The organism is Actinomadura sp. NBRC 104412 (assembly GCF_030269515.1).
Lineage (GTDB): Bacteria > Actinomycetota > Actinomycetes > Streptosporangiales > Streptosporangiaceae > Spirillospora.
Map to the genome: position 1 here is coordinate 1 of NZ_BSTM01000007.1, position 57671 is coordinate 57671.

Sequence of the window (57671 nt, forward strand, 5' to 3'; positions counted from 1 at the left end):
ACGCGGTTTCTGAGACGATCAGTACCGGCCCGGTCGGGTCACTGGACCTGGCGGTCTACCGCACCCCCGGCAGCGGGATCCGGTTGGAGTTGTCGGCGGGGTCCGCTACGGGCGATCCGGTGTTGCACGCCGGGCAGTTCAGTAGCTTCCTCGACACTGTCCTGGGCGGGTCTACGGCTCAGACTTTGTATGAGCTGAGCGCCGGATTGGCCCCCGGCGGCGGTGATGGTCTGGGCTCCAGGCGGGCACGTGGTGAGGCGCTTGATGTTGCGCCGGTGACGGTGGATGCGCTGGTGCGTGAGCGGGTCGCGGCCGATCCGGACGCGGTCGCGGTCGTCGCCGACGGCGGCACCGAGCTGACCTATGGCGAACTTGATGCACGGGTCAACGCTCTCGCCGCCCTTCTGATCGAGCAGGGGGTGCGGGTGGGGGATTGTGTCGCGGTCGCCATGAGGCGTTCGGTTGATCTGGTGGTGGCGCTGGCCGGGGTGATCCGTGCGGGGGCGGCCTATGTGCCGATCGATCCGGGATACCCTTCCGAACGCGTCGAACACATCCTCGGCGACGCGGCACCTGCGCTGGTCATCACCGATGGACATACCGCCGATGCACATCGGCACGTACTGGGTGAATACTCCGCGCCACTACTTCGCATCGATGACCGCGACACCCAGCAGCACTTGGCCACCGGCCAGAAAACCGCCCCTGCTTTGATGCGGTCGTTGCATGAGCTTGACGCGGCTGTGGTGATCTTCACCTCGGGTACGACAGGCGATCCGAAGGGCGTGGTCCTCACGCATCGGGCACTGGTCAACCGTCTGGCGTGGGGCCGGCGGGTGCTGGGCTACAAGCCGGGGGATGTGGCGCTGTGCAAGAGCGGTCTTGGTTTCGTTGATGCGGTGACCGAGTTGTTCGGGCCGTTGATCGCCGGTGCCCGGATCGTGGTCGTTCCCGCCGAGACCGCCCAAGATCCGGCCGGTCTGCTCGATGTGATCGCCCGGTACCGGGTTACGCATCTGCTGACCGTGCCGAGCCTGGCCGAGGTCCTGGCCCGCCACGACGACGCACCCGCGGCGCTGGCCACGGTCCGGTCGTGGGTCTCCTCGGGTGAGGCGCTCACCGCGGGCACCGCCCGCGCCATGCGGGCTGCCGCGCCGCACGCGGTGCTGCACAACTTCTACGGTTCGACCGAGGTCACCGGCGACGGCACCGCCGCCACCATCACCCACACCGAGAGCACTGTGATCGGTGTACCGGTCGCCAACACGACAGCGCACGTACTCGACGCCTGGCTGCGCCCGGTACCGGCAGGTGTGGCGGGTGAGTTGTATCTGGGTGGGGTGCAGCTCGCGGACGGATACATCGCACGCCCCGGCCTGACCGCTGACCGGTTCGTGGCCGACCCGTTCAGCGACCAGGGTGCGCGGTTGTATCGCACCGGCGATGTGGTGCGGTGGAACTCCCACGGCCAGTTGGAGTTCCTCGGCCGCAGCGACGATCAGGTGAAGATCCGTGGGTATCGGGTCGAACCCGGTGAGGTCCGCGCTGTTCTCGAGCGGCATCCGGGCGTGTCGGGTGCCGCCGTCATCGCCGTGGACCACCCCGCCGGCGGACACTACCTCGCCGCCTATGTGACCACCACCAGCACCAGCACCACGGACGCCGAAGACACACCACTGTTCGACACCCTGCGCGAGCATCTCGCGGAGTCGCTGCCCGACTACATGGTGCCCGCGACCTTCACGCGCCTGGACCGGTTCCCGGTCACGCCCAACGGAAAGCTGGACCGCCGCGCGCTGCCGCAACCAGACCTGACCGCGGGTGCGGTCGAGGGGCGGGCGCCCCGAAGCGACACCGAGATCGCCCTGGCCGGCATCTTCCGCGACGTCCTGCACCTGGACGGCAACACCACTCTGGGCGTGGGCAGCGAATTCTTCCGCCTCGGTGGGCACTCCCTGCTGGCAGCACGACTTGTCGCACGCGCCAACGCGCTACTGGGCACCGCGCTCACCCTCCGCGATGTCTTCGACCACCCCCGCATCGGCGAACTGGCCCGCATCGCCGACACCACCACCACCGCCCAACCCTCCGGCACCTCCCGCGCACGCATCGGCGACCTCCCACGCCCAGCCGCCCTCCCGGTCTCCTACGGACAACAAGCACTTTGGTTCACGGAGCAGATCGCCGGGCGTTCGATCTATCGAACTGAAATCGTGCTGCAAGCACGCGAGCGGCTCGATCTGGATGCTCTGGAGACGGCGGTCCGTCGGACGGTCGCTCGTCACGAGATCTTGCGCACGATTCTCGTACCGGACGAGGAGACCTCATCGCTGCGCCAGGTCATCTGTCCGGAGCCCGGCGCCGACACCAAGGTCCTGGAGGTCGAAGACGCCGCTTCCGAGCCGCTCACCGAAAAGATCGCTCAAGTCGCCGCACTGCCCCTCGACTTCACCTCCGAGTTCGGACTGAAGTTCCATTTGCTGCGCCATTCTGATGGCGATGTGCTCGTCGCCTACGGGCACCACATCGTTACCGACGCGGATTCTTTCGGAACCCTTGTTCATGAACTGAACGAGTTCTACCTCGAAGCGGCTACCGGCAAGCCCGCCGATGTCGCGCCCTTGCCGACCCAGTACGCCGATTTCGCGGTATGGCAGCGGCATGTGCTGGGAGATCGGGAAGATCCGGAGTCTCGCTACCAATCGGACCTGCGGTACTGGAAGGACCTGCTGTCGGATCTCCCGACCGAAACCGTCCTGCCCCTCGACCGGCCACGCGACGCATCCGAAGAACGGACCATCCGACCGGCGACCACGTCCCTCACCGGCGATGAGACCGCCATGGTCGACGAACTGCTGTTCGAACTCAAGGCAACGCCGCTGCAGGCGTTGATTGCGGCGTTCTCCTTGGTGCTGTGGGACGAAGGGGCGGGCGACACGATACCTGTCGGCACCCCGGCCAGTCTGCGGGACCAGCCCGAGCTGCAGGACCTGATCGGGTACTTCGTGAACACCGTCGCTGTACGCGCCGATATCGACGCCGATGCCGGCTTCGCTCAGACCCTGCTCCGGTGCCGCGATCGCATGCTCGAAGCGGCTGACCACAAGCTCGTTCCGTTCGAGCACGTCGTCGAGGCGGTGAACCCGCCGCGGCGGGTCGGGATCAGTCCGCTCTTCCAGGTGATGGCCGCCTACGTGGATCGCGGTGGAGGTTCGGGTCCGGCGTCACCGCTCACCAACTACGTCTCGACCACCGCGGATGGCCCGCTGGCATCCCAGCCCGCGCTGTTCGATCTCGTGTCGAGCATCGAAAGGCTAGACAGCGGGGCATTCGGACTGAATCTGAACGCGGCCCGTGAGTTGTTCTCGGCGGACACCACGTCGCGATTGTTGCGGAAGACGGCGCGTTTCCTCGTGCTCGGATCCCGGCACCCGGATCTGACGGTCAAGCAGCTCGCCCAGATCGTTCGTGCCGGTGACGAGGGCCGGACCGGAGCTGACGACGATCTCGGTGACGTCCGCCGTTTCCGTCTGCCGCTCGAGGACTTCGACATCGGCGTGGCTCCGCTCTGGCGGGCGGCGATCGACCACGTCGGCCACGCCCTGTCGGGAGCGAGCCTCGGCCTGCGATTGGCGGTTCGCGACGGCGGCACCGGTGAACTGGTCGCCGAGACCGGCAATCCCGAGGTGCTGGACGCGGTCAGGGAGAAGCTCCCCGAGCTGGTCACCGCATATCAGGCGAAGATTCCGATGGCCGTTGTCCCGTCCCCTCGGGCCGCGGCCGGATACGAGGACGACGAACTGGCGGCCGTCCTCGACGATCCGTTCTGGGAGGACTGGGCGGATCGGCTCGCTGACGCGACCGCCACCGTGCTGCCGCGGCGAGGCGACGCGGTGGCTTCGGCGGCGTCAGGTGTCACGGCTGGACGAGCGGTTCCCGCCGCGGACGGGACTTCCCTGCGGTCCGTCGTGCTGACGGCCGTGGCCAACGCCCTGTCCGGGATCGCTGAAGGTGATCTGTTGGTGGAGCTCCACGAGTCCGACGGTCCACTGAGGACCCGTAAGTTCCCCGTGCTGCTCGATGACGGTGAGGTCATCGGACTGAGCCCCGAGCGAGCGGCCGAATACGCCGCGCTGGCCGGACATCCCCGGTTCAGCCGCTTCTTCGACGATCTTCCGATTCCGCGGGTTCGGGTGGGCGTGTTCCGCAGCCGAGCGGAGCTGATCACCGAGCCTGCCGCGGGGGTCGGCGCACCCGAGGACGGACTCGGCATCCAGGTCCTCGTCGCGGGTGGTGCGCCCGACGATCACGTCGTCCGCGTCCGGGTCGAGTCGGCGCACACCGTCGACGTCGACGTGTCGGCGCTGGCCTCCGCCATCACCGAAGAGATCGGCAGGACCGGGGTCCCCGCCCTCGACGACGAGCGTCGAGAGGTGTTCACCCTGCGTCGCGCTGACCGGGTCGCGTTGACGCCCGCCGAAGAAGAATCCATCCGAGCCCGGTACGGGCACGACGCCCAGATCCTTCCGCTCGCCCCGTTGCAACGGGGATTGTTCTACCACCTGCTGCGGTCGCGGGAATCCGACGACCACAACACCTACGTCTCGCAGATCACCCGGCAGATCGCGGGAGATCTCGATCCCGGGCGGATGACGGCGTCCATCGCCAGTGCGATGGAGCGGTACCCCAACCTCAAGGCGGCGTTCGTCCCTCCCGGGGACGTCCAGGTGATTCCGTCCGGCGTCGAAGTGCCCGTGCGGGTCATCCGGTTGGACGAGTGGGGTGCCCGCGGGGTCGATGTGGAGCGGTTCCTGGCGGCCGAGCGAGGTGAGCCGTTCGACTTCGAGGTCCCGCCGCTGATCCGGTTCACCCTGCTCGAACACGGCCACCAGGCGTGGATGCTGGTCATGAGTTTCGAGCACATCCTGTTGGACGGCTGGTCCATCAACGCGCTGTTCGATGAGATTTTCAGCATCTACGCCGATGACGGCTATGTCGATCGGGTGCGACCGTCGTCTTTCCGCTCCTACCTGGACTGGGTCGACGACCAGGATCCCGAGACCGCCTATCGCGCCTGGGACCACTACCTCGCGGAGCTCGCCGGTCCGACGCTGCTGTGCCCCGACTTCGTCGACCTCGGTGACGCGCGGAGCGGGACCGGTGAGCTTCACCTCGACCTCGGCCCGGCAGAGGCCGCGATGGTGTTCCGCGCCGCACGGGATGCCAAGGTCACGGTGGGCACCTTGCTGCAGACCGCCTGGGGGATCACGCTCGGCCGGCTCACCGGAAGCAACGACGTCGTCTTCGGCAACACCGTTTCCGGTCGGCCGCCGTCGTTGCCCGACGCCGACCGGATCATCGGGCTGCTGTTCAACACGGTCCCGATGCGGGTGCACTCGTCCCCGTTCGAAACGACTCGGCAGTTGCTCGCCCGCGTCCAATCCGAGCAGACGCACGTCATCGACTACCCGCATGCCGCTCTGACACAGATCCAGGCCAACGCGGGCGTACCCGTCCTGTTCGACACGCTGTTCGTGGTGCAGAACGTGCCGCTCGGCAAGGCCGCGGGGCAGGACACAGGCGGGCTGCAGGTCGTCGGCGCAAAGGTCGACGACGCAACCCACTACCCGGTGACGTTCGCCATCGACCCGGAAGAACGCGACGGGTCGGCGACCGTGCACGTGCGCCTGTCCTACCGCCGGGACGCTTTCGACGCTCCGGCCGCGGAGCTGTTGCTCCACCGCTACGTGCAGGTGCTCACCTCTCTCACTCGCCGGCTCGACGAGCCTGTTGGCACGTTGTCCGCGCTGTTGCCGGACGAGACCGCCCCCCACACGGGTGTCGCCGCCGATCTCGTCCGCGACATCGAACCGGTCACGGTCGCCGAGTTGCTGCACCGGCAGGTGCGGCTGTCCGGATCGGAAACGGCGCTCGTCGCCGGAGATCGTCGGTACACCTTCGCGGAGTTCTTCGCCGAAGTGAATCGCTACGGCCGGCTTCTGCTCGACGAGGGAGTGCGCCGAGAGCATCGGGTCGCGCTGCTGCTGCCGCGCGACGAGCGCACGGTCATCGCGATGTTCGCGGTGTTCGCCGTCGGGGCCGCCTACGTCCCGCTGGACGCCGAACTGCCGGACGAACGGATCGGCTACATGATCGAGGTCGCCGAACCGACCGTCACCCTGGTGACCGACCGCGACGTGGATCGGCTCACCGGCGCCGCCGGCAAGGTGATCAACCTGGATGCCGTGACGACCGTGGATCGCCTCGCGCGGATCGACACGGCTCCGATCACCGAAGCGGAACGAGGCGGGCGGATCTCGCTCGACAACCTCGCGTACATCATCTTCACCTCGGGGACCACCGGACGGCCCAAGGGGGTCGCCGTCGGCTACCGCGGACTGACGAACATGTACTTCAACCATGTCGAGAAGATCTTCGATCGGGTGGTGGAGCACCAGCGCGGGCGCCGGTTGAAGATCGCGCACACGACGTCCTTCTCCTTCGACGCCTCGTGGGAGCAGCTGTTCTGGCTGCTGAACGGCCACGAGGTGCACGTCATCGACGAGGAGATGCGCCGCGACCACCAGCGGCTGCTGGCGCACTACGACGAGGTGCGGATGGACGGGTTCGACGTGACCCCGTCCTACGGGCAACTCCTGGTCGAGGAAGGGCTGCTCGAACGGGACCGGCCGGCCGGCCGGTCCGTGTCCTCCGACGCGCCCGGTGTCGTCTTCGTCTCCCTCGGCGGCGAGGCCGTCCCCGACCGGCTGTGGCAACAGCTGCGCGACGCGCCGGGAGTCGAGTCGTACAACCTCTACGGACCCACCGAGTACACGATCAACGCCCTCGGCGCCGATCTGGCCGACAGCGCCACCTCGAGCGTCGGAACGCCGATCTTCAACACCCGGGCCTACATCCTCGACGAGAACCTGGACCCCGCGCTTCCCGGCGTCGCCGGTGAACTCTACCTCGCCGGTGACGGAACCGCGCGCGGGTACTGGGGCCAACCCGCGCTGACCGCCGAACGTTTTGTCGCCTGCCCGTGGGAACCAGGACAACGGATGTACCGCACCGGCGATCTCGCCCGGTGGAACGACGCCGGGATGATCGATTACCTCGGTCGCGCCGACGAGCAGATCAAGATCCGCGGTTATCGCATCGAACCGGAGGAGATCCGGGACGTGGTGCAGGAATTCCCCGGGATCACCCGCGCCGAAGTGGTCGCCTTCGAGCATCCCACGGGGCTGCAACTGGCCGCGTACTACAGTACGACCGCGGACGCCGACATCAGTGAGTCGTTGCGCGACCATCTGACCAGGTACCTGCCCGACTATATGGTCCCGGCGGCCCTTGTCGCGGTGGACTCCTTCCCCCTCACCCCGACCGGGAAGCTGGATCGCCGAGCCCTGCCCCCCGCCGACGTGGCCGCGTCCGGACTCGGCACGGGCCGGGCGCCCGAGTCGGACACGGAGCTGGCAGTGGCCGGGATCTTCCGCGAGGTGCTCGACCTCGACGAGGGTCTGGTCCTGGGCGTGGCGAGCGATTTCTTCCGTCTGGGCGGGCATTCGCTGGCGGCCATGCGGCTCGCCTCGCAGATGAATCGCGAGTTTGACGTGACCATCACGATGCGGGACATCATCACCGCTTCGACGATCGGGGAACTGAGTGCGGTGGTCGACCAGAAGATGCGGCCGGACGCCGATCCCGAGGTCGACATCACCGCGATAGCGACCCAATTCACCGAGTCCCTGAACGGCCGCACTCTGTTCTGCGCGCACCCGAAGTTCGGCGCCTCGTTCATGTACTCGGAACTGTCGAGGTACCTCCCGCCCGGCGTCGGGCTGGTCGGAATCGATGATCCGGCGATCGTCGGCCTCGACATCGAGTTCGACGACCTCGACGACCTCGCCGCAACCTATGCCGACATCATCCAGGGACTACAGCCGGCCGGACCGTACGAACTGCTGGGCTGGTCATACGGCGCACACATCATGTTCGCCGTGGCGCGCCGGCTTGTCTCCCGAGGGGAACGCGTCGGCCCCCTGGTGATCGTGGACGCCATGCCCGCGGGTTCGGAGAACTCGACGGAGCTTCTCGAACGACCGGGATCCGCCGAGTCGATGCGTGACGAGATGCGGAAAGCCTTCGGCGAGGAGGCGTTCACCGAGTTGCTCGCCGACGCGAGGCAGCTCAAAGCCGTCGAGACGGCCGGTCGTCGCTGTGATGTCCTGACGTCCGCGCCGACGCGGGGCCGTCTCGACGTCGAGGCGCTCGTGATCGCGTCATCCGCGACTCACACGCCCCGAGTAGCGGAGCTGGGCCGCGAGGACGCGCTGGGATGGGACAGGCACTTGACCAACTTCACGTTCTTCGTCGCTGAGGACGAGGACCACCAGTCCATCCTCGAGCCCGATTCCGGTCTGCCGAAGTGGGGCCCGCTGCTGACGGACTTGCTGGCCCGCTGAGCGGATGTCGCTGTCCGGTGTGGTACGGCGCGCCGTACCGCACCGGACTCGGGCGTTTCCGGGATCGGGGTCCTCAGGTGATGGCGGCAGCGTCCTGCAGGCTGTCGAACAGGGCGGCGCGGCGCATGTAGGCCCGTGCGGTGTCGAACTTCTCGGCGGTGCGGCGCAACTGGTCGAGGTTGCGCCGACGCACCTCGGGGTCGCGTTCTTCCAGCAGCCGTTTGCTGGCGATCGTCTGGGCCTGCACGTAGTTCACCGCGGCATGGCGGCGCTGGCGGCTGTAAAGGTCGAGCAGGTCGTCGCCGGCGTCACCGGCGATCACCTTCGCGAGCTTCTCCGTCAGGTTGACGGCGTCGTGGATGCCGCCGTTCATCCCCATGCCGCCGATCGGGTTGTTCACGTGCGCGCTGTCGCCGGCGAGCAGGATGCGCCCCTTGCGGAAGGTTGCGGCCACGCGCTGGTTGACCGGATAGACGTTGCAGTACTCGACGTCGTACGGGCCGGTCTTCGGGAGGAACTTCTGCAGGCGCTGCTGGACGCGCGCCGGCGACAACGCGGTGGCGTCGTCCTCGTCGTGGCGGATCGGCAGAATCAGCCTCCAGAGCCCCTCGGGCGTTTCTCCCCTCACTTTGAACACGTTCGCCCACTCATGGGGGTCGGAGAAATAGTTGCGGAACGCCAGATTCGGCATGACGGTCTTCAGGTCGAAGCTGGTCGCGATCTTGATGAACCGCTCCGGATAGGTGAATCCTTCGAACCCGATGCCGGCGAGCTTGCGCACCGTCGATCGGCCACCGTCACAGCCGACAACGTAGGCCGCCGTCATGCGTTCGGTGCCGGCAGGCGAGGTGTACTCCGCCTCGATGCCGTTTGTGGTTTCGGTCAGACCGGTCAGCGCGTGGGAGAACCGCACGTCGAAGTCGGATTCGTTCGCGTATTCCTCGGCGATGGCAGCGGTCAGCTTGTACTGCTCGTACTGCAACACGTACGGGAACCGGAGCTCGTCCTTGAGCAGACCGAGATCGAACTCCGCCACGACCTCTCCGGTCGGCCGGTCGTGGAAGCGATAGGTGCTCGACAGCAGGCCGTGCGCCCGGATCTTTTCGGTGACGCCCAGGTCGTCGAGCATTTCCAGGGTGCTCGGGTGGATGGTCGCCGCGCGCTGGTCCCGCACCGGCGCCGGCTCGGACTCGAGAACGGTCACCGGGACACCGAGCCGGTTCAGCGCCAGCGCGCAGACCATTCCGACCGGGCCCGCGCCCACGACGAGGACACGTGTGGTCTTGCTCGACATGCGCCTAGCTCAGCTCGCGCTGCAGACGCTTGCTGACCTTGCCGACCGCGGTGTAGGGGAACTCGTCGACGACCTCCACCACATCGGGGAGCTTGAACGTGGCGAGGCCCTTGTCGCGCAGGAACTGGCGCAGCTTGCCCAAGGTGAGCTCGGCCGCGCTCTCCGGCGTCCGGGGAATCAGGTATGCCTTCACGCGTTCGCCGAGAACCTCGTCGTCGACGCCGACGACGGAGACGTTGTGGACGCCGGCATGAGTGAGCAGCGCATTTTCCAGCTCCTCTGGCGCGATCTTCTCACCGCCCCGGTTGATCTGGTCCTTCGACCGTCCCACGACCCTGATGAATCCACGCTCGTCCCGCTCCACGATGTCACCGGTGCGGTAGAAACCATCGCTGGTGAACGCCAGCGCGTTCTGCTCGGGGTTGCGGTAGTACCCGCGAATCACCGACGGTCCTCGCGTCAGCAGGTGACCAGGTACACCGGGTGGCACGTCGTTGCCCTCGTCATCGATGACCCGGATCTCGTCGGCCGCCGACGCCGGCCGGCCCTGGTACCGCACGCTGGTGGCCGGATCGACGTCGGCGGGATTGCTGACGACAAGGCCCTCACCCATCCCGAAGCTCTGCGACAGCCGCACGCCGAACTCCGGCTCGACCCGCCTCGCCACCGACTCGCTCAGCTTGGCGCCGCCACACATGAGCACTTCCAGGCTGGAGAGGTCGTAGGACTTGCGGAGCGAGGAGTTCAGCCAGGCCAGCAGGAGCGGAGGTACCAGCGAGACGCGGGTCACCCCGTGCTTCTCGATCAGCGGGAACGCCGCATCGGGGCTGCCGTTCGGGGCGATCACGATGGTGGCGCCCACGCTGAACGCACCAAGAAAGCCGGGCGAACGCGTCGACATACTGTGGCAGACCGGTATGACCAGCAGATGCACAGTGCGCTCGGTGATGCCCCGTTCCCTGACGCTTCTCCGCAGCGCGTAGTCGTACGTCTGGTGAGTGTGCGGCATCAGCTTCGGAACGCCCGTCGTACCGCCTGACATCTGCAACAGAGCGACGTCCTGCGGGCTGCACCGTCGCGCGTGCTCAAGCGATCCTTTTGACTGCAACGCCTGGTACTCAGCGCCGCCGCCATGAGGTTCGAGTACTACGGTGTGCTCCAGATGGGGCCATCGCCGCTTCAGGTCGGCGGCCATCGTGGCGAGATCGGTGCCGCTGTCCGAGGCGACCGTGATGTAGGCACGCGCCTCGGCGATCTCGATGAAATGCTCGATCTCGGCACGACGGTGCGCGATGGGAGCGACGACGGGAACCACCCCGAGCTCCCACAAGGCGAAGACGATGGCAATGTACTCATAGATGTTGGGCAGGTGCACCACCACCCGGTCGCCACGACTCAGCCCCAGATCCTGCAAACCGGCGGCGAGGCGCAGAACCTCGTCCGTGAGCTGTGCATAGCTCAACTCGGCTTTGCGGTCGATGACGGCGAGTTTGTCGGGACAGCGCTCTGCGGTGGCGAACAGCAGCTCCGGCAGCGTCTGATCGCGCCAGTGCCCCTCGGCGACGTATTTGGCCGCCGTCTCCGGCGGAAACGGAACGACCCCGTCAAGCGCCAGCGGTTCGATGCTCATCGGTTTCCCTTCGAGAAGCCGCCTCCCAGCCCGTGAAGGACCGGCTACCTAACTGTTGACCTGCTCCGGCTGTTCGGGTAGCCGAAGTGGCCGGCGTCGACGTACCGGTACGGCATCGGCGACCTCTCGGCACAGGTGGGCCGGAATCATCCCGTCATCCGAGTGGCCTCGTGATCGCGTTGTACGCCGCGAGCCGGTTTTTGGGCTGGGCGGACATCTCGAGCTGACAGCGCACCGTCGAGCCAGTCCCGTGCCTCAGCCGCATCGCTCAATGTCGCGGGAGATAAGTTCAAGATCGCGTCGGCACTGGGTTTTGGGGAGATCGAGTGCCGGCTTCTGGCAAGCCGGCAGCCGTCTGTCGTTGCTTCGTGTCAGTCCAGGCCCAGTACGGCGTCGAGCCCGACCGTCACTCCGGTGAGATTCGGGACGGCGCGTAGCGCAGTGAGTACTCCGGGCATGAGGGACTCACGTGTTATGGAGTCGTATCGCAGTCTCAGAATTTCGCCGCCGACGCCGAACAGCACCTCTTGCGATGACATGAACCCACGGACTCGGACCGAGTGCACGGAGACTCCCTCGATCCGTCCGCCGCGGGTGCCATGTGGGTCGAGGGAGGTGGCATCGGGTGATGGGGCGCAACGTGCTGCGGCGCGGGCGCGACCGATCAATTCGGCCGTGTGCAGTGCCGTTCCCGACGGCGCGTCCACCTTGTCGGGATGGTGCATCTCGATGATCTCGACAGACTCGAAGAACGGGGCGGCCTTAGTGACGAACTTGCTCATCAGCACCGCACTGACCGAGAAGTTGGGAACGATGAACACACTGACGTCACGATGATCGACCAGCGCGGCGCGGATCTGGTCCACAGCCCGCTCGTCGAAGCCGGACGTCCCCACTACTACATGAATCCCCTGCTTGATGCACCACTGGACTTGCTCGTGGGCAACGTCCGGTGGCGAGAACACAAGCACGACATCAGCGTTGTTGTTGACGATGTCCTGCACGTCGTCATCAACGTCGATCTCGGCAACCACGGTCAAGTCGGAGCTGGCCTCAATCGCACGGACCGACGCCGCGCCCATCCGCCCGCGGGCCCCTAACACGGCGATTCGATTCATAAGGATAGGCTATCCTAAGTTGACCACCCCACTCAAGGGCCCTGAGTCTCACGGGCTGGGATCCGCGAGCGGAAGATCTGGATGCCGGAAGCCGCTCCAGCGGCGCGAGCGCTGTCATGATCAAGTCAGATAGGCGCGCCGCGATTCTGGCGTGCCGGGCTTGCCCATCCGGTTGCGGGGATCCAGGGATCTCCCTGGAAGGCGCTGGTGAGCGCTTCGAGTGCGGAGATGCCTCGGTGCGAGCGGAGCGTGCAGAACTGCTGCGCACCGGTCATCGAGCCGGAGATCTTGATCTGGAGCTCGCTCCTCCAAATGGTCCACTCGGCCTCGTTGTTGAAAACGGGACGCGCAGGTCACGCACGAACCGCAGGTAGTCGTCCTGACGGTCACTCATCCTCTGGGCCACGGCGCAGTGCACTTTCCCCGATCCGCGCGAGTTCAGGACGATCCCGGTCTCGGCTTGGGGTACCAGTCGTGATGCGCAGCCATGATCTTGGCTCGGCCTTGCCCGCCCGGCGGGCGTTCTCGGCGACCTGGTCCAAGCCGAACAGGGAGTCGATGGCCTGCCGGGCCACGCCTCGTTCAGGTCCCTGCCGGTCTCGCTGACCGCGACGAGCTCGCGCATCAGGTGTAACCCGCACAGGCGGCAGCACCCCGGCGGCCTTCACCGCATCCCTACCGCGCCTGGCGTGCACGGCGACCACCATGTACTTCCCCGCTGAGGCCCAGGCCAGGCGCCCTGAGGTGCGGAACCGGTCGTCGAAGTGCACGACCTCCGCTGTGACCAGGTGCCCGGTGATGGCTTCCAGGGCCGGAGCTTTCCACTGGAAGCCACACCAGCGCACGTGAACCAGGTATCAGGTGCGGCGGCTGTGAGCGAGTCGGTGCGACCTCGGTGCCCGACTCAAGGATGTTGCCGCCGAAAGTCAAGCGGCCGACGATCGCACCGCAGATCGGTGAACGCGCGATCGCAACTGAGCTGTTCTCGCAGGCTCACCTCACGCGACCAGAAACCTGATCGGCCGCCCTTGGGACCGGCACGGCGAGGTCGTTGCCCAAGGCGATGATGCGGTTGGCGGCGTCGACGTGTACGACCTTGAGCTGGTAGCCGGCCAGTTCGGACTCCTCGGCCAGCACGAAAGACACCAGGTCGCCGGGGTGGACGAGATGTGCCAGCCGCGCCGTTGTTGCAGATGTCGCTACCTCCGGCGGCAGATCTTCATCGAGTGTCAGCGAACCCACGTAGTGCAGTCGGCCTGGGTGACAGTGGCGCGGTGAATTTCCCGCCCAGGACTTCGCGAAGCATGTCCAGCTCCTCTATGAGTTGTGCGGGGTGCGTTCTGCGGGATCAGTCGATGGTGTTCGGGCCGCCAAGCTAGTCGGTGTTGCGTGTCTCGTGCCGGGCAATGTGATCGCGCAACGACTTCGGGCGGATGTCGGTCCAGTGCTCGTCGATCCAGTCGAGTACTTCCTGACGCGGTCTGCCGCCGGGTTCGCCGTACGCGATGCTCCAACCGGCTGGCACCGGCTTGAACGTCGGCCACAAGGAGTGTTGCTCCTCGCTGTTGATCAGTGCGTAGAAGGAACCGTTGTCGTCGTCGAACGGGTTCTGGGCCATGAGTGCTGTTCCTCCTTGTCCCTATCGGGGGCCGGTCCGGATCGCGGCAGGCAATCGTTGCCGGGTGGTGGGGTGATCGGGCTGCTCGTCGGTGATCGCACGCAGAATGTCGGCGGCGCGGACCGCCACGTTGGACAGCAGGGACGAGGTTAACCCGTGACTGTGCTGGGCCATTAAGGAAGATCCATTCGGGAACGCTGCGCAGACGCGGCCGGTAGTCCCGCTCGACGATCGGGAGACTCCTCTCGAATGAGGATGACACGTCAATGCCCGGCCCGAGCATGCTGCGGGTGTCTCCGGGACGGCACCTGGTGGCGAAGACGGCAGCGTCGACCTCGAGGGTGCTGCCCCGGTTTCCCAGGTCACGGATCGTTACTGTGACCCCGTCGGAGCCCTCGCTCAGCCGTTCGATCCCGGTGACCCGGTGCACGATCAGCCGACGCATACCATGCGTGCCGGCATCGACGGCGGAGTAGTTGGTCGGCCGGTCATAGTCCAGCAGTTGCTGCTTGAGCTCCGGCGGTGCCGTGTAGAACTCCTCCGGATCGAAGATGCGGTTGGCGTAGGGCGTGTTATCGGATGGGGTACAGCCGAACCGGAAGGACGCGCGTACTTCCGCATCGGGATACGAATCGTGCAGGTACGCAGCGACCTCCGCCGCACTTTGCCCCACGACAAGGGAACGGCCGTGCGGCCGCGAGGGTAACCCGGCGAGCCCGTTCAGCAAATGATGGTTGTGGAACACCCAGGCGCCCGGCACGATCCCTTCCGGCGGCACCGGCCGGATATCGGAGCCGATTACGGCATGACGTGCCGCGACCCCCGTCACCTCCGAGCCGTCGACCACGGACTCGAGCGTGACCTCGAACCTCCCACCACTCCAGTCGATACAGGTCGCCCTCGCCGGAAGGTCGATCCGGCTCGCAGCCGAGCTCAGGTACCCGTGGAACTCACGTCTCGTCGGGAACAACGTCTTGCGATCCATGAAGTCGGACAGCCGTCCATGCTCATGCAGATAGTTCAAGGACGTGGCCGGGCTCCGCAGAGAGACCGGATCTTTGAGGAACCCGAACCGCCGCCGGACATCGACGAATTTTGCCGTCAGCCGTCGGCCGGCACGACGGCGATCATTGAATTCCTCAGTCGCGATCGCCAGACTCAGGCTCGTCGCAAGAATGTCGACCTCACCGCCCCATGCCGCAGGTCGCGAACGGACGGCACGATGACCGGCCATCCCTCATCGATGAGCCAACTATAGCACAAACTTAGGTAAGCCTAACCTTAATCGATGCGTGCCGCGCGCCACCGCGACACACCTCTGAGGAGATCGCCGGTCCGGTCGGCGGTCGACGCACGTCCCAGGGCATGCGGGCCGCACGGCGGCTTCCGACCGCAAGGGTGCTCGCACCCCGAGCAGCGGCTCAGGCGAGCGAGCCGGCACGTCGCCCGATCACCATCCCCGCGGTCAGGCCAGAACCTGTCGGGTAGTTCGAGCTGAAGAGCCCCCCAAGCGTTTCACCGCACGCGAAGAGTCCGGGGATGGGCTTACCCGACCGATCAAGCACCCGGCCATCAACGTCACCGCGAAGGCCACCGAAGGTGAAACTGATTCCACAAGTCACCGGGTATGCGTAGTACGGCGGCGCCTCGATCGCCGACGCCCAATTGCTTTTGACGGGCTCCACCGCTGCGCTGCGGCCATCCTTGATCGTTGGATCGAGCGGACGGCTGGTGTCGATCGATGAGTTGAACTCCCGAACCGTCTGCACGAATCCGTCGACATCGACATCCATGGCCGCGGCAAGCTCTTCGATGCTGTTGGCGACAACCGGACTGATCCCGGGCATCTCGTACTCGTACGCCGCCAGCATCGAGCGCGACTTCGCATCGAATACCTGAAACGCTACCGAACCCGGCTGTTCGAGGATGGCCTTGCCGTACTTCGCGTACGTATAGTTGCGAAAGTCCGCGCCTTCGTCGAAGAACCGTTGACCCCAGCGGTTGACAACGATGCCGAGCGGATAGCCATATCGGCTGAGCCGGTTCGTCAAGGCACGATTGCTTTCATTTTCGGGAAATGACGCGTCCCACGGAACACTATGGCAGGTCGACCAGTCGCCTCCGCGATCTGCACCTATCTCCAAAGCCGCGCGGATCATGTCACCGGTGTTGTACGGCGTTCCACGCACCTTCGCATGCTGCCATCCGTCTCCCAGGTAGCGCTGACGCCATTGCGCATTCGCCTCGAAACCGCCACTAGCGATCACCACCGACTCCGCTGGGAGCTGCTGATCGCCTATCCGAACGCCAACGACCGAACCACCATCAGTCATCAGGCCCGTGACAGAGCAGTCATAGTGCACCTCGACTCCGAGTCGTGATGCGACGCGCTCATGGACCGACATCAGCCCGGGTCCGCCGTCGACGTTGCACACGTGCGATCCGCCCCAGAACACGAAGGTCCCGTCGGGACGCTCGTGAGCTTGCCGCTCGTACATCAGCTGGAATCGCAGTCCCAATGCATGCAGCCAGCGGACAGCGTCACGCGAGCCTTCGACGACAGTTTCGGCAAGTTCCCTGTCGCCCCGCCCTCCGGTGGCCCGCTCCAGATCGGCCAGGAACTCCGCCGCCGAGTACGGCGGGACCTCAGTACGCGCGTGACGCTCATCAGGTTCGAGGACCTCGAGCAGGTCGCCGAGCCCGTCGTGCACCATCCGGATCGAACCCAGGGTGTAGTAGCTGTTCCCACCGGCATGCGCCCTCGGCGCCTTCTCCAGCAGCACTACGCGTCGCCCACGCTCGGCCGCCGCGTGAGCCGCGCAGTAACCGGCGTTTCCTCCGCCCACTATAACAACCTCCGGATCGCGCATGTCCACCTCCCCACCGACAACCCACTCCTTCGGCAACCAAGCTGCCTCGTCAACCCAGAGGTAACCGACCGGTCCTTGGTCCGCCGCTCAGCCTGGAACTATTAGCTTAGCCTTACCTAAGTCGAATGTTCGTGTGTTCTGGACACCGCCACTGATGTGACGAGTCGGGCGAGGGAGCGTGCGCGGTAGACACGTCGCCGGCAGGCGGCTGAGCAGCAAAGGCCGGGGACGGCCGTGGATGTTCGTGCCTGCAACTCCACGCGCAGCGTGCGCCGGTGTTGTGTCACGGCGCGAGTCCGGACCCGGCGGAGATGCTCACGGTCGCGCAGCTTGGTGACGCCCAGCGGCTCGGCAAGCCTCTCCACCCGCCGACTGCTGGCGGGGTCTCCGTGCGGTGCGCGGCTCACGGGTAGATTGGACACCATGACCGCTCAGCCCGAGGAACCGACCGCGCCGCGCGATCCAGGTGAGGACCCGGCCGCGATCTTCGATGCGCTCCCGCCAGCGCACCGAGAGCAGTTCCGGGCCGAGTATGACGAAGCGCTCGACGCCGCGCACGACCTGGCGCGCTTCAAGCAGGTCCAGGCCCTGCTACGCCAGTGGCGTCTGCGGGCCATCGCCTACGGCCGTCCCGGCTACGAAGAGAGCGGTACAGGACGCTCTACAGGGCAGGGAAGATAGCTTCGTCCGCTACACGCCTCCGGGCTGGGAAGGCCGGGTGTGACCTACCGCTGGGACGGCTTCCACGGTCGCGCGCTGTATGAGTTGAATGGGTTGCCCAGCGAGGTCCGCGATGGCCCATTGCTTGAGCGCCTTCTCGACCTGCTGAAAACGCCGTGGGACGCCGTACCGGAACGACCAGGTCAGACAGCCATCCGTCACGCCTTCTTCGGCGAGAGCGGTGAGGGCATGCCAACGCTCCTGGTCGACGACGACGCCGAGACGCTGCGCATCATCGACATCCTGTGGATGGGGTAGCGGCGTAGCCGCTGTTCGTCCCCACCTTCCTCCCCCGACCCGACGAAAGCTGTACCTAGCGGCGGATGGGTTCTGTCAAGGGTGGCGTAGCCATCACATAGTGACGCCCGCAGGGCGCCCTTGACGGGGTTCCGGCCGCCGTCATCCCCAAGACCTCGGGTCGGGGAGGCCCGCGCCCTTCCAGCCGTGGCAACGTCCCTGAACCGGCAAGGACACGTGGACGGTAGGGAATGCGTCGATTATGGGCGGCGGCGCGACCAGGTGACCGCCGGTGGCTGGCGAACGGGCGTAGGCGTCGCGAGGCGCGGCCCGGCGCGGCCGTCCGGTGACCGGCGCCCACGCCGCACGCTCCGGGCGGCCTGGCGTGGGGCCGCGCAGCGGCCCAAGCACTGCCGCCCCTTTGATGTCAATGGGCTGAATTCGGGTCCGGCTGGACGTGAAGGCCCTGCTCGCCGAGCCGGCGGAGGGCGTCCTCGTCTACGCGTGCGGTCCGCAGCGGCTGCTCGACGCACTCGAGGACGCGACCCGGCACTGGCCGGAGGACGCGCTGCGCGTCGAGCACTTCACGTCCGACGCGGGCACGCTCGACCCGACCGCACCGAGCCCCCGGCGCCGCCCAGCAGGGCGGCGCCGGGAACCAGCCGCGACGCGCCGCCACGGCGTCCGCGGCGGCGGGTCGGCGCTCTCAGCGGTCAGGGCGCGGGCTCGATGCGTTCCCGCAGCAGTCGGGCGAGATGAACGGGCCGCCGCCCCCCGAACTCGGCGATCTGCAGACGGCAGGAGAAGCCGTCGGCGAGCACCGGCGCGTCCGGGGCGTGCTCCTCCAGGTGGGGCAGGAAGGACTGCTCGGCGCAGGTCTTCGAGATCTCGTAGTGCCCGGCTTGGAAGCCGAAGTTTCCGGCGAGCCCGCAGCATCCCTCGTCCACGCCGTGCACCGTGACACCGGCCCGTTCGAGCAGGGCCCGGTCGGGCCGGGTGCCGAACACGGCCCGCTGATGGCAGTGGAACTGGACCACGGCCGTGGCCGGCCGGTCGGCCCGGAACGGCAGCTCGCGGCCGTCGAGCAGTTCGGCCAGGGTGCGGATCCGGGAGGCGACCCGGCGAGCGCCGTCCCCGTCGACGAGCTCGGGAAGGTCGCTGCGCAGCGCCGCTCCGCAACTGGGTTCCAAGGTGACCACCGGACGGTCGCCGTCGGCGCGCCGGTCGAGGGCGCGGACGGTGCGCCGCATGACCCGGCGGGCGATGTCGAGCTGGCCCGTGGACACCCAAGTGAGACCACAGCACAGGGTCTGGGACGGCACCTCGACCCGGTAACCGGCCGCTTCGAGCACATGCACCGCGTCCCGGGCCACCTCGGGTGCGAAGGCCGCAGTGAACGAATCGACCCACAGCACGACGGGGTCTCCGTCCGCAGGACCCGTGCGACGCCGGAACCAGCGGTGGAAGGACCAGGTGGCGAGCCGGGGCAGCCGCCGCGCCGGGTCGATGCCGCCGAGCCGCCGGGCGAGCGCCGCCACCGCGTCCACGTCCAGCACCGCGTTGAGCGGCCGGGCGAACCGCCGGCCGGCGGCCAGCCACAGCGGCAGCCAGCCCATGCTGTAGTGGGCGGCGGGACGCAGCCGGCCGCGGTAGTGCTGGTGCAGGAACTCGGCCTTGTAGGTGGCCATGTCGACGGTGACCGGGCATTCGGCGCTGCACGCCTTGCACATCAGGCACAGGTCGAGGGCGTCCTTGACGTGCTCCGATCGCCAGCCGTCCGCGGACAGGCGGCCGTCGAGCATCTCCGCGAGGATGCGCGCGCGGCCGCGGGTGCTGTGTCGCTCGTCGCGGGTCGCGCGGTACGACGGGCACATCCCCCCTCCGCTCTGCTTCCGACAGGCGCCGACGCCCACGCAGCGGCGCAGGGCCTTGCCGAAGTCCCCGCCGTCGGAGTGATACGCGAACGCCAGATCCGCCGTGTGCGGACGGCTGATCGTCTGGCGCAGGTCGGCGTCGAGGCGCGCGGGGTCGACCAGGACGCCGGGATTGAACCGTCCGAGCGGGTCGAAGGCGTGCTTGAACGCCGCGAAGGCGTCGCGGATCCGCTCCCCGTACATCCGCGGCAGCAGCTCCGAGCGGGCCCGGCCGTCGCCGTGCTCGCCCGACAGCGAGCCGCCGTGCGCGACGACGAGGTCGGCGGCGTCCTCCTGGAAGGAGCGGTAGGCGGCCCGCCCGGACTCGCTGAGCAGGTCGTGGTCGATGCGGACGTGCACGCAGCCCTCGCCGAAGTGCCCGTACACCACGCCCTGCCGCCCGTACCGGTCGAGCAGCTCGCGGAAGTCCTTGAGGTACCCGGCGAGCCGCGCGGGGGGCACCGCGGCGTCCTCCCAGCCCGGCCATGCCTCCCGTCCGTCGGCGGTGCGGGTGGCGAGCCCCGCGCCGCGTTCGCGGATCCGCCAGTAGGCGCGCTGATCCGCGTGGTCGACGACGACGTGCACGTCGAGCGCGCCCTGGTCGCGGGCCGACCGCCGCACGGCTTCCGCATGGTCGCGGGCGGCGGCCGGGTCGTCGGCCCCCACCTCGAGGAGCAGCCATGCGCGACCGGCGGGAAGTTCGGGGCGGCGCTGCGGGGCCGGGCGGCTGTCGAAGGCGGCCACGAGCCGGTCGTTGATGCCCTCGACGGTGAGCGGTCCGGCGGCCGCGAGCGCCGGGGCGGCCGCCGCGGCGGCGAGGTCGTCGGCGAACCCCGCCACGACCAGCACGCGTGCGGCCGGCAACGGGACGAGCCGGACCCGCACCCGGGTGACCAGGCCGCAGGTGCCTTCGGCGCCGACGAGGGCGCGGGCGGCGTGGAACCCGTTCTCCGGGAGGAGGTGCTGCAGGCCGTACCCGGAGATCTGACGCGGAAAGCGGCCGAGCTCGAGGCGGATGTCGGCCAGCCACCTGTTTCTGACCTCGGCCAGCGCGTTGAGAAGCGGCGTCCCGGCCCCAGTGCCGTCCCCCTGGTCGCCGTGGCGGCCGAGCGTCACGCACGACCCGTCGGCGAGGACCACGTCGAGCTCGTCGACGTTGTCCGCCGTGGTGCCCCAGGCGACCGAGTGGGAGCCGCAGGCGTTCGTGCCGATCATTCCGCCCAGGGTGCACCGGTTGTGCGTCGACGGATCGGCGCCGAAGGTCAGCCCGTGGGCGGCGGCCCGGTCGCGCAGCCGGTCCAGGACGACGCCGGGCTCCACCACGGCCGTCCGCGCGGCGGGATCGATGTCGAGCACCGCGGTCATGTGCCGGCTGAAGTCGACGATCACACCGGGGCCGATCGCGTTGCCGGCGGTGTTGGTGCCGGCGCCTCGGGACGTGATCGGCACGTTCGCGTCGGCGCATCGTTCGACCAGCCGGACGACGTCGTCCGCGTCGCGGGGCAGGACGACGCAGAGCGGGACGACGCGGTGGTTGGAGGCGTCCGTGGCGTAGGCGGCGCGCGTGGCGTCGTCGGCGCGGACCTCACCCTTGAGCTCCGTGGCCAGGCCGCGGACGATAGAGTCTGCTGACATGGTCGGCCTTTCAGGTGAGGAAGAGCCGGGCGGGCACCGTGGACGCGGCCGCCTCGAGCACGCCGGGGTCGAGGCCCTGGCCCGCCAGCTCGTCGACGAGCCGGCGCAGCGCCTGCGGCGGCGGAGGGGAGTCCGGCTGGCCGGCGTCGGAGGACAGCACCAGGCGATCTGCGGCGGCGCGGGCGACGGCGGCCAGCGCCGCCGCGGTGCAGCCCGGCTGGTGCAGCAGCTGGTAGGCGGTGATCTCGACGTGCGCCCCGGCCTCGGCCAGTTCGGCGATCTCGGCGGGAGTCAGCGCCGGGACCGTGTAGGACGGATGGGTGAGCAGCACCCGCCGGATCCCGAAGTACCGCGCGCGGTGCAGCAGCCAGGCGCATTCCGGGCCGCTGAGATGGCCGGTGGCCAGCACGGCGTCGTGGTCGGCGATCAGCGCGAGGACGAGGTCGGCCGCGGTTCGCGCGTCCGGATCGACCGGGGGGACCGCGAAGACCCGGCGGTCCAGCCGCCGCTCGCGGTCGCACAGCCGGGGCAGGCCGGCCCGCTCCTGGGTGTGCGCGTCGGCCGTGGGCATCCACACCACGCGGCCGCCGGCGGCGAGGGCGGCCGCCACGGCGGCGGGGTTGATCCCGTCGGCGGCCTGGTTGAGCGTGATGCCGCCCAGGACGGGCATGCCGCTGCGGGACAGCGCCCGGGCCCTGCCGACCGTCGACTCATAGTGGCCCTTGAGGACGAACCCGTGGAATCCGTCCGACCGGTAGGCGTCGAGGACGTCGGCGTCGTCGCCGATCCTCGGCACGATGTCAGGCGCGGCGTGCACATGGCAGTCGAACATGTCACTTTTCCTCGGCGGCCAGGCGCGCGGCTTCACCGGCCACCAGGTCGAACCGGGACTCCTGCAGCAGCGGCCATCGCCGCCGCAGCGCGCGCAGCGCGGCGAGGTCGAGGTCGGCCACGGCCCGATCCTCGTCCGCGCCGAGCCGGACCAGCGTCTCCCCGTCGGGGCCGACCACGCACGATCCGCCCCAGAACCGCCGGCCGCGCTCGACGCCGGACCGGTTGACGAAGACGGCGTAGGTCTGCAGGGCGACCGCGGTGTGCGCGAGGAGAAGGTCCCACGCCTTGCGGACGGGGACGGCGGCCTCGCTTTCGACGCTGTTGGCGATGACCACGACGACCTCGGCGCCGCCGTGCGCGGCGAGCCACGGCAGCGGGGGCTGCCACAGGTCGTTGCAGATGAGCACCGCCACCCGGGCGCCGCGGACGTCATGGCAGCGCAGCCGGCCGCCGGGACGGAAGTGCTTGCGTTCCTCCCAGTCGCGGTAGGTGGGCAGGTACAGCTTGCGCTGCACCGCCACCCGTTCGCCGTCCACGATCGCGGCGCTGTTGTAGCGGTGATGGCGGTGGGCTTCGGCGAATCCGGCGACCACGGCCGGACCGTGCCCGCCGAGCCCGGCGAGCCGTTCGTCGGCGGCGGGCAGGGGGCGGGGGTCGTCGAGGTCGCCGAGGTGGTAGCCGTGGGTGGCCAGCTCGGGCGCCACCGCGAGGTCGGCGTCGGCGACCTGGCGGAGCCGCCGGTTCAGCTCCGCCAGATTCGCGTCCACCGCGCCGAGCCGAGGCGCGGTCTGCAGCAGGGCGACCCGCAGTGCCGGGGCGCTCCTCGTCATCCGATGAAGCCCTTGCTGCGCAGCCAGTCCCGGGCGGCCTGCTCAGGGGTCTTGCCGTCGACGTCCACCTTGGCGTTGAGGCCGCGCAGCGCCTCGTCGTCGAGCGCCGCCGTGATGGGCGCGATGATGTCGGCGAGCTGCGGGCTGCGGTCCGTCACCTGCTTGCGCACCGTCAGCGACGGGTTGTAGACGGCGAAGAACCGTTTGTCGTCCTGGAGCACGGTCAGCCCCAGCGCCTTGATCCGGCCGTCGGTGGCGAACACCTCGCCGAAGGTGCACGGGGAGGACTTGTCGATGGAGCTGTAGACCGCGCCGAGAGCGAGTTCGGCGACGGCCGACCGGGGCAGGTCGAAGCCGTAGGTCTTCTCCACCCCCGGCCAGCCGTCGTTGCGGCCCAAGAACTCCGCGGCGCCGCAGAACGTGGCCTGCTTAGCGTCCTTCTTGGCCAGCGCGGCGTAGTCGGAGATGGTCTTGACGCCGAGCTGGGCCGCCTTCTCGTTGGTGGTCGCGATGGCGTACGTATTGTTCGCCGGAGCGGGCGCGAGCCAGCGGATGCCCGACTGGGCCAGGTCGGCCTTGGCGACCGCCTCGTACTGCTGCCGAGAGTCGTTGATCGGCTTGGTCTGCTTGAGGTGGGTGATCCAGCCGGTGCCGGTGTACTCCCAGTACATGTCGATCGAGCCGCCGGTCAGCGCGTTGCGGACGGTGTTGCTGCCGGACATCCCGCAGCTGCGCTTCACCTGGGCGCCGACCGATTCCAGCGCGACGGCGGTGATCTCGCAGAGCACCAGCTGTTCGGTGAACTCCTTGGAGCCGACGGTCAGGGTGACGCCGTCCAGGCTGCCCTTCGATGCCAGGGAGCCCTTGGCGACGTCCCCCCCCGGGGACTGGCCCAGGGCGCAGCCGCCGAGGGGCAAGGCGGCCAGAGCCGCGAGTGCGATGGCGCGGAGTGGTGTGCGCATGGTCGATCCTTCCGTGGGGTGGATGTCAGAGGCCGCGTGGCCGGAGGAACTGCTCGGTGAGGCCGGCCAGCCAGTCCACCAGCAGGGCGAGTGCGACGGTGAGGACGCTGCCGGTCATCAGGACCGGCATGCGGTTGAAGACGATGCCGCTTTCGATCAGCGATCCCAGGCCGCCGGCGTTGGTGTAGGTGGCCAGGGTCGCGACACCGACATTGAGGATGAGGGCGATCCGGATCCCGGCGATCATCACCGGCACGGCCAGGGGCAGCTCGATCTTCAGCAGCACCTGCAGGGGGCTCATGCCCATGCCCCGGCCGGCGTCGATGACGGAGCGGTCGACCTGCCTCAGGCCGACCATCGTGTTGCGCAGCACCGGCAGGGCGGCGTAGGCCACCAGGGCGATCACCGCCATCGCGAACCCGACGTCGAACAGGATCGCCAGCAGCACCAGAACGCCGATGGACGGGATGGCCTGGCCCGCGTTGGCCAGTGCGAGGACCGGGGCGGCGAGCGGCCGGGCCCGGCGGCGGGTCAGCAGCACGCCGAGGGGGACCGCGATGACGATGACCGCGACGGTCGACGCCGCCACCAGGCGCACGTGCTCGACCGTCCGGGCGAGGATCTCGTCGGTCGCCACCAGCCGCGCCTCGATCGAGTCGAGCTCGGCCGTCTGCAGATACCCGAGCATGCCCGCCACCAGCGTCACCGCGATGACCGGCAGGGCCCAGCCGCGGGCCGGGGCGCCGGCCTCGACGGTCACCGTGTCGGCGGCGCTCACCGCGGTTCCCCTTTCGCGCGGGCCGCCGCGAGGAGCAGGTCGCGCAGCGTCAGCGAGCGCTCGCCATGGCCGTCGCCTTTGACCACCATCCTGTCGGCGCCCGACTGGAGCATCTCCTCCAGCGCCGTGTACACGGTGTGGTCCTCGGTGACGCGCACCGCGCCGTCGCCGGGCGGCTCGGTCCCGCCGGGGATGTCGGCCACCCGCAGCAGCCCGAGGCGGCGGATCGCGGCACCGGAGCCGACGAAGGAGCGGACGTAGTCGTCGGCGGGGGCGGAGAGGATCTCCAGCGGGGTGGCGAACTGCGCCAGCCGCGAGCCCTCACCGAAGATCGCGATGCGGTCGCCCAGCTTGAGCGCCTCGTCGATGTCGTGGGTGACGAAGACGATGGTCTTGCGGATGCGCTCCTGCAGTTTCAGGAACTCGTCCTGGAGCCGGTCCCGGGTGATCGGGTCGATCGCGCCGAACGGCTCGTCCATCAGCATGACCGGCGGGTCGCCGGCCAGGGCGCGCGCCACGCCGACGCGCTGCTGCTGCCCGCCGGACAGCTGCTTGGGGTAGCGGTCCCGGAACACGGCCGGATCGAGGCCGACCAGGTCGAGCAGCTCGTCGACGCGGTCGCGGATCCGGGCCTTGTCCCAGCCGAGCAACTTCGGCACCAGCCCGACGTTCTGGGCGACGGACATGTGCGGGATCAGGCCGATCTGCTGGATGACGTAGCCGATCCGCCGGCGGAGCCGGTCCGGATCGACGTCGGTGACGTCCTCTCCGTCGATCCAGATGCGGCCCGCGCTGGGTTCGACCAGCCGGTTGATCATGCGCAGGGTGGTGGTCTTGCCGCAGCCGGAGGGGCCGACGAAGACGACGAACTCACCGCGGCGGATGTCCATCGACAGTGCCGAGACGGCGTCGGTGGACTGGCCGGGGTAGCGCTTGACCAGCCCTTCCAGGCGGATCATCACGTCGGGCGGGGGAGTGCTGGCGGTGGGATCAGTCATGGAGCCCTCGCGGGGTGGTGAGCCGGCCGATGAGAACGAACAGAAGGTCGAGTGTCAGTGCGACGAGGACGACTCCGGCCACGCCGCTCATCGCCTCGTTGAACGCGTTGGCGCCGCCGATGCGGGACAGACCCCGGAAGATCAGCTCGCCGAGTCCCGGCCCGCGGACCGCCGCGCCGATCGACGCGATGGCCACGACCATGATCGTCGCCACCCGGATGCCGTTGAGGATCACCGGCCAGGCGAGCGGCAGCCGCACCAGCATCAGCCGCTGCCTGGACGCGAGCCCCATGCCCCGCGACGCGTCGATGACCGCGGGGTCGACGGTCTCCAGACCGGTGACGGTGTTCCGCAGGATGGGGAAGACCGCGTACACGGTGAGCGACACCACGGTCGGTGCGAGCCCCAGCCCGAGAACGGGGATGAGCAGGCCGAACAACGCGAACGACGGAATCGTCAGCAGCGTGCCGGTGACCGCCAGCAGTGCCCGGCGCACCCGGGGCGCGCGTTCCGTCGCGACCCCCAGGCCGACACCGATGACCGCGGCGATCGCCACGCTGAGAAGCACCACCTGCACGTGCTGCACGGTGAGGAACGCGATCCTGTCACTGTTCTGGTCGACGTACTCGATGAAGGACATGGCGGCGCCCCGATTCACCCGGTGCCGGCGGTGGTTCCGGTCGCGAACGCCTCGGCCAGGAAGCCGTCGATGAGGTCCACCACACGGAGGAAGGTCGGGTCGTCGTCGAACATCCACTCCGTGTGGCCCTTGCCCTCCAGCAGCTCCAACCGCTTGGGCTCCCCCGCCGCCTCGTAGAGGTGCCGTGCCTCCTCCGGCAGGTGCAGACGGTTCTCCGCGCCGTGCACGATGAGCAGCGGCCGCGGCGCGATCTGGTGCACGACGTCCACCGGACGGAACCGCAGCAGGTAGTCGGCCGACTCCAGGGTCACGCCCGAACCGAACCCGGGCGCCTTGTACAGCTCCTCGTCGACGTACGTGTCGGTGCGCCGGTCGAGGTCGAGCCGGACGATGTCCCACGGGGAGGTGATCTCGGAGCGGCCGTGCGCGGCGCGGTGGACGCGGTCCGCGGCCACCCGCTTGAGCAGGCTCTTCCACGACTCCTCGTCGTGCATGTTCCGGGTGGACCGGCAGCCGTCGGCGATCCCGTTGCAAACGATCACCGCGCGGACCCGGGGGTCGTCGGCCGCCGCGGCGATGACGGCTCCTCCGCCGAGGGCCCAGCCGAGCAGGGCCACCCGGTCGGAGTCGAGATCGGCATGCCCGGTGACCCGGTCGACCGCGGCGCGCAGGTCCTCGGCCCACTCCTGGGGCACCAGGCGGCCGCGCTCCCCTTCGCTGAGGCCGAAGCCGCGGTAGTCGAACGCCAGGACGGCATAGCCCCGCCGGGTCAGCGCACGGGCGAACCGCTCCGGGTGAATGACCTTGAGTCCCTGAAATCCGCTGGCCGGAACCACGATCGGGTACGGTGCGCCCGCACCGCTGTCGTCAGGGAGGTGCAGATCAGCGTCGAGCCGATGGCCGTTGCTGAAGAAGGGCAAGGGAATCGTATGCATGCGTGTACTCCTGATTCAGCGGGGCTCCAGGCATTCGGGCCCGGAAGGACTGGACGAGATGGCTTGCGAGAGGTGGGCCGCGGCCGCCGCGACCTGCTGGCCGACCGCGGTGAGCCGGTCCTGCAGGCGGTAGGCGGGTGCCGAGACATTGAGCGCGGCGATGATCTGGTTACGGAAATCCCGCACCGGAGCGGCCGCGGCGACGAGATCCTTCTCGAACTCCCCGTCCACGACCGCGAAGCCGCGTCGCCTGGCCTGGTGCACGCGACGCAGCAGTTCGTCGACGTCCTTGGGCGCCTTCGGCCCCGGACCCGAGAACGGCACGTCCGCCAGCAGTTCCCGGATCTCGTCGTCGGAATGGTCGAGCAGGAGGGCACGTCCGGACGAGGTGCAGTGCACCGGCGACGTCCGGCCCACCCAGCCGACCACCTCGATGGTCCGCCGCGAACTCTCCGACAGGATCGTGAGCGCCTCGCGACCGTGCAGGACCGTCAGATGGACGCGCTCCTGCGTCACATCGGACAGCCGTCGCATCACCGCCGGAGCGAGCAGCAGCAGCCGCTGGTCGCCGGCCCGTGCCGCCAAGGTGAACAGCCGCCACCCGAGCCGGTGCCGTCCGTCCGGGCTGCGTTCCACCAGCCCCAGTTGGACGAGCGGCCGCAGGCCCCGCGACACGATCGACTTGTCGCGTCCGAGGGTGCGCGCGAGCTCGGCCACGGTCATGCCGTCGCCGCAGCTCAGCGCCTCGAGGATCGCCAACAGCCGGGCCGCTGATGTGCGCTCCGTCTCACTCATGCCTAGCGATGGTGGAGGAGCGTTACCGATCGCGCAACAGACTATTGCATTCAATGCAACGGTAATTGACGAAACGCGACAAAGGAATCGCATCCACCCTGTTGTGGACTCCGCTTCGCCACGAGCGCCCAGGCCGGTGCGCTCCGCCGGGAGGGCGGCGGCCGGCCGCTCGCCGTAGCGGATCGGCTGGAAGGGGTCCTCGCCCCAGACGATCAGCACGCGGCACTTGAGCCGCTCCACCTCGTCCATCGCCGCGGACAGGTCCTCGGTGCGCAGCGCGCGGGCGGCGCGCAGGTAGGCGGCGCGGCCTTCGCGTCCTTCGAAGGGGGCGGCGTACATCGCGGCGAGCCCGGGGGCGGCGGCCTGGTCGCCGAGCCCTTTTGGCCAGCGATTTCCGCAGTCCGGCGGCCAGGTCGATGCTCTGGATGCGTTCGTCCCAGCCGGGGTCGCGCAGCCGGGCGATCGTCGGCTCGGGGAAGGAGTCGTAGGCGACGGTGTCGACGAGCACCAGCCCGGTGACGCGGTCGGGCGCGCGGACGGCCAGCAGCTGCGCGATCCCTCCGCCGATGTCGTGCCCGACGACCAGCACGTCCCTCAGCTCCCACTGGTCCAGGAGCGTGTGCAGCAGCCCGGCCTGCACCGGAAGCGTCGGCGCGGGCTCGGCGGGCTTGGCGGAACCATGGCACCCGGTCGGTCCTGGTGGAACACCGCTCAGAGGCGTGGTGCAGACCGTCACCTGCGCCGTCTGCGGCGCCGGGGTCGGCGAGCTCAACACGCTTCGCGCCGTCATCGGCGGCGTCGAGCTCGACAAACCCCTGCACACCCTCGGCCGCCGTGCGGGCGGTCCCGTCAGCGTCGGTGCTGCCTGCCCCTATCCGCCGTGGGTTGGGTGCCGCACCCGCAAGGTTCTGGCTGGTGCGGCAGTCACGTCGGCCAGCCCCGTTCTCGCGACCCGGCGCTGCCGCCCGCGGCGCTCGGTCACAGGCGAACCCCAGGTTCCGCGGCGGTGCACTTCGTTGGTTCGCGGTCCATGCCGCGCGGAGCATGCGGGCGTCTGTGCAGGTCGCGCCGCTGCTGGAGCGGTCGCAATGTCGAGGCCCGTCGTCGGGCAGGACGAGATCGCCAAGCGTCGCATCTCCGACGCCCTCAACGGTGGGAAGCCCCCAGTGTCGGCCGGTCCCCGTGGGACCGTATTGGGACCGATCAACCGGGGTGCGCCCGAGCGGCCGCCGCCCACGCCGACGCACCCGCGACGCCCTGCGCCGCTGCGGCACCGACCACCTCGTCCTCCGCACCGGCCGCGAAGGGATCACATCGCCGGCTTCGGGCAGGCAGTTGAACCAGGGACGGCCATCGGCGGCCGGCGCAGACGGCAAGGCCGAACCGGCGAAGGGGGCCGAGACGTCGCGGTTCGCGTTCGGTCGCCTAGAGTCCCACACAGCAGAAGGCTCCTGGCCGACGTTGCGCTGGTCAGGGGCTCCTTCTTGCTGGTGATCTCGGTGCCCCCTGCAGGATTCGAACCTGCGCACACGGCTCCGGAGGCCGTTGCTCTATCCCCTGAGCTAAGGGGGCGGTTGCGTTCTGGCGCGGAAGGAAGGTTACCAGGGTTGGTGAGTGGGCGCGTACCTGGACGGTTCGCTGTGCGTTGCCGGGTGGAGTCGACTAACTTCGTGGCCGTGACCGAGCCACTGGGACGCGTGCTGGTCGTTGACGACGATGAGGTGATCCGGCAGCTGATCGCGGTGAACCTTCAGCTTGAGGGGTTCGAGGTGTCGACCGCGGTGGACGGTCAGGACTGCCTGGAGAAGGTGGTCGAGGTGCGTCCCGATGTGATCACGCTGGACGTGATGATGCCGCGGCTGGACGGGTGGGTGACGGCGATGCGGCTCAGGGAGGACGAGCTCACCCGGGACATCAAGGTCGTGATGATCACGGCCAGGGCGCAGGAGCACGACATCAGGCGGGGGCACGAGATCGGCGTGGACGCGTACGTGACCAAGCCGTTCGACCCCAACCAGCTGATCCAGACGGTGCGGAAGCTGGCGGCGGCGTCCGCGTAGCTTGGCGGCGTGCTGTCTCGAATAGTGGTCGGCTAGTCTCACCAGGGTGACTCCGGGCGAGGTGAGTGCCGCTCTTGGGCGGGCGGTCGAGCGTGCCGGGGGTTGTGCGGCGGACGTGGGGCTTCGCTGCGTGGGGCCTGGGGTTTACCGGAGTCCTGTGGCTTTGCGGGTTGGTGTTGATGCCGAGGTTGTTGCGAATTTTGTGAGAGACGTTGCCGGGATTGGGGCTGTGGAGGTGGACGGCGGGTTTCTTCGGATCGTGGTGGAACGGCCGGAGGAATTGGCTTCTGATGTCGCCCGAAACCCTTCGTACGGGTGGGGGCGGGTTAAGGCGGTTGCTTGGGCGGATAGGCCGCGGACGTTCGATAATCCAGGGTTTCGGGTGAGGTATGCGTACGCGCGGGCTGCCGCTGTGGGGAGGCGGGCCCGGGATCTGGGGGTGGAGGCGGGCCCGCCGGAGGGGTTGGGCCGGCGGGAAGAGTTGGCGTTGCTGGCCTTGTTGGGGGAGATGCCGGGGTGGGTGCGCCAAGGGGAGCTGGGCGGGTTCCTCGTGCGCCTCGCCGACGGCTTCCATGACGTTTACGAGCGTTGCCCCGCGCTGCCTCAGGGCGGGGAGGAACCGGGTGCGTTGCACGCGGCGAGGGTCACCTTGGCGGAGGCCGCGCGCGTCGCCCTGGGCAACGGCCTGAAGATGATCGGTGAGACCCCGAGAGAGCGGATATGAGCAGAGTTCACCCCGCCGGACCCCGGCATGCCGACGTCCTGCCCGAGGAGCACCCGATGCCGCCGGCGGACGATCTGAACGCGCTGGATCCGCAGATCTGGCCGCGCGGCGCCAAGCGCGAGGACGACGGTGTCGTGCGCATCGGCGGCGTGGACGTGCGGGACCTGGCCCGGCAGTACGGGACGCCCCTGTTCGTCTATGACGAGGAGGACGTGCGGTCGCGGGCGCGGGAGTACGCGGCGGCGTTCCATGACGGCGATGTGCACTACGCGGGAAAGGCGTTCCTGTGTACGGCCGTGGCCCGCTGGCTGCACGAGGAAGGGCTCGGCTTGGACGTGTGCAGCGGGGGAGAGCTGGCGGTCGCGCTGGCGGCGGGCTTTCCCGCGGAGCGCATCACCATGCACGGCAGCAACAAGTCGGTGGCGGAGCTGGACCGTGCCCTTGAGGCCGGTGTCGGACGGATCGTGCTCGATTCGTTCCAGGAAATCGCCCGGCTCGGTTTTCTGGCAAAGGAAAAGGGTGTCAGGGCGAAGGTGATGGTGCGCGTCACGACGGGTGTCGAGGCGCATACGCACGAGTTCATCGCGACCGCCCATGACGACCAGAAGTTCGGTTTCTCAAGGAGCAACGGGGACGCGCTCGAGGCCGTGCGGAGGGTGCTCGAACTCAAGCAACTCGAATTGGTGGGGCTGCACTCCCATATCGGCTCGCAGATCTTCGACACCGACGGGTTCGAGGTGGCCGCGCACCGGCTCGCCGGGCTGCTGGTGGCGATCCGGGACGAGCACGGGATCGAGCTACCCGAGCTGGACCTGGGCGGCGGCTACGGCATCGCCTACGTGCCGGGTGACGAACCCCACGACCCGAAGGACCTGGCGGACGGGCTACGGTCGATCGTGGCCCACGAGTGCAAGGCGTACGGGCTGGCGATGCCCAGGCTGACCGTGGAGCCGGGACGCGCGATCATCGGGCCCGGCGGGGTGACGCTGTACGAGGTCGGCACGGTCAAGAACGTCGAGGGGCTGCGCACGTACGTGTCGGTCGACGGCGGGATGAGCGACAATCTGCGCACCGCCCTGTACGGCGCCGAGTACTCCTGCGTGCTGGCGAGCCGGGCCTCCCAAGAGGACCCGATGCTCTCCAGGCTTGTCGGCAAGCACTGCGAAAGCGGGGATATCGTCGTGCGGGACCTGTGGTTGCCCGAAGATCTTACGGCGGGGGACCTGGTGGCGGTGGCCGCGACGGGTGCGTACTGTCGGTCGATGGCCAGCAACTACAACTTCGTTCCGAAGCCGGCGGTGGTGGCGGTGCGGAACGGGGAGTCGCGGGTGATCGTCCGCCGCGAGACCGACGAGGATCTGCTGCGGCTCGATGCGGAGGTTGGAGCGTGAAACCCGAGGGGAGCCCGCTGCGGGTGGCGCTGCTGGGATGCGGCGTCGTGGGCTCGGAGGTGGTGCGGCTGCTGCGTGAGCAGGCGGCCGACCTGAGCGCGCGCGTGGGCGCCCCGCTGGAGGTGGCGGGGATCGCGGTGCGCCGGCTGGACCGCGACCGGGCGGGCATCGACCCGGGGCTGCTGACGACCGACGCCCAGTCCCTGGTCACCCGGGACGACGTGGACCTGGTGGTCGAGGTGATCGGCGGGATCGAGCCGGCCAGGTCGCTGATGCTGGAGGCGATGAAGACCGGCAAGTCGGTGGTCACCGCCAACAAGGCGCTGCTGGCCGAGGACGGCGAGACGCTGTTCGCCGCGGCCCGCGAGTACGGCGCCGACCTGTACTACGAGGCGGCGGTGGCGGGCGCGATCCCGCTGCTGCGCCCGCTGCGCGAGTCGCTGGTGGGCGACCACGTGCACCGGGTGCTGGGCATCGTGAACGGCACCACCAACTACATCCTCGACCAGATGGACACCCACGGCGCCGGTTTCAACGAGGCGCTGGAGGAGGCGCAGGCGCTCGGGTACGCCGAGGCCGACCCCACCGCCGACGTGGAGGGCTTCGACGCGGCGGCCAAGGCCGCGATCCTGGCGCAGCTCGCCTTCCACACCCCCGTCACCGCCGCCGACGTCCACCGCGAGGGCATCACCGAGGTGACCGCCGCGGACGTGTCCGGCGCCAAGGAGATGGACAGCGTCGTCAAGCTGCTGGCCATCTGCGAGCGCGTCCCGGACGAGGACGGCCGCAACGGCGGACGCGGGGTCTCGGTACGCGTCTACCCCGCGATGATCCCTCGGTCGCATCCGCTGGCCAGCGTGCGCGGGGCGTTCAACGCGGTGTTCGTGGAGGCCGAGTCGGCGGGGTCCCTGATGTTCTACGGTGCCGGCGCGGGCGGTGCGCCCACCGCGTCCGCCGTCCTGGGCGACCTGGTCGCGGTGGCCCGCAACCGGGTGGCCGGAAGCCGCGGGCCGGTCGAGGTCACCTACGCCAAGCTCCCCGTCCTGCCGATGGGTGAGACGATCACGCGCTACTACGTCCAACTGGACGTGGCGGACCGGTCCGGGGTGCTCGCGGCCGTGGCCGAGGAGTTCGCCCGGCAGGACGTGTCGATCCAGGCCGTCCGCCAGGAGGGCAGGGGGGACGAGGCGCAGCTGGTCGTGGTGACGCACCGGGCACCGGACGCCGCCCTGTCCGCCACCGTGGATCGCCTCCACAAGCTCGACATCGTGCGCGAGGTGGCCAGCGTAATGCGCGTAGAGGGCGACGAGTAGGCTCCCCGGAAGCCTAGAATCTGCGCGACATCGCAGGTCATCTGAGGAGAACGACGTGAACGCGACCGCCCGCGCCTGGCGCGGCCTCATCGAGGAGTATCGCGACCGCCTTCCGGTGACGGGAGCCACGCCCGTCGTCACCCTGCTGGAGGGCGGGACACCGTTGCTGCCGGCGCCGCGGGTGTCGCAGCTGACGGGATGCGAGGTGTATCTCAAGGTCGAGGGCGCGAACCCGACCGGGTCGTTCAAGGACCGCGGCATGACGGTGGCGATCAGCAAGGCCGCCGAGGACGGTGCCAAGGCGGTGATCTGCGCGTCCACCGGCAACACCTCGGCCTCGGCCGCCGCCTACGCGGTACGGGCCGGGATGACCTGCGCGGTGCTGGTGCCACAGGGCAAGATCGCGATGGGCAAGCTGGCGCAGGCGCTGGTGCACGGCGCGCGGCTGCTCCAGGTGGACGGCAACTTCGACGACTGCCTCGAACTGGCCCGGAAGCTGTCGGTGGACTATCCGGTGGCGCTGGTCAACTCGGTGAACAAGTACCGGCTGCAGGGCCAGAAGACCGCCGCGTTCGAGATCGTGGACGCGCTCGGCGACGCCCCGGACGTGCACTGCCTCCCGGTCGGCAACGCCGGCAACATCTCCGCGTACTGGATGGGGTACGGGGAGTACGCCGCGGACGGGATCGCGTCCCGGCGCCCCCGGATGCTGGGCTTCCAGGCCAGCGGCGCGGCGCCGTTCGTGAAGGGCGAGCCCGTCCTGAAGCCGCAGACGATCGCCACCGCGATCCGCATCGGCAACCCCGCGTCCTGGGACCTGGCGATCGCGGCGCGGGACGAGTCGGGCGGCGCGATCGACTCGGTCACCGACCGGCAGATCCTGGCCGCGTACCGGCTGCTGGCCACCGAGGAGGGCGTGTTCGTCGAGCCCGCGTCCGCGGCCAGCGTCGCGGGGATCCTCCAGGCCGCCGAACGCGGTGTCGTACAGCCCGGTTCCAGGGTCGTGTGCACCGTGACGGGCAACGGCCTCAAGGACCCCGACTGGGCCATCTCCGGCGCGCCCGCCCCCACCACCGTCAAGGTGGACGCGCACGCCGCCGCCTCCGCTCTCGGGCTGGCATGACCCACCAGTGGTCCATCGGCGCCCGCGTCGTCGTCGAGGCGCCGGCGACCAGCGCGAACCTCGGGCCGGGGTTCGACTCGCTCGGGCTGGCGCTCACGCTGTACGACGAGGTCGAGGTGGCGGTCACCGGCGGCGGCCTGTCCATCGAGGTGGACGGGGAGGGTGCCGAGGTCGCCGACCGGGGCGAGCGGCACCTGATCGTGCGCGTGCTGCGGCGGTCGTTCGAGCTGGCCGACGAGCTGGCGGAGTCCGATCTAGGCCAGCCTCCGGGCCTGGCGCTGCGCTGCGTCAACCGGATCCCGCACAGCCGCGGGCTCGGCTCGTCCTCCGCTGCGACCGTCGCCGGCATCCTCGCGGCGCGGCACCTGCACCCCGCGGGACGGGTGCTGGACGACCTGGTCGCGCTGCGGCTCGCCACCGAGATCGAGGGGCATCCCGACAATGTCGCGCCCTGCCTGTCCGGCGGGCTCACCATCGCCTGGACGGGCAAGGACGGCCCGTCCTCGGTCCGGCTGGAACCCAAGAACGACCAGGTCATCGCGTTCGTCCCGGAGCAGCGGCTGGCCACCGAACGGGCGCGGGGGCTGCTGCCGGAGACCGTCCCGCACGCCGACGCCGCCGCCAACGCGGGACGGGCCGCGCTGCTCGTCGCCGCGCTCACCGAGGGGCTCGGGGACGAGATCCTCATGGCCGCGACGGAGGACCGGCTGCATCAGGACCACCGCGCCCCGGCCATGCCGGAGTCGGCGGAACTGCTCGCCCGGCTGCGCGCCGCCGGTGTCCCCGCGGTCATTTCCGGGGCAGGACCTACTGTCCTGGGCTTCACAAGCGCCGCGAGAGTTGATTCGATGGCGCCGAAAGTGGGTAATGGCTGGCACATACACCCGCTGAACGTCGCCCCCCGCGGCGCACGCGTTCGGCGTGACGGTTCCAGCGTCCGGCCTTGACCTTCGCAGACGATGCATGGGCGAGGACGGCCGCGGCGGCCCGCCCTGGTGGAATGATCCGGCTAGGTAAAATGCGAAGACATCGACCTCTGGGGAATAGCAGTGTGCCCTGGTGATGTTAGGCTGATTGCCGCACCAGATGCCCCGTTCGGGGCCCTGTGCTCGTCAGCCGCGCGTCGCCTGTCCGGCCCTTCGGTCGTGTCGGTCCCGCGTACTAGGCTTCCCGACACCGTGACATCCCGATGTCAGGCGTTCCTGCGAACCAACTTCGGAGGTAGCGGTACCGGGAACTCGCACGAGCGAAACGTCCCGACCACCATCTGGCTGTGCCCAGAAATCGCGGAGCGCGGTGACGCCGCGCGCCGCGGAGCCCGACTCGGCGCCCCCGCCGGGCCGCACTACCGGGTTGCCTGGCCGCTCGCCGGCCTACACCCGCTCCCTGGGAAGGACCCTTAGTGAGCGAATCCAGCGAACTGCTTACGGACGCATCCAGCACGGCACCAGCCGCTCCGGAAGGCACGCAAAGCGCCGAGGGCGCGCAGCGCGCCACCCCCCGGCGCCGCCGGTCCGGCACCGGCCTGTCGGCCATGGTGCTGCCCGAGCTCAAGGCGCTCGCGTCCAGCCTCGGCATCACCGGCACCACTGGGATGCGCAAGAGCCAGCTCATCGCCGCCATCCAGGAGAAGCAGGGCGGCGACCAGGGCTCGGGCGGGGGCGAGCAGGGAGCCGCTGGCACCGTGGCGGCCGAGACGCCGGCCACCCGCACCCGCCGTGGCCGCAACACCGCGGCCAAGCGGGCCGAGGCCGAAGGGCAGGTCGCCCTCGCCGAGGCCCCGGCGCCGGCCCCCGCGGCCGAGCAGCCGGCGGACGAGGACAAGGGTGAGACCAAGGACGAACCCAAGGCCGACGGTCGCGCCGCCGAGCGCCAGGAACGGCAGGACAAGCAGGCCGAACGCCGTGGCGGGGGCCGGGCCGAGGACGACGGCGGCGAGGCCCAGGGCGGACGCGAGGGCCGCGAGGGTGGCCGCGAGGGCCGGCAGCGTTCCCGTCGCGAGCGGGGTGAGGGCCGTGACCAGGGCGGACGCCAGCGCGGCGGCCAGGGCTCCGGGGGCGGCGGCCAGTCCGACGACGAGGACGGCGGCGGCCGGGGGCGGCGCGGGCGCCGGTTCCGCGAGCGCAACCGCGGCCGTGGCGGGCGCGACCGCTACGAGGAGCCGGTGATCACCGAGGACGACGTCCTGATCCCCGTCGCGGGCATCCTCGACATCCTCGACAACTACGCGTTCGTGCGCACCACCGGCTACCTGCCGGGTCCCAACGACGTGTACGTCTCGCTGGCGCAGGTCCGCAAGAACGGGCTGCGCAAGGGCGACGTCATCACCGGCGCCGTCCGGCAGGCCCGCGAGGGCGAGCGGCGGGAGAAGTTCAACGCGCTGGTCCGGCTCGACACCGTGAACGGGATGGAGCCCGACCAGGCCAAGAGCCGCGTCGACTTCACCAAGCTGACCCCGCTGTACCCGCAGGAGCGGCTGCGCCTGGAGTCGGACCCGGGGATCCTCACCACGCGGATCATCGACCTGGTGTCGCCGATCGGCAAGGGCCAGCGCGGCCTGATCGTCTCGCCGCCCAAGGCCGGCAAGACGATGGTGCTGCAGGCGATCGCCAACGCGATCACCAAGAACAACCCCGAGTGCCACCTCATGGTCGTCCTCGTCGACGAGCGTCCCGAGGAGGTCACCGACATGCAGCGGACGGTGAAGGGCGAGGTGATCCACTCGACCTTCGACCGTCCCGCCGAGGACCACACCACGGTCGCCGAACTCGCCATCGAACGCGCCAAGCGCCTGGTGGAGCTGGGCCACGACGTCGTCGTCCTGCTGGACTCGATCACCCGTCTGGGCCGCGCCTACAACCTGGCCGCGCCCGCCTCGGGCCGCATCCTGTCCGGTGGTGTCGACTCGACCGCCCTCTACCCGCCCAAGCGGTTCTTCGGCGCGGCCCGCAACATCGAGAACGGCGGCTCGCTGACGATCCTGGCCACCGCCCTGGTGGAGACCGGGTCCCGCATGGACGAGGTCATCTTCGAGGAGTTCAAGGGCACCGGCAACATGGAGCTCAAGCTCAACCGGAGCCTGGCCGACAAGCGCATCTTCCCGGCGGTGGACGTGGACCAGTCCAGCACCCGCAAGGAAGAGATCCTCATGGCCCCCGAGGAACTCCGCGTCGTCTGGCAGCTCCGCCGGGTCCTGCACGCCCTGGAGACCCAGCAGGCCCTGGAACTCCTCATCGAGAAGATGAAGGAGACCAAGTCCAACGCCGAGTTCCTGCTCCAGGTCCAGAAGACCACCGTCTCCGACGACCGCTGAGCAAGCCGTACCACCCGGCCCGCGCCACCCCGGCGCGGGCCGTTTCGCGCTCTCACCCACCCCAACCCCGAACGGCGCCCAGGCGTTGCGATCGCGTCCGAAGGCAGGTTCCGAGCCTGCGAGGAACCTGATCGCGAAGCGAGCCCCTGGGCGAGTCGGAGCGATGCAGCGATCGCCGCAACCGCAACAAGCGGCCAGCCGCCAAGGCGAGAAGCGCAGCTCGCACCTGCAAATAAGCACCTCTCGCACCCACCCCAGCCCCAACCCCAGCCCCGAACGGCGCCCAAGCGTTGCGATCGCGTCCGAAGGCAGGTTCCGAGCTTGCGAGGAACCTGATCGCGCAGCGAGCCCCTGGGCGAGTCGGAGCGATGCAGCGATCGCACGCGGTGCCGGAGAAGGAGGGCGCCCAGCGCCCGACGCCGCAGGCACCGCCAATGAACACGCGTTGCGATCGCGTCCGAAGGCAGGGGCGAGCGGAGCGAGACCCTGATCGCGGAGCGAGCCCCTGGGCGAGTCGGAGCGATGCAGCGATCGCACGCGGTGCCGGAGAAGGAGGGCGTTCAGCGCCCGACGCCGCAGGCACCGCCAATGAACACAGCGCAGCTTGCGGTTGCCCAAAAAACTCTGGTTTTCCCTACCCCTGGGAGGCGGTGGGCACCATGGCCGTTGGGGGCGGTGTCGGCGAGGCTGGTTGCGTACGGTGGACCTGGCACGGAGGAGCGATGAGCGAGATGAGCGGCAGCGCCACGGCGGCCATGCGCACGCGGACGGTGGTGAAGGGGACCTGGAATCCGGTGGCGTTGGCGCGTTCGTCGGTGACGTGGCGTTCGGCGCTTTACCTGGGTGCCAGCATGTTCGTCGGGCTGGCCTGGTTCGTGTCCTTGGTCGTGGGGTTGTCGGTGTCGGCGGCCACGGTGGTGATCTGGGTGGGTATCCCGGGCCTGGCGCTGATGATGGTCTACTGGCGGTTCGCGGCGGTGCTGGAGCGGGGGATGGCGTGGGCGGCGTTCGGTGTGCGGATTCCCAGTCCGTACCGTCCGTTGCCGCCGGGGCGTAATCCGCTGACGAAGCTGAAGACGATGGCGGGTGACCCGGCCACGTGGAAGGACCTGCTGTATCTCGCCCTGCGGTTCCCGTTGGGCGTGGTGGAGTTCGCTGTGATGGTGGCGGTCTGGAGCGCGGCCGGGGCGTTTCTGGCGCTGCCGCTGATCGCCGCGGCCGAGGGCGGCGTCGAGGTGAGCTTCGGCGTGGTGTCGTTCTGGGCGGACAACGCGTTCGGGGCGCTGCCCGGCACGCTGGTCGGGGTGCTGCTGGGAATTCTGGGGATGTACGTGACGCGGGGCATGGCCGCAGGGCACATGGTGCTCACCCAGTTCCTGCTCGGCCCGTCCCGTACGCAGGTGGAGAACCTGCGGTTGCGGGAGCGGACCGCGCATCTGCGGGCCAGCCGGGCGCGCGGGGTGGACGCGGCGGAGTTCGAGCGCCGCAGGATCGAGCGCGACCTGCACGACGGGGCCCAGCAGCGGCTGCTGGCGGTGGCGATGGACATCGGACGTGCCCGCGCCAAGCTGGACGAGGACCCGGAGGGCGCCCGCGCGCTGATCGAGCAGGCGCATTCGGGCACCAAGGAGGCGATCTCCGAGCTGCGTGATCTGGCTCGGGGCATCTACCCGGCGATCCTCACCGACCGCGGCCTGGACCCGGCGCTGTCGGGGCTGGCGGGGCGGGCGCCGGTGCCCGTGGAGGTGCAGGTGGATCTGCCGGAGCGTCCGCCCGCCGCGGTGGAGAGCATCGCGTACTTCATCGTGGCGGAGGCGCTGGCGAACATCGCGAAGTACGCCCGCGCGACCCGGGCCGGCGTGCGCGTCCACCGCGAGGACTCCTGGGTGATCGTCGAGGTGACCGACGACGGGGTCGGCGGTGCCGTGGCGCGCCCCGAGGGCGGGCTGGCGGGCCTGGCCGACCGTGCGGCGACCATCGACGGCCTGCTCACCGTGGACAGCCCGGTCGGCGGGCCGACGGTGATCCGGGCGGACCTGCCCTGCACCTGGTAGCGGCCGGGGCTCGGCCCGCCGGTGGACAGGCGGTCCGGCGGCACCGGGATAATGGGTGCATGCGGGTCGTGATCGCCGAGGATTCGGTGTTGCTGCGGGAAGGGCTGGTGCGGCTGCTGGCCGACGCCGGGATCGAGACCGTGGCGACGGTGGGTGACGGCCCCGGCCTGCGGGCCATCGTGGAGGAGCACCGTCCCGACCTGGCGATCGTGGACGTGCGGATGCCGCCGTCCTTCACCGACGAGGGCCTGCGGGCGGCCCTGGCGGTGCGGGAGCGGCTGCCGGAGATGCCGATCCTGGTGCTGTCCCAGTACGTGGAGGAGCGGTACGCCACCGACCTGATCCTCGGCGGCGCCAAGGGCGTCGGGTATCTGCTGAAGGAGCGGGTGGCCGAGGTGGGGGAGTTCATCGACGCGGTGCGGCGGATCGCCGCCGGCGGCACGGTGATCGACCCGGAGGTGATCAGCCAGTTGCTGGGCCGGCGGCGTACCGGAGACCCGCTGGAGTCGCTCACGCCACGCGAGCACGAGGTGCTGGGGCTGATGGCCCAGGGCCGGTCCAACGGCGCGATCGCGAAGGACCTGGTGGTCACCGAGGGCGCCGTGGAGAAGCACATCTCCAACATCTTCATGAAGCTGAATCTTCAGCCCGCACAGGGCGGCCACCGCCGCGTCATGGCCGTCCTCGCCTACCTGGGCCGTGCCGGTACGTGATCCGGGCGGTGGCCGGGAATGACCGGTGACCTCGGCACGTTGGGTTATCTGGCACACTAAGAGGGCTGACCGCTGCGGTACCGGTTCACGCATCCCCCGTTCTCCCGCGCATCCCGCGCGAGGCCGGGACGCGCCCGGCGACCGCCACAAGCGAGGAGAACCCGTGAAGCCTGAGATCCACCCGAACTACGTCGTCACCACCGTGACGTGCACGTGCGGCAACACCTTCGAGACCCGTAGCACCGCCGAGAACGGCGTCATCCACGCCGACGTGTGCTCGAACTGCCACCCGTTCTACACGGGCAAGCAGAAGATCCTGGACACCGGCGGCCGCGTGGCGCGCTTCGAGCAGCGCTTCGGCAAGAAGGCCCGCGGCAGGGGCAAGTAGGCTTTCGGGCGCCCGGCCCGGGGAGGCACCGCGTGTGCGGCCCCGGGCCGTTGGAACGCTGTCATCCCGCGGGTTCGCGTCCGCGGGCCGCGCGGCCGGTGCGGACAGGTCCGGCCAGAGACAAGGCACACCGTGAATCTCGACGATCTGATCAGCGAATACGCCGACATCGAGGGCCGGCTCGCGGATCCGTCCGTGCACGCCGACCAGGCGCTGGCCCGCCGTCTCGGCAAGCGCTACGCCGAGCTGCGCCCGATCGTCGAGGCCGGGCGGGAGCTGGCCGCCGTCGACGACGACCTGGCGGCCGCGCGCGAGCTGGCCGGTGAGGACGAGGCGTTCGCCGCCGAGGCCACCGAGCTGGAGAAGCGCCGCGAGGAGCTGGCCGAGCGGGTACGGCGGCTGCTGGTGCCGCGCGACCCCAACGACTCCAAGGACGTCATCCTGGAGATCAAGGCGGGGGAGGGCGGCGAGGAGTCGGCGCTGTTCGCCGGTGACCTGCTGCGCATGTACCTGCGGTACGCGGAGCGGGTCGGCTGGAAGACCGAGATCCTCGACTCGCACCCGTCCGACCTGGGCGGCTACAAGGACGTGACGGTCGCGGTGAAGTCCAGGGGCATGGCCGAGGAAGGCGTGTGGACCCGCCTGAAGTACGAGGGCGGGGTGCACCGCGTCCAGCGTGTCCCGGTGACCGAGTCGCAGGGGCGGATCCACACCAGCGCGGCGGGGGTCCTGGTGACCCCTGAGGCGGAGGAGGTCGACGTCCAGATCGACCCGAACGACCTGCGCATCGACGTGTACCGGTCGTCCGGTCCCGGCGGGCAGAGCGTCAACACCACCGACTCGGCGGTGCGGATCACGCATGTGCCGACGGGGGTCGTGGTCTCCTGCCAGAACGAGAAGAGCCAGCTCCAGAACAAGGAGCAGGCGCTGCGCATCCTGCGGTCCCGGCTGCTGGCGATGGCGCAGGAGGAGGCGGACGCGGCGGCGGCGGCCGAGCGCAAGAGCCAGGTCCGGACGGTCGACCGGTCTGAGCGGGTGCGCACCTACAACTACCCGGAGAACCGGATCTCCGACCACCGGGTCGGCTACAAGGCGTACAACCTCGACCAGGTGCTGGACGGGGATCTGCACAACGTCACGCAGGCGCTGGTGGACGCGGACATGGAGGCCCGGCTGGCGGCCGCGCAGAAGTCCGAAGGGGACGGATCGGGGACGCGCCGGTCGTCATGAACCTGCTGCTCGACGAGGTCGCCAGGGCCACGGCGCGGCTCGCCGACGCGGGCGTGGCCTCGCCGCGCGCGGACGCCGAGGAGCTGGCGGCGGCGGTGCACAAGGTGAACCGGTCGGAGCTGCACAAGGTGCCGGACGCCGCGTTCGACGCACTGTTCTGGGAGTATGTGGCCCGCCGCGAGGCGGGGGAGCCGTTGCAGCACATCACGGGACGCGCGTACTTCCGCTACCTGGAGCTGAAGGTCGGCCCCGGGGTGTTCGTCCCCCGCCCGGAGACCGAGGTGATGGTCGGCTGGGCGCTGGAGACCCTGCGCGAAATGGACGTGCAGGACCCGCTGGTGGTGGATCTGGGTACGGGCTCGGCGGCGATCGCGCTGTCGATCGCCCTTGAGGCCCCCCGCGCCCGGGTCCACGCGGTGGAGAAGGACCCGACCGCCTTCGTCCACGCGACCCGCAACGTCGAGGAACTGGACGAACGGGGCCGGGTGCGGCTGCATCTCGGCGATTTCGCCACCGCGCTGGCCGAGCTGGACGGCACCGTCGACCTGGTGATCAGCAACCCGCCGTACATCCCGATGAGCGAGTGGGAGTACGTGCCGCGCGACGTCCGCGACCACGATCCCGCGGACGCCCTGTGGGGCGGCGGGGACGACGGCCTGGACGCGATCCGTACCGTGGAACGTACCGCCCGCCGCCTGCTGCGGCCCGGCGGGTCCGTGGCGGTCGAGCACAGCGACCTTCAGGGCAACGCGGTCTACTGGATCTTCGCCGAGGAGAACGGCTGGCGCGACGTCCGCAACCGCCGCGACCTGACCAACCGGGACCGGTTCGTCACCGCCCGTCTGGGGACGCCGTGACGTGCGCGAGGCCCTGGCGGGCGTGGCTATCCTGGGCCGTGCCCCCGCCGTCACGGCCGGTGGCATCCGCATCCAGTCCTTGGGGGGACGGGCGAACGTGAGCCGAGTTTATGACTGCTCCGAGCCGTTGGAGCGCACCCGCGGGATCGCCGAGGCGGTCTCGGCCGCGCGCCGCGGCGAGCTGATCGTGCTGCCGACCGACACGGTGTACGGGGTCGGCGCCGACGCGTTCACGCCGCCCGCCGTGTCGGCCCTGCTGGACGCGAAGGGGCGGGGCAGGCAGATGCCCCCGCCGGTGCTGGTGGGGTCCGTGCGGGCCGCCACGGCGCTCGTGGAGGACCTGGGGACGTACGGTCAGGACCTGATCGACGAGTTCTGGCCCGGGGCGCTGACGCTGGTGTGCCGCGCCAACCAGAACCTGCTGTGGGACCTGGGCGAGACCAAGGGCACGGTCGCGGTGCGGATGCCGATGCACGAGCTGGCGGTCGAGCTGCTCAAGGAGACCGGTCCGCTGGCCGTGAGCAGCGCGAACCTGACCGGGCGGGCCCCGGCCCGCACGGTGGGGGACGCGGAGAAGATGCTCGGCGACGCGGTGTCGGTGTACCTGGACGGCGGCCCGTCGGGGCATGCCGAGCCGTCCACGATCGTGGATCTGACCGGTTCGGTGCCGCGGCTGCTGCGGGCCGGCGCGGTGTCCGAGGACAAGATCCGTTCCGTGGTGGGCGTGCTGCTGACCGACGAGGACGAGCGGGACGACAAGGACGACGACAAGGACGACGGCAAGGACGACGGCAAGGACACGGAGGACTCGGTTCCGGCCCCCCGAACCGCCACTGAGAAAGACGACGAGAAGGGTGTGGAGGACGCCGCGAAGCCGTCCCTGGTAAAGGACGAGCCGGGCCCGTCGCTCACCAAGGAAGACTGATTCCCCTCCGGTTTTCCGCGCCTTTTCCGTACGGAATCAGTTCGCGTCAGTTCGCCGTCTCAGCGCTTTTCTCCTCCTGGAGGGCGTCCAGCAGGGCGCGCATGTCCGTAAGAGCGGCCCGTGCGTGCTCGGCCACGTCCGCGAGGGCTTTCTGGGCGTCGGTCTCGGCGGAGGCCATGCCGTCTTCGGCGGCGCGGACGAGCCGGGCGGTGTGCTTGAGGACGGTGGCGCGCAGCCCCATCGCGATACGGTGCCGTTCGGCGACGACGGCCTCGCCGGTCCTCGCCGCCATGGTCTCCAGCGCGTCGGTCTCCCATTGCGCGCGGCGTGCCGCGATGGCGCGTCCCCAGGCCCAGAAGGGCAGCAGCACCAGCACCGCGAACACCCACGCGATCACGCCCAGCACGGTCATCTCCAGTGGGCCCGTGGGATGGTCGAGGGCGGCCGCCGCGGCGAACGCGACGCCGCCCGGCACTCCGGCGACGAGCGGGGCGGGCCAGGTCGGCACGCCCTGCCGCGCGTGGCAGCCGACCGAGGAGACCGCGACCATCGTGGCGGCGCTGCCGAAGAAGAGCAGCGTCAGCATCGTCTCCGACCCCGCCAGGCCGGCGAGCACGGCCCACACGCAGTCGATCACGATCAGGGACGCGAGGACGGTGGAGGGGGCGCGCCTGCGCCACCACAGCGGCAGCGCCCGCCCGATGATCGCGACCATGGCGAGGGCCGCCGCGCCGACGGGCCAGCCGCGCAGGAACGCGTCGGGCGGGGCGAACGCCAGCACGGCCGGGAGCGCGACGCACACCCCGAGCGTGGCGCCGTCGAGGACCTCCGGCCATCCCGGTCCGCGCCCTGTGGACGGCGAGTGGGGCAGGACGGCCCGGACCACCCATCCGCCGGTGTCCTCGTCGGGCCCGGCGGTGAGGGTGCCGCCGAGGGAGTCGGCACGTTCCCGCATGCCCGCGATGCCGCGTCCGCCGCCCATGGCCGGGATGGGGATCTCCTCGGGGGGCTTGCCGTTGCGGACCACCACCTCCACGTTCTCCGATCCGTGCCGGACGTCGACGGAGACGGCCGCGCCCTGGGCGTAGCGCATCGCGTTCGTCAGCGCCTCCTGGACGATCCGGTACGCGGCGTTGGCCACCTGGGGTCGCAGCCGCCGCGTTCCCTCGACAGAGAGCGATACGGGGACGCCCAGGCGTGTCAGGCCCTGGCAGAGGGGAGGCAGCAGGGTGTCCAGGCGCCCGTCCCCGGATTCGGGGCCGCCGACGACGTCCACGAGGCGGCTGAGCGCCTTGAGGACGTCCCGTCCGGTGTCGGCGGCGGAGGTGAGCGCGCGGCCGGTCAGGTCGGGGTCGTCGATGCGGGACGCGGCGGTGGTGTGGACGACGACGGCGCTGAGGTGGTGCCCCGCCACGTCGTGCAGGTCGCGGGCGAGCCGCTCGCGTTCGGCGCCGGCGGCGTCCCGCCGTTCGCGCTCCTCGGCGGCCAGCCGTGCGGCCAGGTCGCGGCGCCGGGCCTTGTGCTGCCGCCGGAGCTGGCCCAGCGCGGTGATGGCGATGTAGGCGGCGGCGTCCAGGATCCCGTTGGTCAGGAGCGCCGCCGTGCCCTCGCGCACCGGCGCGAACGCGACCGACATCACGGCGTAGGCGGCGATGCAGCCGATCATGGCCTGGCGGCGGTCGCGGTGCACCGCGAGGGAGAACAGCGCGACGCCGTCGGCCACGCCGCCCGCGAGGGCCTCGGTGGTGTCGACCGCGACGATCCCGGCCGCGCCCAGGACGAGGGTCGCGGCGAGCACGGGCGCCGGTGCGATGCGGCGCCAGATCAGCGCGGCGTTGCAGCCGAGGATGGCGGCCACGGCGACCGTCCACCGGCCGCGTTCCAGGGGCTGGTCCGTTCCGGCGGTCAGCAGCCAGGTGCCGATGATCTGGGCGAACGCGAGCAGCGCCGGCACGGCGAAGTCGCCGATGCCGAGGCGGTGATCTCCGGTCACCGCGAATCGCCCCCGCGGTCGCATGATCCAAGACTCTAGGACGGGCAGGCAAACCCGTCATACCGGCGATGTGAGGGTTTTCTCGTGACTTCAGGGAGGTCTCGGGGCGCTTTCCGGCGCGGCGCGTGTCCGAATGGTGGAACCATGCCTGACGTGGGTGCAAGTCTTCGGGGGGCGGCGGCCGCAGTGGGCGCCGCGGCGGTGCTGGCCGCCGGTGCCGCCGTGCCCGCGCGGGCGGCGCCCGTGGAAGAGCGGGAGCCGGAGCCCGTCGAGAGCATCCCCGCCTACGACGTCGTCCTGGCGATCGACGAGGACGCGGCGCTGCACGTACGGGAGACGATCACCTACGACTTCGACCGGGGCGGCGAGCACGGCATCGCCCGGCGGGTGCCGTACCGGCGCGGGAACCGGCTCTTCGAGATCCGCGACGTGCGGGCCAGCTCGTCCACCGGGGCGCCGGCGCGGGCCCGCTCCCTGCGGCTGTTCAACGACGTCAGGATCACCGTCGGCGAGCGCGGACGCCGCGTCACCGGGCGCCAGGCGTACGTGATCGAGTACGCCGTCGACGGGGCGCTGACCCCGCGCCGCGACGGCGACGAGCTGGTCTGGGACGCGGTCGGCACCGGCTGGGGCGTGCCGATCGGCGAGGCGGCCGTGCGGGTGGAGGCGCCGGTTCCGCGGCCCAGCGCGTCCTGCACCGCCGGGGCGCCGGGCGTGCGCGTCGCCGGGACCGCCTGCCTGCACTACCGGGACGGCCCGTACGCGATCGAGTTCACCCAGCGCGGGCTGCGTCCCGGCGAGGGCATGGTGATCAGGGTCCTGCTGCCCAAGGGGGCGGTGCGGGTGCCGCCGCCCCGGTACGCGCCTCCCCGCTGGCGGTCCACCTGGGCGGGCACCGTCGCCCTGGCGGTCGTGTTCGGCGCCGTGGGGCTGGTGGCGTGGCGGTGCGGACGTGGCCGTCCGCTGCCGGGATCCCGGACGGGGAACGCGCTGGTCACCTGCGGGACGCTGGTGGCGCTGGCCGACTTCGCCGAGGACGTGGTGCCCGGCGGCCCGTGGGCGTTCGCGCTGGGCGATCCGGCCCTCGCCGGCCTCGCCACCGTGATCGCCGGCGCCGGGTTCGGGTATGCCCAGAGGGCGCGGCTCGGGGAAGGCGGGGCATATGTTCCGGTGGGCGACTACAGTTGATCGGCACGGCCCCAGGTGTGTGAACACCATGCGCACGGTGTTCGTCCAACCGGGTGTTCGGTCCGCTCGACGTTCCGGCGCGTACCGGCGCGTACCGGCTTGTTCCAGTGCGTTCCGGTTGCGTTCCGGCCTGAAGCCCGTGACCGACGTGAGGCCGATGTGAGAACGACGTGAGGAGGCGTGCGGCGTGCGGGAGTACCTGCTGGCCATCCTGATCGCCGCCCTCGTCACCTACCTGCTGACCCCGGCCGTCCGCCGGTTCGCGGTGTGGTTCGGCGCCCAGGCCCCGGTCCGCGACCGCGACGTGCACGTGATCCCGACCCCCAGGCTCGGCGGCCTGGCGATGTTCGGCGGGATGGTGGCCGCGCTGGTGGTCGCCACGGGTCTGCCGGAGATGCGCAAGGTCCTGTCGGACGGCGACTCCAGCGTGGGCCGGGCGCTGCTGCTGTCGGGCGGGCTGATCGTGCTGGTCGGGATCTTCGACGACCGGTGGGGCGTGGACGCCCTGACCAAGTTCGCCGGGCAGGTCGCCGCCGCCGGGATCTTCATCATGCAGGGGATCCAGCTGTTCTACATCCCGCTGCCCACCGGAGAGCCGCTGGTGCTGCCTCCGGAGTACGGGGTGCCGCTGACCGTCTTCGTCGTGGTCGCCACCATCAACGCGGTGAACTTCATCGACGGCCTGGACGGGCTGGCCGCGGGCGTCGTCGGGATCGCGGCGATGGCCCTGTTCTCCTACGCCTACCTGCTGTCGTACACCAACAAGTTCACGACGCTCACCGGCGCCACCCTGACCGCCGCCGTGCTGGCGGGGATCTGCGTGGGTTTCCTGCCGCACAACTTCAACCCGGCCAGGGTCTTCATGGGCGACACCGGCTCGATGCTGATCGGGCTGATGCTCAGCGCCTCGACGATCACGCTGACCGGGCAGTTCGACCCGGCCATCCTGGGCACCTACAAGCTGTTCCCCTTCTACGTGCCGCTGCTGCTCGTCCCGGCCGTGGCGGCGGTGCCGTTCGTGGACATGCTGCTGGCGGTGTGGCGCCGCACCAACCAGGGCCGCTCCCCGTTCGCGCCGGACAAGCAGCACCTGCACCACCGGCTGCTGGAGCTGGGCCACTCGGTCCGCCGGGCCGTGCTGATCATGTACTTCTGGGTGGGTCTGCTGGCCTCCAGCCTGGTCGGCCTGTCGTTCACCAACTCGGTGGCGCTGGTGGCCTCGGTGACCGGGACGGTGGCGGTGGCGGGGGCGGCCGCGATGATCGCGGTGCCGCGGATGGCGGCGCGCCGCGAGCAGGCCAGGGCCGCCGCGGGGGCCGCCGAGCCGGCCCGCTCCGGGCAGCCGGTCTGAGCAGGGACGCGTCATCCTTTCGGCGGTGCCGCGCGGGCCGATGCCACCGGCTCTTTCTCCGTCCCGATAGCGTGGGCTACAGTCCGTGGTGTTCATGCACCTCGCGCATCCGCGAACCCCTACTTAGGGGGTAATTGCGGACGTTCTGGACGCTTGTGATACCTTTCACGAGCAAGGGACGAACACGAAACGTGACCAGCCGGAGCCATTCATGCACTCTTCCGACGCCCGGATCCTCCGCGGCGCCGCGATCCCGTCCGGTGTGGCCGGACTCGCCGCCGTGGCGGCGGGCCTGGCGCTGGCGGGGTCCGAGGGAGCGCTGGGCGCGGCGATCGGCGCGGTCATCGTGATGGCCTTCTTCTCGATCAGCGTGCTCGCGGTCAGCTACGCGTCCAAGATCTCCGCGCAGTTGATGTTCGTGGCCGCGGTCGTCAGCTATATCACCAAGATCTTCGGAATGTTCGCGCTGGTGGTCGCCCTCGAAGGGGTCACCACCTGGAACTCCAGAGCCTTCGCCTGGTCGGTGATCGCGCTGACCCTGGTCTGGATCGGCGCGGAGATCCGCGCCACCGCCAAGGCCAAGACGCTCTACGTCGATCCGGAACCGAGCGCCGGGCAGGGCCCATGACGGTCTTCCCAGCCAAGGCGCGGACCGACTACTCCGATATGACCATCTGGGGGGTGGCCTGCTATGGTCCGTCCTGCGATGAGCGAGGAGGGGCACCCGCCCGATCCGGAGTCCGACAGCGACTTCGAGCAGCGGAGCTTCGCCAACGCCGCCTGGTCCATCCCCAGTTACCTCCTGAGCGGGATGGCCGTCTACGGCGGTCTCGGCTGGCTGCTGGACAAGTGGTGGGGCACCTCGGCGATGCTCCCCATCGGGATCCTGGTGGGCCTCGGTCTCGCGCTCTACCTGGTCTACTACCGCTACGGCCGCTGACCGCCACCCGGCAGCGGCCCCGGCGGCGGTAGGACGGGCCACCGCCGTCCAGGACTGAAGCCGCGGCCTCCGGGCACGCACCTGACGACCGACGTACGCACGTTCATTGACGAAGGGACTGCCGCGTGAGTGCGCGACACCTCCTCGCCGCCCAGGGCGAAGAGTTCCACGCCCCTGGCACCGAGATCTTCGAATGGGGCCCCCTCTGGGACGGCGCCCCCTCCTGGGTCAGCAAGCCGACCCTCATCGTCACGCTGTCGGTCATCATCGTGGTCGGCTTCTTCTGGGCGGCCTCCCGCAAGCCCCAGATGGTGCCGCGCGGCGTGCAGAACGTCGGCGAGATCGGCTACCTGTTCGTCCGGGACCAGATCGCCCGCCCGATGATCGGCAAGGACGGCGACAAGTGGGTGCCGTTCCTGGTCTCCACGTTCTTCTTCGTGCTCATCATGAACTGGATGGGCGTCGTCCCGGTCATGCAGCTCCCCGGCCCCTCGCACATCGCCTTCGCGGTCGTGCTAGCGATCTTCGTCTACCTGCTGATGTGGGGGCTGAGCATCAAGAACCAGGGCCTGATCGGGTGGTTCAAGAACATGATGTTCCCACCCGGCCTGCCCAAGGGGCTGTATCTCCTGTACTCGCCGATCGAGCTGATGTCGGTGCTCGTTCTGCGCCCGTTCACCCACTCGATCCGGTTGTTCGCCAACATGTTCGCCGGGCACCTGCTGATCGCGTTCTTCGCCTCGGTCGCCTGGTGGTTCCTGGCCGAGAAGGTGACCCTGATGGGCGCACCGATCGGCCTGGTCGGATTCCTGGTGACCATCATCATGACCGGCTTCGAGATCTTCATCCAGGCGCTCCAGGCGTACATCTTCGCGCTGCTGGCCGCCTCCTACATCGGCGGCGCGCTGCACCCCGACCACTGACCACAGACCCGATCACCCACAGGAAAGCTCCGGTGGGCAGCCCCCACCGCCGAACACAGAAGGAAAGAGAAATGGGCACTCTCGCTGAAGTCACCGGCGACCTCGGTTCCGTCGCGTACGGTCTGGCCGCCATCGGCCCCGGCATCGGCGTGGGCATCATCTTCGGGCAGGGCGTGCAGGCCATCGCCCGTCAGCCGGAGCTCACCAACGTCATCCGCACCAACATGCTGCTGGGCTTCGCGCTGACCGAGGCGCTGGCCCTCATCGGCTTCGTCGTGCCGTTCGTGCACAGCTGACCCTCCTGCAGACGCCGACAGGAAGGCGGAAACCCTCATGGTGAAGCTGCTGACCGCCGCGGTGGTGGTGGCTCAGGAGGAGGGCGGCCACGGCAGCAACCCCGTCCTCCCGGACGTGGCCGAGCTGGTGTTCGGCACGATCGCGTTCGTGATCGTGCTGGTCGCCGTCGGCTGGAAGTTCGCACCCCAGATCCAGAAGACGCTCGCCGAGCGGACCGAGGCGATCGAGGGCGGGCTCAAGCGCGCCGAGGCGGCCCAGGCGGAGGCCCAGGCCGAGCTCGAGAAGTACAAGGCCATGGTGGCCGACGCGCGGCACGAGGCGTCCCGCCTGCGGGAGGAGGCCCGCGAGCAGGGCGCGCAGATCATCGCCGAGATGCGCGAGCAGGCCCAGGCCGAGGCCCGCAGGATCACCGAGTCCGCGCAGGCCCAGATCGAGGCCGAGCGGCAGGCCGCGCTGGCCTCGCTGCGCAGCGAGATCGGGGCGCTGTCGATCGAGCTGGCCGGCCGCGTCGTGGGCGAGTCCCTTGAGGACAGCGCACGGCAGAGCCGCGTGGTCGACCGGTTCCTCGACGAGCTGGAGGAGCGCGCCCGCACCCAGGAGCAGGTCACGTCATGACCATCACGGGAGCGGTGAGCAGGGCGTCGCTGGCGGAGGCCAGGGAACGGCTGGAGGCGCTGATCGGTTCGGCCAGGGGGGCGGCCCCCCGGAACGGGACCGATCTGGCGGTGCTCGGCGGTGACCTGTTCGCGGTGCTCAACCTGATCGACCGCGAGCACGGGCTGCGGCGGGCGGTGTCGGACCCGTCGCGGGACGGCGCGGACAAGGCGCAGCTCGTCCAGATCCTGCTGGAAGGCAAGATCTCGCAGGCCGCTCTCGAGCTGGTCGCCGACGTGGTGCGGCTGCGCTGGTCCACGCCCTCGGAGCTGTCGGACGGAGTGGAGGCCCTCGCGGTCACCGCCGAGGCCGCCCGCGCCGAGGCCGACGGCGCGCTCGACGACCTGGAGGACGAGCTGTTCCGGTTCTCCCGGGTCCTGGAGCGCGAGCCGCGGCTGCGCGCCGCCCTCACCTCGCCCGGCCTGCCCGCGGACCGCAAGCAGGGCCTGCTGGAGGCCCTGCTGACCGGCAAGGCCGGGCCCGCCACCATCACGCTGATCACCGAGCTGGTGCTGCGTCCGCGGGGACGTAGCCTGGAAGGCGGGCTCGCCGAGTACGGCAGGCTCGTCGCCCAGCGCAGGCGGCGCCTGGTGGCGCTGGTGCGGACGCCGAGGGAACTGAGCGAGACCCAGCGCCGCCGGCTGTCGGCGGTGCTGGCGGCGGCCTACGGCCACGACGTACACCTGAACATCGAGCTCGACCCCACGACGATCGGCGGGCTGTCCATCCAGATCGGGGACGAGGTCATCGACGGCACCATCGCCGGGCGGCTGGACGACGTCCGACGGCGGCTCGCTTAGCCGCCGGGCAGCAGACCCAGTCGGCACGGCGGAGCTGACCCCAAAGGGAGCAAGAGAGGAATCATGGCGGAGCTGACGATCCGTCCGGACGAGATCCGGGACGCGCTGGAGCGCTTCGTCCAGTCGTACGAGCCCGAGGCAGCCGCGCGCGAAGAGGTCGGCACGGTCGTCGATTCCGGCGACGGTATCGCCCACGTCGAGGGCCTGCCCTCGACGATGGCCAACGAGCTGCTCGAGTTCGAGGACGGGACCCGCGGACTGGCACTGAACCTGGACGTGCGCGAGATCGGCGCGGTCGTCCTGGGTGACTTCAGCAAGATCGAGGAGGGCCAGAAGGTCCGCCGCACGGGCGAGGTGCTCTCGGTCCCGGTCGGCGACGCCTACCTGGGCCGCGTCGTGGACGCGCTGGGCAGCCCGATCGACGGGAAGGGCCCGGTCGAGGCGACCGAGCGGCGCGCGCTGGAGCTCCAGGCCCCCTCGGTCGTGCAGCGGCAGTCGGTGAAGGAGCCGCTGCAGACCGGCATCAAGGTGATCGACGCGATCACGCCGATCGGCCGGGGCCAGCGGCAGCTGATCATCGGTGACCGGCAGACCGGCAAGACCACGGTCTGCGTGGACACCATCCTGAACCAGAAGGCCAACTGGGAGTCCGGCGACGAGAGCAAGCAGGTCCGCTGCATCTACGTCGCGATCGGGCAGAAGGGCTCCACGATCGCCAACGTGCGCCGCACCCTGGAGGACGCGGGCGCGATGGAGTACACCACGATCGTGGCCGCCCCCGCGTCCGAGCCGGCCGGGTACAAGTACATCGCCCCCTACACCGGGTCCGCGATCGGCCAGCACTGGATGTACCAGGGCAAGCACGTCCTGATCGTGTTCGACGACCTGTCGAAGCAGGCCGAGGCGTACCGCGCGGTGTCGCTGCTGCTGCGCCGCCCGCCGGGCCGCGAAGCCTACCCCGGTGACGTGTTCTACCTGCACTCGCGGCTGCTGGAGCGGTGCGCGAAGCTGTCGGACGACATGGGCGGCGGCTCGCTGACCGGGCTTCCGATCATCGAGACCAAGGGCAACGACGTCTCGGCCTACATCCCGACCAACGTCATCTCCATCACCGACGGCCAGTGCTTCCTGGAGACCGACCTGTTCAACCAGGGCGTGCGGCCGGCCATCAACCCCGGCATCTCGGTCTCCCGGGTCGGCGGCGACGCGCAGATCAGGGCGATGCGCAAGGTCGCCGGCACGCTGCGGCTGGCGCTGTCGCAGTACCGCGACCTGGAGGCGTTCGCCGCGTTCGCCTCCGACCTGGACGCGGCCTCCCGCGCCCAGCTCGACCGCGGCGCGCGGCTGGTGGAGCTGCTCAAGCAGCCGCAGGGCAACCCGTTCCCGGCCGAGAAGCAGGTCGTGTCGGTGTGGGCGGGGACCGCCGGCGAGCTCGACGAGGTCCCGGTGGAGGACATCCGCCGCTTCGAGAGCGAGTTCCTCGACTACATGGAGCGCAACGAGAGCGGCCTGCTCGCCTCCATCCGGGAGACCGGTCAGCTCGACGACGACGGCCTGACCACGCTCAAGAACGCCGTCACGGAGTTCAAGAAGGGCTTCGAGACCAGCGACGGCCGGCTGCTCGGCCAGGACGAGCCGGCCGAGGCGGAGGGTGGCGAGCAGCAGGCGGAGAGCGGCCAGGAGACCATCACCCGCGTCAAGAAGGACTGACCGCGATGGCTCAGATTCGTCAACTGCGGCAGCGGATCAGGTCGGTCAGCTCGACCGCCAAGATCACCCGTGCCCAGGAGATGATCGCGACCTCGCGGATCGTCAAGGCCCAGCAGGCGGTGACGGCGTCCAAGCCGTACTCCGACCAGATCACCCGGGCGCTGACGGCGCTGGTGAGCCATCATGTGGGCATCGACCACCCGCTGCTGAGCGAGCAGCCGGAGTCGCGGCGCTCCGCAGTGCTGATCATCAGCAGCGACGAGGGGTTCGCCGGCGCCTACAACGCCAACCTGATCCGCGAGGCGGAGGCGGTCATCGCCTCGCTTCGCGGGCAGGGCCGCGAGCCGGTGCCGTACGTGGTGGGCACCAAGGGCATCACCTGGTACCGGTTCCGCGACCGGGAGCTGGCCGCCGAGTGGCGCGGGTTCAGCAGCCGCCCCTCCTTCGCCGACGCCGAGGACATCGGCCGGAGGCTGGTGGACGACTTCGTCACGACCGACGAGGAGGGCGGGGTCGGTGAGATCCTCGTGGTCTACACCGAGTTCGTCTCGATGCTGACCCAGCAGGTCCAGGTGCGGCGGCTGCTGCCACTGGAGATCGAGGAGGAGGAGCGGGACCAGGTCCCGCCGTCCTACGAGTTCGAGCCGACTCCGCAGGCGGCGCTCGACCTGCTGCTGCCGAACTACGTCGAGAGCCGCATCTTCCACATGCTGCTCCAGGCGGCCGCCGCCTTCCACGCGGCCAAGCGCCGCGCGATGAAGTCGGCGACCGACAATGCCAACGAGCTGATCGAGGTCTACACGCGCGAGATGAACCAGGCGCGGCAGGCGGCGATCACCCAGGAAATCAGCGAGATCGTCGGTGGCGCTGACGCGCTGGCCGACTCCGGCGGGGAGTGAGAATGACCGCACAGGCAGAGGAGGCGACCGCGACGGGACGCGTCGCCCGGGTCATCGGCCCGGTCGTCGACGTGGAGTTCCCCGCCGACGCCATCCCGGACATCTACAACGCGTTGCACGTCGACGTCACGCTGGGCGGCGAGGCCCGGACGCTGACCCTTGAGGTCGCCCAGCACCTGGGCGACAACATGGTCCGCGCCATCTCCATGCAGCCCACCGACGGCATGGTCCGCGGGGCGCCGGTGACCGACACCGGCACCTCGATCGCGGTCCCCGTCGGCGACGTGACCAAGGGCCACGTGTGGAACGCGCTGGGCGAGTCCCTGGACGTGCCCACCGCGTCCCTGGAGATCACCGAGCGCAACCCGATCCACGCCAAGGCCCCCGCGTTCGACGCGCTCGAGTCCAAGACCGAGATCCTGGAGACCGGGATCAAGGTCATCGACCTGCTCACCCCGTACGTGGCGGGCGGGAAGATCGGTCTGTTCGGCGGCGCGGGCGTGGGCAAGACCGTGCTGATCCAGGAGATGATCACGCGTGTCGCGCGGAACTTCGGCGGCACCTCGGTGTTCGCCGGGGTCGGCGAGCGCACCCGTGAGGGCAACGACCTGTGGGTCGAGATGCGCGAGGCGAACGTCCTCAAGGACACCGCGCTGGTGTTCGGCCAGATGGACGAGCCGCCCGGCACCCGGCTGCGGGTGGCGCTGTCGGCGCTGACGATGGCCGAGTACTTCCGGGACGTCCAGAAGCAGGACGTGCTGCTGTTCATCGACAACATCTTCCGGTTCACCCAGGCGGGCTCGGAGGTGTCCACGCTGCTCGGCCGGATGCCGTCGGCGGTGGGCTACCAGCCGACGCTGGCCGACGAGATGGGCGTGCTGCAGGAGCGGATCACCTCGACGCGCGGTCACTCGATCACCTCGATGCAGGCGATCTACGTGCCCGCCGACGACATCACCGACCCGGCGCCGCACACCACGTTCGCGCACCTGGACGCCACCACGGTGCTCTCCCGGTCGATCACCGAGAAGGGCATCTACCCGGCGGTGGACCCGCTGGACTCCACGTCCCGGATCATGGACCCGGTGGTCCTCGGGCAGGAGCACTACGAGGTGGCGCAGGAGGTGAAGCGGATCCTGCAGAAGTACAAGGAGCTGCAGGACATCATCGCCATCCTCGGCATCGACGAGCTCTCCGAAGAGGACAAGGTCACCGTCCAGCGGGCGCGGCGGATCGAGCGGTTCCTGTCGCACCCGATGTACGTGGCCGAGCAGTTCACCGGCCAGGAGGGTGTCACGGTGCCGCTGGAGGAGACCATCGCCTCGTTCAAGGGCATCGCGGAGGGCAAGTACGACCACCTGCCCGAGCAGGCGTTCTTCATGTGCGGCGGGATCGAGGACGCCGAGCGCAAGGCCAAGGAACTGGAGAGGTAGCCGTGGCGACGCTGAGGGTCGGGCTGGTCTCGCCGGAGCGCGAGATCTGGTCCGGCGAGGCCAGGATGGTGGTCGCGCAGACCATCGAGGGGCAGCTCGGCATCCTGCCGGGCCACGCCCCGGTGCTGGGCGTGCTGCTGGACGGCAGCGTGGTGAAGATCGAGCCGGCCGACGGCGGCCCGACGGTGTCCGCCATGGTCGGCAGCGGGTTCTTCTCCGTCGCCGACGACGAGGTGTCGGTGCTGGCCGAGCAGGCCGAGCTGGGCGCCGAGGTCGACGTGGCCGCGGCCCGGCAGGCGTTGCAGGACGCGCTGGCGGCGGGTGATGACCCCGCGTCCGAGCGCCGGGCCAGGGCGCGGCTGCGCGCCGCGGGCGGCGAGGAGTAACCGGCCCGACGCGCTTCGATCGGGCCACGGCCCCGTCCCGCCATGTGCGGGACGGGGCCGTGGGCGTTTCGCCGGCCTTTAACCCGCGGGCGCCATGCTGGGGGCGAGCCGGCTGCTGAGACCAAGGCCACGGGCCTGAGGCCGGGGCACTGTGCATGCCCGGTCCGCCCGGGCTGTAGGCTCCAGCCAAGCTCACGGCAGCGCTGTTGGACACGGAGTAGGCGGGGGGACTTGAGCGACCACCTGGCAACGGATGCGGGCTGGGGGCTCGCCGCTGTCATCCTGCTGGCGGGTCTGGCGTTCGTCCTGATGTCGGTGCGTCGCTGGCTTTTCGTACGCGGCGGCGGTGCCGTGGAGTGCAGCCTGCGGGTCCTGACCGACAACGGCGTACCGGGCCCGTGGCGGCTGGGCATCGGCCGTTACCGGGGGGACGTGCTGCACTGGCACCGCGCTTTCGGATTCCGCAGAAGGCCCTGGCAGGTGATCCACCGCCGGGGCCTTGTCGTCTCCAACCGGCGCCGTCCCGAGGGCGAGGAGGCCGAGGGGCTGCTGCCGGAGGCGGGCATCATCGAGGTCAGGGACGGTTCCGTCCGGGTGGAGCTGGCGATGAGCTCCGCCGCGTTGACCGGGTTCCTGGCCTGGCTCGAGGCGGCCCCGCCGGGTTTCCCCGTCGACCTGCACCCGCCGGAGTGAGCCGGGTCAGGCCGCGCCGGCGGCGTCGATGGAGATCATCC

The 57671-nt window shown here is 69.9% G+C and carries 46 protein-coding genes, 1 tRNA gene and 3 pseudogenes (1 of these 50 running past the window's edge); 29 read left to right on the forward strand and 21 right to left on the reverse strand.

Annotated features, from left to right (window positions below; translation table 11 throughout):
• The first annotated feature begins 185 nt into the window (after positions 1 to 185).
• Entirely contained in the window at positions 186 to 8465 is an 8280-nt protein-coding gene (locus tag QSK21_RS10945; RefSeq protein WP_285695409.1) for a non-ribosomal peptide synthetase, read from the forward strand.
• 73 nt (positions 8466 to 8538) lie between these two features.
• Here the strand turns inward: QSK21_RS10945 and QSK21_RS10950 are convergent, their stop codons facing one another.
• From QSK21_RS10950 to tcuA, 8 genes and pseudogenes are all read right to left on the reverse strand, one after another.
• Positions 8539 to 9759, reverse strand: coding sequence for an FAD-dependent oxidoreductase (locus QSK21_RS10950; protein WP_285695410.1), 1221 nt, complete (start codon positions 9757 to 9759; stop codon positions 8539 to 8541).
• 4 nt (positions 9760 to 9763) lie between these two features.
• The gene (locus QSK21_RS10955; protein ID WP_285695411.1) at positions 9764 to 11389 is read right to left on the reverse strand and encodes a (2,3-dihydroxybenzoyl)adenylate synthase; all 1626 of its coding nucleotides are present in this window, start codon (positions 11387 to 11389) and stop codon (positions 9764 to 9766) included.
• 371 nt (positions 11390 to 11760) lie between these two features.
• A complete protein-coding gene (gene dapB, locus QSK21_RS10960; protein WP_285695412.1) occupies positions 11761 to 12507 on the reverse strand; it encodes a 4-hydroxy-tetrahydrodipicolinate reductase in 747 nt (248 codons plus the stop codon).
• A gap of 993 nt (positions 12508 to 13500) precedes the next feature.
• Positions 13501 to 13813: pseudogene (locus QSK21_RS10965) on the reverse strand (aspartate 1-decarboxylase).
• A gap of 69 nt (positions 13814 to 13882) precedes the next feature.
• Complete coding sequence (locus tag QSK21_RS10970) at positions 13883 to 14125, reverse strand: MbtH family protein (protein WP_285695413.1); 243 nt, start codon at positions 14123 to 14125, stop codon at positions 13883 to 13885.
• 21 nt (positions 14126 to 14146) lie between these two features.
• Complete coding sequence (locus QSK21_RS10975) at positions 14147 to 14299, reverse strand: hypothetical protein (RefSeq protein ID WP_285695415.1); 153 nt, start codon at positions 14297 to 14299, stop codon at positions 14147 to 14149.
• A gap of 292 nt (positions 14300 to 14591) precedes the next feature.
• Positions 14592 to 15359: pseudogene (locus QSK21_RS36100) on the reverse strand (SidA/IucD/PvdA family monooxygenase); the annotation flags it as partial.
• Positions 15360 to 15546: 187 nt separating this feature from the next.
• Positions 15547 to 16995 carry an FAD-dependent tricarballylate dehydrogenase TcuA gene (gene tcuA, locus QSK21_RS10980; protein WP_285695416.1) on the reverse strand — a complete coding sequence of 483 codons (1449 nt, stop codon included), beginning with the start codon at positions 16993 to 16995 and terminating at the stop codon, positions 15547 to 15549.
• A gap of 423 nt (positions 16996 to 17418) precedes the next feature.
• On the opposite strand from tcuA, the gene QSK21_RS10985 reads away from it, so the two are divergent.
• Both QSK21_RS10985 and QSK21_RS10990 read left to right on the forward strand, forming a co-directional pair.
• Entirely contained in the window at positions 17419 to 17676 is a 258-nt protein-coding gene (locus QSK21_RS10985; protein WP_285695417.1) for a DUF6247 family protein, read from the forward strand.
• Positions 17677 to 17715: 39 nt separating this feature from the next.
• A complete protein-coding gene (locus QSK21_RS10990; protein ID WP_285695418.1) occupies positions 17716 to 17973 on the forward strand; it encodes a hypothetical protein in 258 nt (85 codons plus the stop codon).
• A 692-nt stretch (positions 17974 to 18665) separates the two neighbouring features.
• Here the strand turns inward: QSK21_RS10990 and QSK21_RS10995 are convergent.
• From QSK21_RS10995 to QSK21_RS11045, 11 genes and pseudogenes are all read right to left on the reverse strand, one after another.
• Positions 18666 to 21500 carry an FAD-binding and (Fe-S)-binding domain-containing protein gene (locus tag QSK21_RS10995; protein ID WP_285695419.1) on the reverse strand — a complete coding sequence of 945 codons (2835 nt, stop codon included), beginning with the start codon at positions 21498 to 21500 and terminating at the stop codon, positions 18666 to 18668.
• Between the two features lie 10 nt (positions 21501 to 21510).
• Positions 21511 to 22332: a DUF6282 family protein gene (locus QSK21_RS11000; protein WP_285695420.1), complete on the reverse strand. Its 822-nt coding sequence runs from the start codon at positions 22330 to 22332 to the stop codon at positions 21511 to 21513.
• A gap of 1 nt (position 22333) precedes the next feature.
• The gene (locus QSK21_RS11005; protein WP_285695421.1) at positions 22334 to 23164 is read right to left on the reverse strand and encodes a nitrilase-related carbon-nitrogen hydrolase; all 831 of its coding nucleotides are present in this window, start codon (positions 23162 to 23164) and stop codon (positions 22334 to 22336) included.
• Complete coding sequence (locus tag QSK21_RS11010) at positions 23161 to 24126, reverse strand: glycine betaine ABC transporter substrate-binding protein (protein ID WP_285695422.1); 966 nt, start codon at positions 24124 to 24126, stop codon at positions 23161 to 23163. The genes QSK21_RS11005 and QSK21_RS11010 overlap by 4 nt, the downstream gene beginning before the upstream one ends.
• Positions 24127 to 24151: 25 nt before the next feature.
• On the reverse strand, positions 24152 to 24904 hold the full coding sequence (locus tag QSK21_RS11015) for an ABC transporter permease (RefSeq protein WP_285695423.1): 753 nt from the start codon (positions 24902 to 24904) through the stop codon (positions 24152 to 24154).
• Positions 24901 to 25902, reverse strand: a complete 1002-nt coding sequence (locus QSK21_RS11020; RefSeq protein ID WP_502871546.1) for an ABC transporter ATP-binding protein — start codon at positions 25900 to 25902, stop codon at positions 24901 to 24903. Before QSK21_RS11020 ends, QSK21_RS11015 begins: the two co-directional genes overlap by 4 nt.
• On the reverse strand, positions 25895 to 26542 hold the full coding sequence (locus tag QSK21_RS11025; RefSeq protein WP_285695424.1) for an ABC transporter permease: 648 nt from the start codon (positions 26540 to 26542) through the stop codon (positions 25895 to 25897). The genes QSK21_RS11020 and QSK21_RS11025 overlap by 8 nt, the downstream gene beginning before the upstream one ends.
• A gap of 14 nt (positions 26543 to 26556) precedes the next feature.
• Complete coding sequence (locus QSK21_RS11030; RefSeq protein WP_285695425.1) at positions 26557 to 27477, reverse strand: alpha/beta hydrolase; 921 nt, start codon at positions 27475 to 27477, stop codon at positions 26557 to 26559.
• Positions 27478 to 27492: 15 nt separating this feature from the next.
• Complete coding sequence (locus QSK21_RS11035; protein ID WP_285695426.1) at positions 27493 to 28611, reverse strand: IclR family transcriptional regulator; 1119 nt, start codon at positions 28609 to 28611, stop codon at positions 27493 to 27495.
• A 100-nt stretch (positions 28612 to 28711) separates the two neighbouring features.
• Positions 28712 to 29062, reverse strand: a pseudogene (locus QSK21_RS11040) (alpha/beta fold hydrolase); the annotation flags it as partial.
• Positions 29063 to 29772: 710 nt separating this feature from the next.
• Positions 29773 to 29844: transfer RNA gene (locus tag QSK21_RS11045), tRNA-Arg, on the reverse strand.
• A 125-nt stretch (positions 29845 to 29969) separates the two neighbouring features.
• Here QSK21_RS11045 and QSK21_RS11050 point away from each other — a divergent pair.
• From QSK21_RS11050 to QSK21_RS11110, 13 genes are all read left to right on the forward strand, one after another.
• Positions 29970 to 30332 (forward strand): response regulator transcription factor, encoded by a 363-nt coding sequence (locus tag QSK21_RS11050; RefSeq protein ID WP_285695690.1) that lies wholly within the window; start codon positions 29970 to 29972, stop codon positions 30330 to 30332.
• A gap of 46 nt (positions 30333 to 30378) precedes the next feature.
• Positions 30379 to 31056, forward strand: coding sequence for a DALR anticodon-binding domain-containing protein (locus QSK21_RS11055; RefSeq protein WP_285695427.1), 678 nt, complete (start codon positions 30379 to 30381; stop codon positions 31054 to 31056).
• The gene (gene lysA, locus QSK21_RS11060) at positions 31053 to 32447 is read left to right on the forward strand and encodes a diaminopimelate decarboxylase (protein WP_285695428.1); all 1395 of its coding nucleotides are present in this window, start codon (positions 31053 to 31055) and stop codon (positions 32445 to 32447) included. The genes QSK21_RS11055 and lysA overlap by 4 nt, the downstream gene beginning before the upstream one ends.
• A 23-nt stretch (positions 32448 to 32470) precedes the next feature.
• Entirely contained in the window at positions 32471 to 33760 is a 1290-nt protein-coding gene (locus QSK21_RS11065; RefSeq protein ID WP_285695691.1) for a homoserine dehydrogenase, read from the forward strand.
• 55 nt (positions 33761 to 33815) lie between these two features.
• On the forward strand, positions 33816 to 34883 hold the full coding sequence (gene thrC / locus QSK21_RS11070) for a threonine synthase (RefSeq protein ID WP_285695429.1): 1068 nt from the start codon (positions 33816 to 33818) through the stop codon (positions 34881 to 34883).
• Positions 34880 to 35830 (forward strand): homoserine kinase, encoded by a 951-nt coding sequence (thrB, locus tag QSK21_RS11075; protein ID WP_285695430.1) that lies wholly within the window; start codon positions 34880 to 34882, stop codon positions 35828 to 35830. The genes thrC and thrB overlap by 4 nt, the downstream gene beginning before the upstream one ends.
• 455 nt (positions 35831 to 36285) lie before the next feature.
• Entirely contained in the window at positions 36286 to 38196 is a 1911-nt protein-coding gene (gene rho / locus QSK21_RS11080) for a transcription termination factor Rho (RefSeq protein ID WP_285695431.1), read from the forward strand.
• 722 nt (positions 38197 to 38918) lie between these two features.
• Positions 38919 to 40250 (forward strand): sensor histidine kinase, encoded by a 1332-nt coding sequence (locus QSK21_RS11085; protein ID WP_285695432.1) that lies wholly within the window; start codon positions 38919 to 38921, stop codon positions 40248 to 40250.
• Between the two features lie 59 nt (positions 40251 to 40309).
• Positions 40310 to 40963 (forward strand): response regulator transcription factor, encoded by a 654-nt coding sequence (locus QSK21_RS11090; RefSeq protein WP_285695433.1) that lies wholly within the window; start codon positions 40310 to 40312, stop codon positions 40961 to 40963.
• 163 nt (positions 40964 to 41126) lie between these two features.
• Positions 41127 to 41351, forward strand: coding sequence for a 50S ribosomal protein L31 (gene rpmE, locus QSK21_RS11095; protein WP_285695434.1), 225 nt, complete (start codon positions 41127 to 41129; stop codon positions 41349 to 41351).
• Positions 41352 to 41483: 132 nt separating this feature from the next.
• Complete coding sequence (gene prfA, locus QSK21_RS11100) at positions 41484 to 42581, forward strand: peptide chain release factor 1 (protein ID WP_285695435.1); 1098 nt, start codon at positions 41484 to 41486, stop codon at positions 42579 to 42581.
• The gene (gene prmC, locus QSK21_RS11105; RefSeq protein ID WP_285695436.1) at positions 42578 to 43438 is read left to right on the forward strand and encodes a peptide chain release factor N(5)-glutamine methyltransferase; all 861 of its coding nucleotides are present in this window, start codon (positions 42578 to 42580) and stop codon (positions 43436 to 43438) included. The genes prfA and prmC overlap by 4 nt, the downstream gene beginning before the upstream one ends.
• 97 nt (positions 43439 to 43535) lie before the next feature.
• Positions 43536 to 44363 carry an L-threonylcarbamoyladenylate synthase gene (locus QSK21_RS11110; RefSeq protein WP_285695439.1) on the forward strand — a complete coding sequence of 276 codons (828 nt, stop codon included), beginning with the start codon at positions 43536 to 43538 and terminating at the stop codon, positions 44361 to 44363.
• Positions 44364 to 44409: 46 nt separating this feature from the next.
• On the opposite strand, the gene QSK21_RS11115 is transcribed toward QSK21_RS11110, so the two are convergent.
• Positions 44410 to 46356 carry a sensor histidine kinase gene (locus QSK21_RS11115; protein ID WP_285695440.1) on the reverse strand — a complete coding sequence of 649 codons (1947 nt, stop codon included), beginning with the start codon at positions 46354 to 46356 and terminating at the stop codon, positions 44410 to 44412.
• Positions 46357 to 46509: 153 nt separating this feature from the next.
• Between QSK21_RS11115 and QSK21_RS11120 the strand changes: the two genes are divergently transcribed.
• From QSK21_RS11120 to QSK21_RS11180, 13 genes are all read left to right on the forward strand, one after another.
• Positions 46510 to 47544, forward strand: coding sequence for a DUF2207 domain-containing protein (locus tag QSK21_RS11120; RefSeq protein WP_285695441.1), 1035 nt, complete (start codon positions 46510 to 46512; stop codon positions 47542 to 47544).
• 187 nt (positions 47545 to 47731) lie between these two features.
• The gene (locus QSK21_RS11125) at positions 47732 to 48895 is read left to right on the forward strand and encodes an MraY family glycosyltransferase (RefSeq protein ID WP_285695442.1); all 1164 of its coding nucleotides are present in this window, start codon (positions 47732 to 47734) and stop codon (positions 48893 to 48895) included.
• A 211-nt stretch (positions 48896 to 49106) separates the two neighbouring features.
• Positions 49107 to 49523: a Cg1360 family ATP-synthase-associated protein gene (locus QSK21_RS11130; protein WP_285695444.1), complete on the forward strand. Its 417-nt coding sequence runs from the start codon at positions 49107 to 49109 to the stop codon at positions 49521 to 49523.
• 78 nt (positions 49524 to 49601) lie between these two features.
• Complete coding sequence (locus QSK21_RS11135; protein ID WP_285695445.1) at positions 49602 to 49835, forward strand: AtpZ/AtpI family protein; 234 nt, start codon at positions 49602 to 49604, stop codon at positions 49833 to 49835.
• A 125-nt stretch (positions 49836 to 49960) separates the two neighbouring features.
• Positions 49961 to 50758 carry a F0F1 ATP synthase subunit A gene (gene atpB, locus QSK21_RS11140; RefSeq protein WP_285695446.1) on the forward strand — a complete coding sequence of 266 codons (798 nt, stop codon included), beginning with the start codon at positions 49961 to 49963 and terminating at the stop codon, positions 50756 to 50758.
• Positions 50759 to 50829: 71 nt separating this feature from the next.
• Positions 50830 to 51054, forward strand: coding sequence for an ATP synthase F0 subunit C (gene atpE / locus QSK21_RS11145; protein ID WP_285695447.1), 225 nt, complete (start codon positions 50830 to 50832; stop codon positions 51052 to 51054).
• A 37-nt stretch (positions 51055 to 51091) separates the two neighbouring features.
• Complete coding sequence (locus QSK21_RS11150) at positions 51092 to 51670, forward strand: F0F1 ATP synthase subunit B (protein WP_285695448.1); 579 nt, start codon at positions 51092 to 51094, stop codon at positions 51668 to 51670.
• Complete coding sequence (locus tag QSK21_RS11155) at positions 51667 to 52509, forward strand: F0F1 ATP synthase subunit delta (RefSeq protein ID WP_285695449.1); 843 nt, start codon at positions 51667 to 51669, stop codon at positions 52507 to 52509. Before QSK21_RS11150 ends, QSK21_RS11155 begins: the two co-directional genes overlap by 4 nt.
• Before the next feature lie 63 nt (positions 52510 to 52572).
• On the forward strand, positions 52573 to 54219 hold the full coding sequence (gene atpA, locus QSK21_RS11160; protein WP_285695450.1) for a F0F1 ATP synthase subunit alpha: 1647 nt from the start codon (positions 52573 to 52575) through the stop codon (positions 54217 to 54219).
• Between the two features lie 5 nt (positions 54220 to 54224).
• Entirely contained in the window at positions 54225 to 55118 is an 894-nt protein-coding gene (locus QSK21_RS11165; RefSeq protein ID WP_285695451.1) for a F0F1 ATP synthase subunit gamma, read from the forward strand.
• A 2-nt stretch (positions 55119 to 55120) separates the two neighbouring features.
• Complete coding sequence (atpD, locus tag QSK21_RS11170) at positions 55121 to 56551, forward strand: F0F1 ATP synthase subunit beta (RefSeq protein WP_285695452.1); 1431 nt, start codon at positions 55121 to 55123, stop codon at positions 56549 to 56551.
• A 2-nt stretch (positions 56552 to 56553) separates the two neighbouring features.
• On the forward strand, positions 56554 to 56937 hold the full coding sequence (locus QSK21_RS11175) for a F0F1 ATP synthase subunit epsilon (RefSeq protein WP_285695453.1): 384 nt from the start codon (positions 56554 to 56556) through the stop codon (positions 56935 to 56937).
• A gap of 231 nt (positions 56938 to 57168) precedes the next feature.
• A complete protein-coding gene (locus QSK21_RS11180) occupies positions 57169 to 57630 on the forward strand; it encodes a DUF2550 domain-containing protein (protein WP_285695454.1) in 462 nt (153 codons plus the stop codon).
• Positions 57631 to 57636: 6 nt separating this feature from the next.
• Here the strand turns inward: QSK21_RS11180 and QSK21_RS11185 are convergent, their stop codons facing one another.
• Positions 57637 to 57671: the 3' portion of a DUF4097 family beta strand repeat-containing protein gene (locus QSK21_RS11185; RefSeq protein ID WP_285695455.1), read on the reverse strand. Its footprint extends 814 nt past the window's final position; 35 of the gene's 849 nt are visible here — the last part of the coding sequence; its start codon lies beyond the right edge, outside the window — the gene reads right to left on this strand; the stop codon is at positions 57637 to 57639.

Excerpts from the sequence above, each read along its gene's own strand:
- dapB (WP_285695412.1), bottom strand. The coding sequence starts at position 12,507 with ATGAATCGAATCGCCGTGTTAGGGGCCCGCGGGCGGATGGGCGCGGCG.
- atpE (WP_285695447.1), top strand. The coding sequence starts at position 50,830 with ATGGGCACTCTCGCTGAAGTCACCGGCGACCTCGGTTCCGTCGCGTAC.
- QSK21_RS11090 (WP_285695433.1), top strand. The coding sequence starts at position 40,310 with ATGCGGGTCGTGATCGCCGAGGATTCGGTGTTGCTGCGGGAAGGGCTG.
- QSK21_RS10970 (WP_285695413.1), bottom strand. The coding sequence starts at position 14,125 with ATGGCCCAGAACCCGTTCGACGACGACAACGGTTCCTTCTACGCACTG.
- QSK21_RS11025 (WP_285695424.1), bottom strand. The coding sequence starts at position 26,542 with ATGTCCTTCATCGAGTACGTCGACCAGAACAGTGACAGGATCGCGTTC.
- QSK21_RS11030 (WP_285695425.1), bottom strand. The coding sequence starts at position 27,477 with ATGCATACGATTCCCTTGCCCTTCTTCAGCAACGGCCATCGGCTCGAC.
- QSK21_RS10950 (WP_285695410.1), bottom strand. The coding sequence starts at position 9,759 with ATGTCGAGCAAGACCACACGTGTCCTCGTCGTGGGCGCGGGCCCGGTC.
- QSK21_RS11010 (WP_285695422.1), bottom strand. The coding sequence starts at position 24,126 with ATGCGCACACCACTCCGCGCCATCGCACTCGCGGCTCTGGCCGCCTTG.
- QSK21_RS11135 (WP_285695445.1), top strand. The coding sequence starts at position 49,602 with ATGAGCGAGGAGGGGCACCCGCCCGATCCGGAGTCCGACAGCGACTTC.
- QSK21_RS11020 (WP_502871546.1), bottom strand. The coding sequence starts at position 25,902 with ATGACTGATCCCACCGCCAGCACTCCCCCGCCCGACGTGATGATCCGC.
- QSK21_RS11035 (WP_285695426.1), bottom strand. The coding sequence starts at position 28,611 with ATGTACGCCGCCCCCTTCGAAGGACGCGAAGGCCGCGCCGCCTACCTG.
- atpA (WP_285695450.1), top strand. The coding sequence starts at position 52,573 with ATGGCGGAGCTGACGATCCGTCCGGACGAGATCCGGGACGCGCTGGAG.
- QSK21_RS10995 (WP_285695419.1), bottom strand. The coding sequence starts at position 21,500 with ATGTCAGCAGACTCTATCGTCCGCGGCCTGGCCACGGAGCTCAAGGGT.
- QSK21_RS11155 (WP_285695449.1), top strand. The coding sequence starts at position 51,667 with ATGACCATCACGGGAGCGGTGAGCAGGGCGTCGCTGGCGGAGGCCAGG.
- tcuA (WP_285695416.1), bottom strand. The coding sequence starts at position 16,995 with ATGCGCGATCCGGAGGTTGTTATAGTGGGCGGAGGAAACGCCGGTTAC.
- QSK21_RS11130 (WP_285695444.1), top strand. The coding sequence starts at position 49,107 with ATGCACTCTTCCGACGCCCGGATCCTCCGCGGCGCCGCGATCCCGTCC.
- QSK21_RS11150 (WP_285695448.1), top strand. The coding sequence starts at position 51,092 with ATGGTGAAGCTGCTGACCGCCGCGGTGGTGGTGGCTCAGGAGGAGGGC.
- QSK21_RS10985 (WP_285695417.1), top strand. The coding sequence starts at position 17,419 with ATGACCGCTCAGCCCGAGGAACCGACCGCGCCGCGCGATCCAGGTGAG.
- QSK21_RS10975 (WP_285695415.1), bottom strand. The coding sequence starts at position 14,299 with ATGGCCCAGCACAGTCACGGGTTAACCTCGTCCCTGCTGTCCAACGTG.
- QSK21_RS10955 (WP_285695411.1), bottom strand. The coding sequence starts at position 11,389 with ATGAGCATCGAACCGCTGGCGCTTGACGGGGTCGTTCCGTTTCCGCCG.
- thrB (WP_285695430.1), top strand. The coding sequence starts at position 34,880 with ATGACCCACCAGTGGTCCATCGGCGCCCGCGTCGTCGTCGAGGCGCCG.
- QSK21_RS11165 (WP_285695451.1), top strand. The coding sequence starts at position 54,225 with ATGGCTCAGATTCGTCAACTGCGGCAGCGGATCAGGTCGGTCAGCTCG.
- lysA (WP_285695428.1), top strand. The coding sequence starts at position 31,053 with ATGAGCAGAGTTCACCCCGCCGGACCCCGGCATGCCGACGTCCTGCCC.
- prmC (WP_285695436.1), top strand. The coding sequence starts at position 42,578 with ATGAACCTGCTGCTCGACGAGGTCGCCAGGGCCACGGCGCGGCTCGCC.
- atpD (WP_285695452.1), top strand. The coding sequence starts at position 55,121 with ATGACCGCACAGGCAGAGGAGGCGACCGCGACGGGACGCGTCGCCCGG.
- QSK21_RS11085 (WP_285695432.1), top strand. The coding sequence starts at position 38,919 with ATGAGCGAGATGAGCGGCAGCGCCACGGCGGCCATGCGCACGCGGACG.
- QSK21_RS11000 (WP_285695420.1), bottom strand. The coding sequence starts at position 22,332 with ATGTTCGACTGCCATGTGCACGCCGCGCCTGACATCGTGCCGAGGATC.
- QSK21_RS11005 (WP_285695421.1), bottom strand. The coding sequence starts at position 23,164 with ATGACGAGGAGCGCCCCGGCACTGCGGGTCGCCCTGCTGCAGACCGCG.